Annotated in this window: 70 protein-coding genes, 1 tRNA gene and 1 pseudogene (1 of these 72 cut by a window edge); 35 read left to right on the top strand and 37 right to left on the bottom strand. The window is 59.5% G+C overall.

What is annotated here, in order from left to right:
* Positions 1-18, bottom strand: the beginning of a protein-coding gene (locus tag BMY84_RS21300) for a phage terminase large subunit (RefSeq protein ID WP_093086398.1). 1,305 nt of this gene lie to the left of the window's left edge; 18 of the gene's 1,323 nt are visible here — the first part of the coding sequence; its start codon is at positions 16-18; its stop codon lies beyond the left edge, outside the window.
* Between the two features lie 99 nt (positions 19-117).
* On the opposite strand from BMY84_RS21300, the gene BMY84_RS21295 reads away from it, so the two are divergent.
* Entirely contained in the window at positions 118-420 is a 303-nt protein-coding gene (locus BMY84_RS21295; RefSeq protein ID WP_093086397.1) for a hypothetical protein, read from the top strand.
* Between the two features lie 65 nt (positions 421-485).
* Here the strand turns inward: BMY84_RS21295 and BMY84_RS21290 are convergent, their stop codons facing one another.
* The 7 genes from BMY84_RS21290 to BMY84_RS21265 all read right to left on the bottom strand — a co-directional run bounded on the left by BMY84_RS21290 (position 486) and on the right by BMY84_RS21265 (position 3,697).
* Positions 486-1,148: a recombinase family protein gene (locus BMY84_RS21290; protein ID WP_093086395.1), complete on the bottom strand. Its 663-nt coding sequence runs from the start codon at positions 1,146-1,148 to the stop codon at positions 486-488.
* A gap of 78 nt (positions 1,149-1,226) precedes the next feature.
* The gene (locus BMY84_RS21285) at positions 1,227-1,817 is read right to left on the bottom strand and encodes a terminase small subunit-like protein (RefSeq protein WP_093086394.1); all 591 of its coding nucleotides are present in this window, start codon (positions 1,815-1,817) and stop codon (positions 1,227-1,229) included.
* A gap of 44 nt (positions 1,818-1,861) precedes the next feature.
* A complete protein-coding gene (locus tag BMY84_RS21280) occupies positions 1,862-2,260 on the bottom strand; it encodes a hypothetical protein (RefSeq protein ID WP_093086393.1) in 399 nt (132 codons plus the stop codon).
* Positions 2,261-2,334: 74 nt separating this feature from the next.
* Entirely contained in the window at positions 2,335-2,775 is a 441-nt protein-coding gene (locus tag BMY84_RS21275; RefSeq protein WP_093086391.1) for a hypothetical protein, read from the bottom strand.
* Positions 2,776-2,781: 6 nt separating this feature from the next.
* Positions 2,782-2,904: a hypothetical protein gene (locus BMY84_RS30550; protein WP_256215343.1), complete on the bottom strand. Its 123-nt coding sequence runs from the start codon at positions 2,902-2,904 to the stop codon at positions 2,782-2,784.
* Positions 2,901-3,149, bottom strand: a complete 249-nt coding sequence (locus BMY84_RS21270) for a hypothetical protein (protein ID WP_093086390.1) — start codon at positions 3,147-3,149, stop codon at positions 2,901-2,903. The genes BMY84_RS30550 and BMY84_RS21270 overlap by 4 nt, the downstream gene beginning before the upstream one ends.
* Before the next feature lie 308 nt (positions 3,150-3,457).
* The gene (locus BMY84_RS21265; RefSeq protein WP_093086388.1) at positions 3,458-3,697 is read right to left on the bottom strand and encodes a hypothetical protein; all 240 of its coding nucleotides are present in this window, start codon (positions 3,695-3,697) and stop codon (positions 3,458-3,460) included.
* Between the two features lie 91 nt (positions 3,698-3,788).
* On the opposite strand from BMY84_RS21265, the gene BMY84_RS21260 reads away from it, so the two are divergent.
* Positions 3,789-4,109 (top strand): hypothetical protein, encoded by a 321-nt coding sequence (locus BMY84_RS21260; RefSeq protein ID WP_093086526.1) that lies wholly within the window; start codon positions 3,789-3,791, stop codon positions 4,107-4,109.
* A gap of 35 nt (positions 4,110-4,144) precedes the next feature.
* Complete coding sequence (locus BMY84_RS29385) at positions 4,145-4,714, top strand: hypothetical protein (protein WP_143075120.1); 570 nt, start codon at positions 4,145-4,147, stop codon at positions 4,712-4,714.
* On the opposite strand, the gene BMY84_RS21255 is transcribed toward BMY84_RS29385, so the two are convergent.
* Positions 4,629-4,964: a lysozyme gene (locus tag BMY84_RS21255; RefSeq protein WP_371262436.1), complete on the bottom strand. Its 336-nt coding sequence runs from the start codon at positions 4,962-4,964 to the stop codon at positions 4,629-4,631. The genes BMY84_RS29385 and BMY84_RS21255 overlap by 86 nt on opposite strands.
* A 127-nt stretch (positions 4,965-5,091) precedes the next feature.
* On the opposite strand from BMY84_RS21255, the gene BMY84_RS21250 reads away from it, so the two are divergent.
* Positions 5,092-5,661, top strand: a complete 570-nt coding sequence (locus BMY84_RS21250; RefSeq protein WP_093086385.1) for a hypothetical protein — start codon at positions 5,092-5,094, stop codon at positions 5,659-5,661.
* Positions 5,662-5,902: 241 nt separating this feature from the next.
* Here the strand turns inward: BMY84_RS21250 and BMY84_RS21240 are convergent, their stop codons facing one another.
* Positions 5,903-6,502 carry a hypothetical protein gene (locus BMY84_RS21240; protein ID WP_093086382.1) on the bottom strand — a complete coding sequence of 200 codons (600 nt, stop codon included), beginning with the start codon at positions 6,500-6,502 and terminating at the stop codon, positions 5,903-5,905.
* Between the two features lie 176 nt (positions 6,503-6,678).
* On the opposite strand from BMY84_RS21240, the gene BMY84_RS21235 reads away from it, so the two are divergent.
* The gene (locus BMY84_RS21235; RefSeq protein WP_143075119.1) at positions 6,679-7,320 is read left to right on the top strand and encodes a hypothetical protein; all 642 of its coding nucleotides are present in this window, start codon (positions 6,679-6,681) and stop codon (positions 7,318-7,320) included.
* Here BMY84_RS21235 and BMY84_RS21230 read toward each other — a convergent pair.
* The 3 genes from BMY84_RS21230 to BMY84_RS21220 are packed head-to-tail and all read right to left on the bottom strand — an operon-like array spanning position 7,302 to position 7,950.
* Complete coding sequence (locus BMY84_RS21230) at positions 7,302-7,532, bottom strand: hypothetical protein (RefSeq protein WP_143075118.1); 231 nt, start codon at positions 7,530-7,532, stop codon at positions 7,302-7,304. The two genes, BMY84_RS21235 and BMY84_RS21230, sit on opposite strands and share 19 nt — an antisense overlap.
* The gene (locus BMY84_RS21225; RefSeq protein WP_093086378.1) at positions 7,529-7,750 is read right to left on the bottom strand and encodes a hypothetical protein; all 222 of its coding nucleotides are present in this window, start codon (positions 7,748-7,750) and stop codon (positions 7,529-7,531) included. The genes BMY84_RS21230 and BMY84_RS21225 overlap by 4 nt, the downstream gene beginning before the upstream one ends.
* Positions 7,750-7,950: a hypothetical protein gene (locus tag BMY84_RS21220; RefSeq protein WP_093086376.1), complete on the bottom strand. Its 201-nt coding sequence runs from the start codon at positions 7,948-7,950 to the stop codon at positions 7,750-7,752. Before BMY84_RS21220 ends, BMY84_RS21225 begins: the two co-directional genes overlap by 1 nt.
* 133 nt (positions 7,951-8,083) lie before the next feature.
* Between BMY84_RS21220 and BMY84_RS21215 the strand changes: the two genes are divergently transcribed.
* Both BMY84_RS21215 and BMY84_RS29380 read left to right on the top strand, forming a co-directional pair.
* Complete coding sequence (locus BMY84_RS21215; protein WP_143075117.1) at positions 8,084-8,623, top strand: hypothetical protein; 540 nt, start codon at positions 8,084-8,086, stop codon at positions 8,621-8,623.
* A gap of 236 nt (positions 8,624-8,859) precedes the next feature.
* Positions 8,860-9,126: a hypothetical protein gene (locus BMY84_RS29380; RefSeq protein ID WP_143075116.1), complete on the top strand. Its 267-nt coding sequence runs from the start codon at positions 8,860-8,862 to the stop codon at positions 9,124-9,126.
* 384 nt (positions 9,127-9,510) lie between these two features.
* Here the strand turns inward: BMY84_RS29380 and BMY84_RS21210 are convergent, their stop codons facing one another.
* Positions 9,511-10,242, bottom strand: a complete 732-nt coding sequence (locus BMY84_RS21210) for a hypothetical protein (RefSeq protein ID WP_093086373.1) — start codon at positions 10,240-10,242, stop codon at positions 9,511-9,513.
* 438 nt (positions 10,243-10,680) lie between these two features.
* Here BMY84_RS21210 and BMY84_RS30860 point away from each other — a divergent pair, with 438 nt between their 5' ends.
* The 8 genes and pseudogenes from BMY84_RS30860 to BMY84_RS21175 all read left to right on the top strand — a co-directional run bounded on the left by BMY84_RS30860 (position 10,681) and on the right by BMY84_RS21175 (position 16,075).
* Entirely contained in the window at positions 10,681-11,064 is a 384-nt protein-coding gene (locus BMY84_RS30860; protein ID WP_093086372.1) for an HNH endonuclease signature motif containing protein, read from the top strand.
* Between the two features lie 386 nt (positions 11,065-11,450).
* Positions 11,451-11,810 (top strand): hypothetical protein, encoded by a 360-nt coding sequence (locus BMY84_RS21200; RefSeq protein WP_093086370.1) that lies wholly within the window; start codon positions 11,451-11,453, stop codon positions 11,808-11,810.
* An 80-nt stretch (positions 11,811-11,890) separates the two neighbouring features.
* Complete coding sequence (locus BMY84_RS21195) at positions 11,891-12,250, top strand: hypothetical protein (protein ID WP_093086368.1); 360 nt, start codon at positions 11,891-11,893, stop codon at positions 12,248-12,250.
* Positions 12,251-12,394: 144 nt separating this feature from the next.
* On the top strand, positions 12,395-12,565 hold the full coding sequence (locus BMY84_RS29915; protein WP_177204114.1) for a hypothetical protein: 171 nt from the start codon (positions 12,395-12,397) through the stop codon (positions 12,563-12,565).
* Positions 12,566-12,921: 356 nt separating this feature from the next.
* Positions 12,922-13,089, top strand: a pseudogene (locus BMY84_RS30855) (helix-turn-helix domain-containing protein); the annotation flags it as partial.
* Between the two features lie 35 nt (positions 13,090-13,124).
* Positions 13,125-14,267: a tyrosine-type recombinase/integrase gene (locus BMY84_RS30210; RefSeq protein ID WP_218146998.1), complete on the top strand. Its 1,143-nt coding sequence runs from the start codon at positions 13,125-13,127 to the stop codon at positions 14,265-14,267.
* 264 nt (positions 14,268-14,531) lie between these two features.
* Positions 14,532-14,608, top strand: a tRNA-Pro gene (locus tag BMY84_RS21180).
* Positions 14,609-14,788: 180 nt separating this feature from the next.
* Positions 14,789-16,075 carry a tyrosine-type recombinase/integrase gene (locus BMY84_RS21175; protein ID WP_093086365.1) on the top strand — a complete coding sequence of 429 codons (1,287 nt, stop codon included), beginning with the start codon at positions 14,789-14,791 and terminating at the stop codon, positions 16,073-16,075.
* On the opposite strand, the gene BMY84_RS21170 is transcribed toward BMY84_RS21175, so the two are convergent.
* Together BMY84_RS21170 and BMY84_RS21165 are read right to left on the bottom strand one after the other, a co-directional pair.
* Entirely contained in the window at positions 16,060-16,257 is a 198-nt protein-coding gene (locus BMY84_RS21170; RefSeq protein ID WP_066860776.1) for a helix-turn-helix transcriptional regulator, read from the bottom strand. The two genes, BMY84_RS21175 and BMY84_RS21170, sit on opposite strands and share 16 nt — an antisense overlap.
* A gap of 301 nt (positions 16,258-16,558) precedes the next feature.
* Positions 16,559-19,825: an error-prone DNA polymerase gene (locus BMY84_RS21165; protein WP_093086363.1), complete on the bottom strand. Its 3,267-nt coding sequence runs from the start codon at positions 19,823-19,825 to the stop codon at positions 16,559-16,561.
* A 150-nt stretch (positions 19,826-19,975) separates the two neighbouring features.
* On the opposite strand from BMY84_RS21165, the gene BMY84_RS21160 reads away from it, so the two are divergent.
* Both BMY84_RS21160 and BMY84_RS21155 read left to right on the top strand, forming a co-directional pair.
* Complete coding sequence (locus BMY84_RS21160; RefSeq protein ID WP_093086361.1) at positions 19,976-20,521, top strand: hypothetical protein; 546 nt, start codon at positions 19,976-19,978, stop codon at positions 20,519-20,521.
* A gap of 27 nt (positions 20,522-20,548) precedes the next feature.
* Complete coding sequence (locus BMY84_RS21155) at positions 20,549-20,794, top strand: hypothetical protein (RefSeq protein ID WP_093086359.1); 246 nt, start codon at positions 20,549-20,551, stop codon at positions 20,792-20,794.
* A 136-nt stretch (positions 20,795-20,930) separates the two neighbouring features.
* Here BMY84_RS21155 and BMY84_RS21150 read toward each other — a convergent pair whose 3' ends face one another.
* The 4 genes from BMY84_RS21150 to BMY84_RS21140 form a co-directional block, all read right to left on the bottom strand.
* Complete coding sequence (locus BMY84_RS21150) at positions 20,931-21,248, bottom strand: hypothetical protein (RefSeq protein WP_143075114.1); 318 nt, start codon at positions 21,246-21,248, stop codon at positions 20,931-20,933.
* Between the two features lie 51 nt (positions 21,249-21,299).
* Positions 21,300-21,473, bottom strand: a complete 174-nt coding sequence (locus tag BMY84_RS29910; protein WP_177204113.1) for a hypothetical protein — start codon at positions 21,471-21,473, stop codon at positions 21,300-21,302.
* A 172-nt stretch (positions 21,474-21,645) separates the two neighbouring features.
* Complete coding sequence (locus BMY84_RS21145; protein WP_093086355.1) at positions 21,646-23,166, bottom strand: Y-family DNA polymerase; 1,521 nt, start codon at positions 23,164-23,166, stop codon at positions 21,646-21,648.
* Entirely contained in the window at positions 23,081-23,842 is a 762-nt protein-coding gene (locus tag BMY84_RS21140) for an ImuA family protein (RefSeq protein WP_093086353.1), read from the bottom strand. The genes BMY84_RS21145 and BMY84_RS21140 overlap by 86 nt, the downstream gene beginning before the upstream one ends.
* A 151-nt stretch (positions 23,843-23,993) precedes the next feature.
* Between BMY84_RS21140 and BMY84_RS29905 the strand changes: the two genes are divergently transcribed.
* The 5 genes from BMY84_RS29905 to BMY84_RS21120 are packed head-to-tail and all read left to right on the top strand — an operon-like array spanning position 23,994 to position 26,100.
* Positions 23,994-24,137, top strand: coding sequence for a hypothetical protein (locus tag BMY84_RS29905; RefSeq protein WP_177204112.1), 144 nt, complete (start codon positions 23,994-23,996; stop codon positions 24,135-24,137).
* Between the two features lie 12 nt (positions 24,138-24,149).
* Entirely contained in the window at positions 24,150-24,515 is a 366-nt protein-coding gene (locus tag BMY84_RS21135; RefSeq protein WP_093086352.1) for a hypothetical protein, read from the top strand.
* Positions 24,516-24,524: 9 nt separating this feature from the next.
* Complete coding sequence (locus BMY84_RS21130) at positions 24,525-25,184, top strand: SOS response-associated peptidase family protein (protein WP_093086350.1); 660 nt, start codon at positions 24,525-24,527, stop codon at positions 25,182-25,184.
* On the top strand, positions 25,181-25,756 hold the full coding sequence (locus BMY84_RS21125; protein ID WP_218146997.1) for an alpha-ketoglutarate-dependent dioxygenase AlkB: 576 nt from the start codon (positions 25,181-25,183) through the stop codon (positions 25,754-25,756). Before BMY84_RS21130 ends, BMY84_RS21125 begins: the two co-directional genes overlap by 4 nt.
* Positions 25,753-26,100, top strand: coding sequence for a hypothetical protein (locus BMY84_RS21120; RefSeq protein ID WP_093086348.1), 348 nt, complete (start codon positions 25,753-25,755; stop codon positions 26,098-26,100). Before BMY84_RS21125 ends, BMY84_RS21120 begins: the two co-directional genes overlap by 4 nt.
* Positions 26,101-26,263: 163 nt before the next feature.
* Here BMY84_RS21120 and BMY84_RS21115 read toward each other — a convergent pair whose 3' ends face one another.
* Together BMY84_RS21115 and xth are read right to left on the bottom strand one after the other, a co-directional pair.
* Positions 26,264-26,470, bottom strand: a complete 207-nt coding sequence (locus BMY84_RS21115; RefSeq protein WP_093086347.1) for a hypothetical protein — start codon at positions 26,468-26,470, stop codon at positions 26,264-26,266.
* A gap of 82 nt (positions 26,471-26,552) precedes the next feature.
* Positions 26,553-27,359 carry an exodeoxyribonuclease III gene (gene xth, locus BMY84_RS21110; RefSeq protein ID WP_093086345.1) on the bottom strand — a complete coding sequence of 269 codons (807 nt, stop codon included), beginning with the start codon at positions 27,357-27,359 and terminating at the stop codon, positions 26,553-26,555.
* Between the two features lie 188 nt (positions 27,360-27,547).
* Here xth and BMY84_RS21105 point away from each other — a divergent pair, with 188 nt between their 5' ends.
* Together BMY84_RS21105 and BMY84_RS21100 are read left to right on the top strand one after the other, a co-directional pair.
* Positions 27,548-28,195: an SOS response-associated peptidase gene (locus tag BMY84_RS21105; RefSeq protein WP_093086344.1), complete on the top strand. Its 648-nt coding sequence runs from the start codon at positions 27,548-27,550 to the stop codon at positions 28,193-28,195.
* On the top strand, positions 28,150-28,386 hold the full coding sequence (locus tag BMY84_RS21100; protein WP_256215341.1) for a DUF6961 family protein: 237 nt from the start codon (positions 28,150-28,152) through the stop codon (positions 28,384-28,386). The genes BMY84_RS21105 and BMY84_RS21100 overlap by 46 nt, the downstream gene beginning before the upstream one ends.
* Before the next feature lie 61 nt (positions 28,387-28,447).
* On the opposite strand, the gene BMY84_RS21095 is transcribed toward BMY84_RS21100, so the two are convergent.
* From BMY84_RS21095 to BMY84_RS21050, 11 genes are all read right to left on the bottom strand, one after another.
* Entirely contained in the window at positions 28,448-28,816 is a 369-nt protein-coding gene (locus BMY84_RS21095) for a lytic transglycosylase domain-containing protein (RefSeq protein ID WP_371262435.1), read from the bottom strand.
* Positions 28,817-28,967: 151 nt separating this feature from the next.
* Positions 28,968-31,913: a MobF family relaxase gene (gene mobF / locus BMY84_RS21090; protein ID WP_093086340.1), complete on the bottom strand. Its 2,946-nt coding sequence runs from the start codon at positions 31,911-31,913 to the stop codon at positions 28,968-28,970.
* Positions 31,910-33,913 carry a type IV secretion system DNA-binding domain-containing protein gene (locus BMY84_RS21085; protein WP_093086339.1) on the bottom strand — a complete coding sequence of 668 codons (2,004 nt, stop codon included), beginning with the start codon at positions 33,911-33,913 and terminating at the stop codon, positions 31,910-31,912. The genes mobF and BMY84_RS21085 overlap by 4 nt, the downstream gene beginning before the upstream one ends.
* The gene (locus BMY84_RS21080) at positions 33,910-34,212 is read right to left on the bottom strand and encodes a hypothetical protein (RefSeq protein ID WP_093086337.1); all 303 of its coding nucleotides are present in this window, start codon (positions 34,210-34,212) and stop codon (positions 33,910-33,912) included. Before BMY84_RS21080 ends, BMY84_RS21085 begins: the two co-directional genes overlap by 4 nt.
* Positions 34,213-34,646: 434 nt before the next feature.
* Positions 34,647-34,862 (bottom strand): hypothetical protein, encoded by a 216-nt coding sequence (locus BMY84_RS21075; protein ID WP_093086336.1) that lies wholly within the window; start codon positions 34,860-34,862, stop codon positions 34,647-34,649.
* 381 nt (positions 34,863-35,243) lie between these two features.
* Complete coding sequence (locus BMY84_RS30540) at positions 35,244-35,369, bottom strand: hypothetical protein (RefSeq protein WP_256215340.1); 126 nt, start codon at positions 35,367-35,369, stop codon at positions 35,244-35,246.
* 170 nt (positions 35,370-35,539) lie between these two features.
* Complete coding sequence (locus BMY84_RS21070; protein ID WP_093086521.1) at positions 35,540-35,965, bottom strand: DUF2958 domain-containing protein; 426 nt, start codon at positions 35,963-35,965, stop codon at positions 35,540-35,542.
* Complete coding sequence (locus tag BMY84_RS21065) at positions 35,962-36,930, bottom strand: ArdC family protein (RefSeq protein ID WP_093086335.1); 969 nt, start codon at positions 36,928-36,930, stop codon at positions 35,962-35,964. Before BMY84_RS21065 ends, BMY84_RS21070 begins: the two co-directional genes overlap by 4 nt.
* A gap of 403 nt (positions 36,931-37,333) precedes the next feature.
* Positions 37,334-37,552 carry a hypothetical protein gene (locus tag BMY84_RS21060; RefSeq protein WP_066860717.1) on the bottom strand — a complete coding sequence of 73 codons (219 nt, stop codon included), beginning with the start codon at positions 37,550-37,552 and terminating at the stop codon, positions 37,334-37,336.
* A 64-nt stretch (positions 37,553-37,616) separates the two neighbouring features.
* Complete coding sequence (locus BMY84_RS21055; RefSeq protein ID WP_093086334.1) at positions 37,617-39,443, bottom strand: ParB/RepB/Spo0J family partition protein; 1,827 nt, start codon at positions 39,441-39,443, stop codon at positions 37,617-37,619.
* A 372-nt stretch (positions 39,444-39,815) separates the two neighbouring features.
* Positions 39,816-40,307 (bottom strand): hypothetical protein, encoded by a 492-nt coding sequence (locus BMY84_RS21050; RefSeq protein ID WP_093086332.1) that lies wholly within the window; start codon positions 40,305-40,307, stop codon positions 39,816-39,818.
* 77 nt (positions 40,308-40,384) lie between these two features.
* On the opposite strand from BMY84_RS21050, the gene BMY84_RS21045 reads away from it, so the two are divergent.
* Positions 40,385-40,684, top strand: coding sequence for a hypothetical protein (locus tag BMY84_RS21045; protein ID WP_143075113.1), 300 nt, complete (start codon positions 40,385-40,387; stop codon positions 40,682-40,684).
* Positions 40,685-40,759: 75 nt separating this feature from the next.
* On the opposite strand, the gene BMY84_RS21040 is transcribed toward BMY84_RS21045, so the two are convergent.
* The 3 genes from BMY84_RS21040 to BMY84_RS29900 form a co-directional block, all read right to left on the bottom strand.
* Positions 40,760-41,554 carry a fructosamine kinase family protein gene (locus BMY84_RS21040; protein WP_093086329.1) on the bottom strand — a complete coding sequence of 265 codons (795 nt, stop codon included), beginning with the start codon at positions 41,552-41,554 and terminating at the stop codon, positions 40,760-40,762.
* A gap of 130 nt (positions 41,555-41,684) precedes the next feature.
* Positions 41,685-41,885 (bottom strand): hypothetical protein, encoded by a 201-nt coding sequence (locus tag BMY84_RS21035; protein WP_093086519.1) that lies wholly within the window; start codon positions 41,883-41,885, stop codon positions 41,685-41,687.
* A 40-nt stretch (positions 41,886-41,925) separates the two neighbouring features.
* Positions 41,926-42,327 (bottom strand): hypothetical protein, encoded by a 402-nt coding sequence (locus BMY84_RS29900; protein WP_177204111.1) that lies wholly within the window; start codon positions 42,325-42,327, stop codon positions 41,926-41,928.
* A gap of 281 nt (positions 42,328-42,608) precedes the next feature.
* Between BMY84_RS29900 and BMY84_RS21025 the strand changes: the two genes are divergently transcribed.
* The 10 genes from BMY84_RS21025 (at position 42,609) to BMY84_RS20980 (ending at position 51,674) form a co-directional block, all read left to right on the top strand.
* Positions 42,609-42,884 (top strand): HU family DNA-binding protein, encoded by a 276-nt coding sequence (locus BMY84_RS21025; protein ID WP_093086328.1) that lies wholly within the window; start codon positions 42,609-42,611, stop codon positions 42,882-42,884.
* Positions 42,885-43,550: 666 nt separating this feature from the next.
* Positions 43,551-44,309 carry a LuxR family transcriptional regulator gene (locus tag BMY84_RS21020; RefSeq protein WP_177204110.1) on the top strand — a complete coding sequence of 253 codons (759 nt, stop codon included), beginning with the start codon at positions 43,551-43,553 and terminating at the stop codon, positions 44,307-44,309.
* A 282-nt stretch (positions 44,310-44,591) separates the two neighbouring features.
* Positions 44,592-45,206, top strand: coding sequence for an acyl-homoserine-lactone synthase (locus BMY84_RS21015; protein ID WP_093086325.1), 615 nt, complete (start codon positions 44,592-44,594; stop codon positions 45,204-45,206).
* A 12-nt stretch (positions 45,207-45,218) separates the two neighbouring features.
* Positions 45,219-46,124 carry a phytanoyl-CoA dioxygenase family protein gene (locus BMY84_RS21010; protein ID WP_093086323.1) on the top strand — a complete coding sequence of 302 codons (906 nt, stop codon included), beginning with the start codon at positions 45,219-45,221 and terminating at the stop codon, positions 46,122-46,124.
* Between the two features lie 16 nt (positions 46,125-46,140).
* A complete protein-coding gene (locus BMY84_RS21005; RefSeq protein WP_093086322.1) occupies positions 46,141-46,539 on the top strand; it encodes a hypothetical protein in 399 nt (132 codons plus the stop codon).
* Between the two features lie 68 nt (positions 46,540-46,607).
* Positions 46,608-46,832: a CopG family transcriptional regulator gene (locus BMY84_RS21000; protein WP_066860643.1), complete on the top strand. Its 225-nt coding sequence runs from the start codon at positions 46,608-46,610 to the stop codon at positions 46,830-46,832.
* Complete coding sequence (locus BMY84_RS20995) at positions 46,829-47,266, top strand: TA system VapC family ribonuclease toxin (protein ID WP_093086320.1); 438 nt, start codon at positions 46,829-46,831, stop codon at positions 47,264-47,266. Before BMY84_RS21000 ends, BMY84_RS20995 begins: the two co-directional genes overlap by 4 nt.
* Positions 47,266-48,186: a nucleotidyltransferase and HEPN domain-containing protein gene (locus tag BMY84_RS20990; RefSeq protein WP_093086319.1), complete on the top strand. Its 921-nt coding sequence runs from the start codon at positions 47,266-47,268 to the stop codon at positions 48,184-48,186. The genes BMY84_RS20995 and BMY84_RS20990 overlap by 1 nt, the downstream gene beginning before the upstream one ends.
* A gap of 426 nt (positions 48,187-48,612) precedes the next feature.
* Positions 48,613-49,833: an SIR2 family protein gene (locus BMY84_RS20985; RefSeq protein ID WP_093086317.1), complete on the top strand. Its 1,221-nt coding sequence runs from the start codon at positions 48,613-48,615 to the stop codon at positions 49,831-49,833.
* The gene (locus BMY84_RS20980; RefSeq protein ID WP_093086315.1) at positions 49,830-51,674 is read left to right on the top strand and encodes an ATP-binding protein; all 1,845 of its coding nucleotides are present in this window, start codon (positions 49,830-49,832) and stop codon (positions 51,672-51,674) included. The genes BMY84_RS20985 and BMY84_RS20980 overlap by 4 nt, the downstream gene beginning before the upstream one ends.
* Before the next feature lie 345 nt (positions 51,675-52,019).
* On the opposite strand, the gene BMY84_RS20975 is transcribed toward BMY84_RS20980, so the two are convergent.
* The gene (locus BMY84_RS20975) at positions 52,020-53,057 is read right to left on the bottom strand and encodes a radical SAM protein (RefSeq protein ID WP_093086314.1); all 1,038 of its coding nucleotides are present in this window, start codon (positions 53,055-53,057) and stop codon (positions 52,020-52,022) included.
* Positions 53,058-53,215 lie beyond the last annotated feature (158 nt).

Genomic DNA, 53,215 nt, shown 5'->3' with positions numbered 1-53,215 from the left:
GAGGGTAAGGGTGGTCACCCATTATTTAGGGTGACGGCCCTCGTCTCATCAGTACCCTAGCCGCAGGTACAGGGTTTAGGCATAACCATTATGTCTGCAAAACAAAGAGGATAGAAAATGTCTGATGATTACGCGCGCCGCGCGCTGAGCACCGCGATCCATAATCTTGCCACCGGCATCGGGACGATCCAGCAGCGTGTTGAAGACGCATGGTTGGCAATGCACACGATCAGGGTCCACACGTTCGATAACCCGCAGGATCAGGAGCGTTTCGAAGAAATCAGGGTCCGTCTGAGCAACGGTATTGCAGGACTGCCCGACATGGACGCGAAGGAAATCGCGGTCGATATTCTCGACCTGTATTTCACAATCTTGCGCAACGAAATCGACGAACTTCGCGAAGAGGCGCGGAAGCGTTAATCCGCTGGTTCGCTGGCGGCTTGGCGTTTCCTCTCATCTGCAAGGTGATGGGTAGACACCGGCAATCAGCATTCTCGCATCACGCGGCTGACAGCCGTAGATGTCCACGCTCCACCTCTGGCAGCCCGGATCGACCGTTCATTCAGGAACTGGGCGATCTGGGCCAGCGACGCGGCCCCCTGCCCCTGCGCTTCCACGATGACCTTCCGCACACTGGCCGCCCGAAGCTGGGCAGCCTCCTGACGGACCTCTAAAGAACGTTTGAGGCCCACGCTCTGGTTGCGAAGATTGCTGCCATCGTCACCTAAACGCTGACCACGGGCCTTGGCAGCCGCCAGTGCGGCCTTTGTACGATCACTGATCATCTTGGCTTCGGCTTCCGCGACGGCGGCAAGGATATGCACGGTCAGGTTATTAGCGTCTGGCAAATCCGCAGCGACGAATCTGACCTTCGTTTCCATGAGGGTTGTAATGAAGTGCAGGTTACGGGCCAGACGGTCCAGCTTCGCCACGATCAGCCGCGCCCCGGTCAATTGGGCACGTTCTATGGCCTCAAGCAGTGCCGGGCGATCCTTGCGCTTGCCACTCTCAACCTCCGTATATTCGGCGATCACGTTATCCCGGCTTCGAAGGTGTTCAGCAACGGCATTGCGCTGGGCCTCCAGCCCCAGCCCCGACGATCCCTGCCGCCGTGTAGAAACGCGATAATAGGCAACATAGTCGGCCACTTCATCATCCCCGGAAAAGCGTGGTTTCCGACGATATAGCAGTCATATCATTAGGTCAAACGAGCGTCTGACCAAACGTTATGCATCTGGATCGGGGGGAGGTAGCGCTTCGATTAGGCGGGGCTTGGACTGGCTGACACGGATAGCCCAGTCAGGTAGGTTGATGACGACCGGGGACTGATCGACCTGTACACGCTCCCCGAATTCCGCGCGGTTGCGACGGCCGACGTTCTTATCAATGGTCCGGTTCAAGAATTCATCACGCAGACGATCACCGGTCGAGAAGACGCCAGCCAAAGCAATGTCCTGCTGAATGTCGACTAGGAAATGCTGGCCAACCGCCTCCGATCGCCGGATCAACGAGTCCAAATCGGGGTCGGCCTCACGCCAATTCCAGATAGTAGTATAAGCAGGCATCGTCGGGTCTGACGCTATCGACGCCAACGCTTCGCCATATCGTAGGCGGTCAACAATCTCGTCGATCAATTCTGGAGTGCGGATCGTCTTGCTGCCGGGTTTCAACCCCGCAATCTGCCGGGCGCGCGCGCCGATATCGCGGATGGTCTGCTTGCCCATGACCGATACTTGATCCGCAGCCTTGATGGCGGACAATTCTTCTACTGTGAGGGTGCCGTCGAGGACGGACGGGGGGTCTTTCGAGGATTTCATATCTGTATTTAGATATTGGGACCACCGGCCCGTCAGACAGCCTTCTACTCAGCCATTGGCCCGCATTTGCACTCACCAGCACCAATCCGGCAAAAGTATTCCTGCGTTACCTTCAGACCCACACGGCTTTCTGCTTTTACCCGATAGGTGGCGTAGGTGGCATTGACCTTGTTGTCCTCACCCTTCAACCGATCGATCTCCGGCTGAACCTGATTACGCACCGAGGCATTGTTATAGTGGAGCCGGATGCCTTGGCTGGCTACGATTTCACGCCTCCATAGGGTATCTAGATCGGCATCCGCATCAAGCGGTTGAAAATCGTAAAACTCAACCGTCTCTGGATTGATCAAGCCATTTGTGATGTTTGCCTTACACATCGTTTCTTCACTTGAAGTGCATCCGGTCAACGCAACTACGACAAAAGCAGTCAAAAGAAACCGCATACTATCCCCCGATCGGTAGTGTCCTGACCGACAGGCAGGTCGCTTACGCTCTCGATCAGGACACGATTTGGCCGTTACTCTGTTGATTGATCGGGTTCAACCGGGTCTGGCTGAATTTCTTCTTCAAGCTGTGGTTGGTCCACAGGGTCTTCGCCAGCCCCATCGGGCAGGTCTTCGACATCAGCGGCCAACTGGGTCATCGTAATAGCGACACCGACATCCCCTTCGACGTCCGGGTCGACGGCGCTGACCATCACTGACACGGCCAGTTTGCGGCGATGTACGCCCCACGCTTCGGCCAGCGTCCTGATAGCATCGTCACCCGCCCCACCCATGATGCGGGCCACTATAGTACCAGCAGGGTCAACGATGATCGCACGGAAGGTTGCGCCAATCTCACTGGGGTTGGTATCGCGGTAAACAGACAAGGCACCACATGCAGCTTCAAAGTCTGGACTTGTGGCAATGGACTTGGCGGCTTCGACCGTGTGGCCGATAAGGGTCAGGAAGGTCATGATTGATCACCCCCCTGCCTGTTCGATCAACGCTTCGTACCAAGCCACCTGATCCAGTGCGCTTTCATCCCATTCTGCCTCCGCCTGTGCGGCCCAGAGACATTCCAGCAGATGTTCGATTTCCATCATGACTGGTCATCCTCATCGATCATCTTGATAGTGATCGCGGTATCGGCGGCATCCTTGGCCAGATAGTAGATCGCCTTGGTAGCAGCGTCGTGGGCCGCGTTGATCTTGGCGACCAGCGCATCAACCGCCTGTTGCACCACCGTGATGGCCTCATCACCAGACGGGTGATCACCGAAGAGGTCTTCGAGCCTGTCCAGCACAATGACGTGCTTGATCAGGGTCAGGAAATCGTTGTCGATACGCATGATCAGCGGCCCTCCACACGGAAGAGGTCTGTCAGGCAGAACGTAGCCCATGCGCTGTTGAGGGCCACCGACCAAACGGGCCAACCGGTCAGAGGAAGACTATGCGATGCTGCCCAGAGGTCGGGTGCAATAATAATCATCGCGATGACTGCGAAAAATATGTTCCAGAACTTTTGCATTTGAAAATGTAATCTCCCAATTGTGTAGCGCCATTTTGGCGATGGGAGATATTCAAAGTCATTATTCTTCTTCGTCTCCCATTCTACTTATACGATTGGGGAACCAGAGGCTTGATAGAGGGAAAAACGTCAAATTTCCAAATTCATCTTTTTGCGCAGGTACTCTTCATATTCGCGTTCAAGGCGCGGATAATCGTACGGTGCATTCTCCTTGGCCCATTCCATCTGCCGGATCATACCTTCGTGTTCCGTTCGCGCGATTTCACGCCGAGCCATGTCGCGTCGATGGTTTACCCAAACCGCCATGGGACCGATGATCAAGACGCCATAGCCGATCATCCGGGCCAGAAAATCAATCGCTTCGAACATGCCACACCTCTTTGGACCAGAGCGCTGGCAATACCCGACTGGGTTTAACATGAAGTGAGGGGTGGCCCGTTGCGATCGGGATAAATTCGAGATGAGAAATCGTTTCGAAAGCGCCGTTGCCACCCAACTGGGCACCAACTGGGAATATGAGGCCATCCGCCTCACCTACACAGTAGAGCATACGTACACCCCTGACTTCATCGACCGTGACGCCAAGGTCATTCGGGAGGCCAAGGGTCATTTCCCTGCGGAGGACCGGCGCAAGATGCGCGCCGTCAGGGATGCCAATCCGGGGTGGCGCATCATCATCGTATTGCAGCGTCCAGACACCCGGATCAGCAAACGGTCCAAGACTACCTATGCGGGCTGGTGCGAGAAAAACGGGTTCGAATGGGAAGCCGGGCCTAGCTGATAGCAAACGCCGCTTAACTTTATTATGGTGGCGTTATGAACATGATCGACAGATTGAAATCGTTTCTTGCCCGCTGGGCCGCCAATTTCGGTCGGATCAACGTCGACAAGGCAATTGATCGCAGCTTCCGCTTTCTAGAAATGATCATCCTGTCGACGCTCGTAGGCTTTGCCCTAAAGGTCGTTGAACCTACTATCGGTCTGTTCGTCACCGTATTGATGTCGGTCTTCGCTGGCATCTACCTTGGGCTGCCGATTGCGCGGTGGCATGTGGAGTGCCTCCAAAGGCCGCTGAGTCCCAGTCATAGAAAGCGGTATGCCGCCACGGCGTCGATCACGCTTGGCCTTACGGCTGTTCAATTAGTGATACCGCTTCAAACGCTCCTGAGTGCAACGATGCAAATCGACACAAAGAAAGCCCGGAAAGCTTATAGTGAAACAATGGACAGGATTGAAGAAACCGGCTGCGCGAGGGCGCACATGTCCATCGAAGAGTGCGAAAAGCGACTTGGACGCAAGATTACGTCAGGTAAAGCGCCGCCTCCGCAGCCCGACGCTTTGTCAGTCCAACCAGCACCTTACCGCCGCCCCGGTTCCAGCGGCTAAATTCCTTCGCCGCCCCAGCATAATCACCGGCCAGATGCTTCTTCAGCAGGGTCGAAGTGACGAAGGCGCTGGTCCCAACGTTGAAGGCGAAGCTGACCATGGCGTCGAACTGGTTCTGGGTCATCTTCCCGCCCCCACGATTAACCGCCCCTTCGAAGAGGGCAAGGTCGGCGGCCAGTAATTCCTGCGATTTCTCTTTGGTGATGGTCTGGCCCTTGCGGACATCGGGACCAGTGTGACCGACCCCGATCGTCCAGACCTTGGCAGGGCAAAGGTAAGCGGTAAGACGTTCGCCTTCGAACGTGGTGATGAGTGCGCGGCCCTTGGCCGATGTTTTTAGAGGTTCATTCCCCTAATTAGGCGAATGCTAACGAGTAATGCGGCACTTTGACGGAATGAAGGTCAAGCAACTCATCGCCGCCGCCAGCATCCTGTTTTCTACACCAGCTTGGGCTGGCGATCAGGTCTATGCGAACGATGGAACCGTGCATGTGTATCGCGAGACTGGCGAATGCACATTGATCACCATGCGCAGCGATCTCGCTATGTTTTTTCACATAGCCTACGATGAAAGTCGCGACCATCTTGTGTTCACGCTTGGAGATAAACGGTTCAAGTCGATCGTCCTTGGAAAGAAATACGAACTGAAGGCTGCCATTGGCAGTGAATACGATCAACACCTATATGAAGTAACCGCAGTCGGACTTACACTATCCGATTCAAACGCTCTGCGATTTAGCACGAAGAAAGGTGCCGAAGTGCTGGGTTACCTTCAGAAGGCCGAGATGTTCGGGTTAGCACGGGGCGATATATCGGGAGAGGTTACGCAGGATCAGATTATCTACACGTTTAGCCCGAATATTATTCGAAAGATGATTCCCAGCTTAATATCATGCGCTAAAACGGAAGCTGTTGTTCACCCGCATGACCCCCTAGAAGGCATGTAGGATTTCACCGTTCGTATGCGGGCTGGTGCGGCACCGGCTCCTGATCGCGGTCAGGGAAACCGAAATAGGCCTGACACGACGCCATAGCGAAGCATATGAGGGTGACAGCAGCGCTGACCTTGGCGGCGCGCCCCCTGCTATACGTGCCCAGTTTGACCACCCAATAGACTGGAACGCTGATCATCACGAATAGGAATAACGCAGCCCAGCCGATATTGACCCATTCCATAACTCACCTACACTAGCTACGTTCACGGTCGAATAATGTTTTGATCACCCAACCGACCAAATCCAATATCGGCACGAAATGACCTTTGAACGGCTCCTTGTTCGGCTCAAACCCTTCGACCAGTTGCATTGCGACACGCGGCTCCAGTTCCTTGCATAGCTTGTTGGTCGGATTGTCTTTTCGTACCCTAGTCGCAGAAACTTGTTCCAATTTTAGGTCGATGCGTACCGAGTAGGTGGCACACTCCGGTTGATTGTTCTCATAAGTGACCCCGTCAAAGGTAAATTTGGCGTCGAACCAATCAAGCCTTGGCGCATAGACGTAGCCGTCAGACGTGTTGGAATGGGCCTCCACGCATTGGCCAGTGTGCTGCCAACACTCTATACTGACAGCCTTCGGGATCAGCGGACTTCCGTAATCGGTACGACGCCATTTTCCTCTAGCAACGACGTACCCATCGGCATTGATGACCGAAAGGCTTTCATTCACTACCGGCGTCTGGTGCGACGAAATGACTGCGATTTCGCGGGTCACTTCAAAGATGAACAATATTACAAAAAAGCCGATCTTCCACCAATTCCAAGGCTTCTTCAGCTTCGCTTGGCTGTCCATATTACCCCTACCCCCGTTTCCGTATCATTCCGCTTACTGCGGTAGCCGTCAATCTGCCACAGTGCGGTGGCCGAACGATCCGAAAGATCACGCTGGGCAGCCACCAGCTTGGCGGTATTAGGGTCAAGCGGGGGTGTTGTCTTGGACATGCTCATACTTTGACACGGGAGCCGGTTTTGAAGAACGTCACAAAAATCGGGCTGGGTACCAGCGTTGGTGCAGTTGTGACCGGCATTAGCGTCTGGGGCATGGATAAGCTGGGCTGGATTGATCGGTGGGCATTTGAATGGGGAGATTTTGCCACGTTGACGACCGGAGCGGCGGCGGTTGTCGGCGCGGTGTGGATCGGCGGGCGACAAGTGGAGATCACGTCGAAACAAGCCGAAATTGCTGAACGTCAGACTGAGATAATGCGGCAACAGACTGCGCTACAGGGAATGGCGCTACGCGGAGACTTTTACGATCGCAGGATCAAGATCGTCGCAGATGTTCGCGCCTATTATGCCCTGATCCACGCCGTTGATTATTCAAACGAGCGCGAGCTTGCCCGTGAAATTCTGTCATCCGCTGAAGCTGCTCGGTTTATATTCGATAAGGAAGTTCACGATGCAGCATGGAAAATTTATGAATTGATCTGCGCTTATGCAACTCGCAAGATCGAAGAGGAAAAGGTAGGTCTGCGAGAATTTCGTGACAAAGTCTTTCCAAGCATGTCTATCGATCTTAAAGAAGCGAGAGAAGCACAAGAATTATTCAAAACATTTTTGAAATTGACGGAAAAATATTTGGTCATCGAAGATCAGCCCTCTTGGCGATGACCCCATAACACCCATCGACGCTCGTAACGATCCAGTCCGCTGATATCGGTGCAGTCACCAGCTTCAGCCAGTTCGGCCAGACGCTCCAGCTTGCGGACCTTGCGCGCCACGGCTTCCGCCCACACCTCTTCAGGATCGCGGTCGACGATGCCCAGTTCAGCCTTGCGCCGGTCGATGTCGGCAAGGAAATCGTGAAGGTCCATGCACTTCATGGAAACTCTACAATCGGTGTCGTCGAAAAGAACCGCATAGTGCGGGCGCGATTAAGGCCGGTCAGGCTATAGGTCACATCTTCGCGCTGGACCATGTGTTGGTCAAATTCCTCATCGGTCAGAATGGCAAGCACGACGACAGAGCCGGTGGCTTGCGCATCCTGATAGGCATCGATGTTGGACCGCAGCCGGGTGAAATATTCTTCGGTCCACGCCATCACGACCACCCATTGACCATCAGGTCCAACCGCGTGTCCGCTACCGCCTGCTGAACGTGACCCGGCGCGAATGCCAGCCACTCCAACTTCCTGCGATCCATCGGATGCAGGCCGCGCAAATCGAGATAGCTGACCTCGTATGTGTCCCGACCAGCCTTGTGTTTGCGGATGATTTCACCGCGATAATCGTTCGTATCCATCACCTACTTATGCCGGGTGCCCATTCTCTGGGTCGATATTTTCTTACCCATTTGACTTCTAAAAGAAGTAAATTGCGCAACTTTGAGTCCTAGGATATCATCGTGGCATTTGAATTGTTGCGGAGATGGTCGAATGATGAAGTATGCTGTGGCAATGGCGATGATGGTGGTTTCGACTGGAGCGATGGCGGCAAAAGCCCCACCTCCACCTATCGAACAGTCGACCGGCCCGATCCTGTGGCAGGGTATCCGCGCCGGGATGGACTTCCGTGAAGTGCGCGCCCAATTTCCAAAAATCACGTCGCTGGGCACCTATTTCAGCTACCCGCTGGCCCCAAAATTCGTCGTCGATGTCGAGGTCGATTTAGAGACGCGGAAGCATCCAGATGGCTCCAAAACGCAGCATGTGCGCAAGGTCACGCTGGACACCATCGATGACTACAGCATGGTTCTGGCCGCCCTGCTGGAGAAGTATGGAGAGCCACGACGCAAGGAAGAGCGCACCCAGACGGGAAACCGGGCTTTCACTCCATCCATGGGGATCGATCGTCATATGACCGATTATGAGTGGTACAAAGATGGCGTCCTGATCAAGCTAACCACCGGCGCAGTACCCGGTTTCATCCTGTCGTATGAGGCGAAGAGCGATGCAGGATTGACGGACGCGATCTAATTTTTCGTTTCAGCACTTTCACTTAAAGTGTTTTTCTATAGCCTGTCCTCAAGGTTGGTGCGTGTTTCGTCCCTCGACCCACCAGCAGCCCCAGCGCCCCCGTCATAAAGGCGGGGGCGTTTTTGTTATCCACAAAGTTATCCACAGGATCGCAAACGGATCGTCGCATCGGCCTTGAATATTTGTTCTTGTATTGTTCTTTCCACCAAATGGGCGCGAATATCAGAATGGAGTCGTTGAGCGACTATGTCAGGCGGGACGCCAACCTGCATGTTAGCTGCGCCTGCGGTCATGAAGCCGTGTTGGATCGCGTGAAAATCCAGCGCTGGTACTATTTGCATCGCCACAAAGATTCGATCCGGCTGGTCGGGCAGAAGATGCGCTGTACCCGGTGCGGTGGCCGTCCGGCGTCGATCCGACCCACAGCCAAACCTCCCACCTACCCGCAATGGATGGACAGCGAAGATCGGTGGAAGCGGCTAACAAGGCGGCTGCGCAACTGACCGTTTTAGAGGCGATTACAGCCGCCTACAGCGCGATTGAGCCGCTGCGCACCATCCCTACCGCGCCACCTCCGTCGCCGCTCCTATCCGCCTCCACGGGCCGCATTCGCACCCCGCGCGCGACCACCACATTAAGTTTCACTTTTTAATTCTTGAGGAGGGGGCAGTAGCCCCTGACCGCAACAAAGTAATAGCTATTGACGAGGGCGCAGAGCGCCTGAAATTCCACGGCGTCAGCCGAATATTTCGAGGTCTTCGACCCCGTCGAAGGCGTCTCTATTTAATAGAGATTCCCCCGAAGGGGTGTGCACGTAAGTGCTTATATTCAAAGGGAAATTCGGAGAATCTCTATTAATATTATACTACGTATACTCTCCTCTTATATTAATAGAGATTCTGCGTTGACCAAGACGCAAGCGACTTGCTCAAGACCGCATCATCCGGGTCAATATAGCGACATTGTGCGATGCAGTTGCCGGACAGCTTTTTGCCGCTGGCATCCCGATTGCTGAACCCCTCCATGGCTATCCGGGTTTCCCCATCCACGATCAGGGTCGCGGCCCGTGGGCTGCGACTTTCCAGTTCCTTCGCGTCAATCAGGAGCAACTGGTGGTCGTGGTAGAAGGTGCCACGGCCATGCTGCTTGGTGTACAGGAGGCCGCCACGATAGCCCGCCTCATCCATTAGCGGCGCAATCAGGTCGGTCACGGTCGCGGCGTACTCTTCGCTGATAGGGTGCAGCAGGCTTTTGCGCTTCAGGTCGGTGGCCTTTTCGTAAATTGATTTCGCATCGAACAGGGTGACGGTTGCTATGAAGTAAGGCTTCCTCCAGTCGATTTTTTGATTTTTGGTCCACACTTTAAGTGAAACGGCCCAGCGATATGGCTTGCTCTTCTGCGCCGTAGCCTTGCCTTTCCAATTGTCAAAAATAGACAATTCGGCCGCCGCGATGGTGGTCGGGCAAGGTTTGGGTGGCTCCCATTTTTTGGGCGGTTCGATGATCCCAGCTTCGGCCAGCATCTCGACGATCGCCTGCTTTATGATCTCATCTTCGTTGGCCGCTTCAGCCATTTCCGCGATTTGGGCGCGGTATCCTTCCATCTTCAACATCAACATCGTCGTTTACCTCGTTCAAAAGAAAACGCCCGTGGGGTAGTGGACCCACGGGCGTAAACTTGAACTGAGGTAATGACCCAATCATACGGACCACGGACCTATTTAGTCAAAATCATTCTGCCTGTGCCAGAGCCACTACACCCGGACATGTCTATTTAATAGAGATTACCTATTGGGGTGCCGGTAGGGCAATATTTTCGTTATTATTGTCGACGTCGAAACATATTGCGCGCCGATCTGGCGTTGTTGCATAATTAGTTTTGTCGGACGGTGGTTCAGCGGCTTTAATCTCCCCGCCTGTTGTCTCCCATCAATTGGCTGCCGTCCCGACAGCTAAGACATGAAACTAGGGGTCACCGTTTCTACCAGCGGTGGCCCCATTTTATTGGTTTTTCGGGCTTTCCAAGGGCAGTTGGGTGCCTTCGGATAAGTATTTCCATGGTAGAAACATGGAAGGCGGCCCCCGGCCTCAACGGGGTGGAAATTAGTTCTGAAGGCAATCTGCGCGGAACGACCAATCAACCTTACATCGCAACGGACGGCTACGTCCGGGTTCGACATCACGGCGATGCATATCTAGTCCACAGGCTCGCCTGTGAGGCCTTCCATGGTCCCGCACCGGTCGGCAAGAAATTAGTTCTGCATTGGAATGACATCAAAGACGACAACAGGGCGGTTAACTTGCGCTGGGGCGATGCGGTCGAGAATATGGCCGATGCGAAGCGGAATGGCATAGCGGTCGGCCCTGATGCGTGGCGGAATAAGCCCAGAAATCATTTCCGAAACGAAGATCGCGCATCGGAAATGATTTCCGAAATCTAGTCTTGAAGGGTCGCCGACCGGCGCGAAAATATTTTCACCTTGGTCGGCGGTCCGCAAACCCGCAGAAATGGTGGAAATCTTAAAAGTCAAATCTACCAACTCAAAATCTGACTTTGGAAATAACTTCCTGAATTTCAAATTACCGCCGGACCAGATGGCAAATATAAGTTTTGCGGCTCCATCTCCTAATTGGGGTAATTGACGGCGTTATTTTGATTCGCGATAATGGCCGCCATGACGGACACAACGGACACCGAGACATGACGACTTTGACTAAAGAACAGGTAGCGACCCGGTTGGGTATTAGTGTGCGAACACTCGATCGAATGCGTTCAAGCAATAAATTTCCACGACCTATACTTCAGGCGCGACGTAGCGCCCCTGTAATGTGGGACAAGGTAACCATCGATCACTACGCACTTCGCTCCTACGCCGTCTCCCCGGTTCCGGTCGAGGACGGCCTTGTGGTCGTCGCGGTCGACCTAGATGGCAACGCTAACCAGTGGATAGAGTATCGTGCAGGCCGGATGATGTCCGCCCACGCACTGGCCTTCACGATCACCGGGTCGGGCCTGAGCCTGTACTATTCTAACCTCCTCAATTGCTATGGCGCGCAGGACATGGACGTTTTCTCTATCCTGAGCGTCGTTTGTTTTCCGGCCGCCGAACTAGACTGGCGCGACCGGGTACCCCACGCAGAAATCATTTCTGTGATCGATAGCTATTTGGCCGCCACGGCTAACTAACACCACCCTGACAATTTGAATTCGACCATCCGGGGCCACGCGGTTCCCGAAACCCTCTCCTGTAACAAAAGGACATCGAAATGACCCCTACCGAGACCTTGATCCACGTTGAAAACGAAACCGGTGCCGACTTCCTGCGTCGGGAAAAGGCCATTGCTGCGGAGATTGCCGCGCTGGACACTCATGATCGCATTGCGGCGGTTTGGCTCGCTGCTGTGGTCGATGCCGCCGCCATTGAAATGGCCGATACCGTGGCCAGCAATTTCGGTCTGACCAAGTCGGAAACTGTGCACGGCTTGTATTTTGAGGCAGTACCGTTCCGTAGCCATTTTGCAAAGGCACTCCGGTTCGCTGCCGTTGTGACCAAGTATGCTGCGGTGACCATCCATAGCGGCGGCAAAGCTAACTACGAACGACTCTCTTACGCCAAGGCTGCGTAAGCCTATCTGGGAGGCCCTGACCTCCCCACACTCTCAACATCGACACTTCAACGAACCATCTGCGCGGCGGGGGCCGCGTGGAACCCTTCCTTGCGCCCCGTCCGGTCTGGCCAAGGATGCAGCTAGACCGGGGGGACCACCATCATGCAGACCACCGACATCACGCCCGACACAGCTTCCTCCAGCAACGTCATTGCCTTCCCTATGGATAGGGTGCGGAGGGCCTCAGAACGGCCTCTGTGGGCCAGCACGGGCCTGTACGACCTCGACTTGATGGCCGAGTATTGGGACTACCTGATGGAGGCGCAGGCCTAAAAAACTGGCCCGATCCTCCCTTAAGAATCGGGCCAAGTTCAAAAACTTGTCGGATCATAGATCAACAACAAGCCTCCGGTCGCATCGACGCGCTGCACTATCCTCGCCGCCATGGCAAGTCGCATTCATCTGGCGTTAATCCAAATCAGACAGATTTTTAGTTTCGATACCGAACCGAAAACACTTCAAGTTAAAATTCGGGTCGCCCCTCATCCTGAACTCCACCATCGACAAACATTCAGATTTCACTTCTTTTTCATTGACTTCATAGAGCCTCTGCTAGAATCCCCAGAATTCAGCGGAGGCCATCACGATGAATAATGACTTTTGCGAAACCGGTTTTCTAGCGTTGGGACATGATCACACCTCAACCCCAACAAGACGAAAATCTGACGATCGACGAAGTTGCGGCCGACCTGAAGGTCAGCCCTCAGTCTGTGCGCCGTGAAATAGATCGCGGAAGGCTGCGCGCCTTCAAGGTCATGTCAAAATGGCGGATCACCCGAACCGCGCTGAACGCATTTATAGCCGGTCAGCAATCGCAAAAGGAAGTCAAACCATGTCCGCAGCCACCGGCCCGACAGGCAAGCAGCCGAAAAACTGTTTCACCGCCAAAGGCTCGCCCTACTGGCAATATGACATCGTCATCAAAGGAAGGCGCGAACGTGGCTCAACGGGCTGCATTAAAGCGACAGAAGCTGCTGAATTTGTCGCCGAACGACGTGTCGCGCTGAAAACCGATATTGCAGCGAAGGCATCTGGTGTCCCGCAGACGAAAGGGAAAATTACCCTTTCTGATGCCTGCATCCGTTACGAGGATGACAAATCGAGTAAACAGAAGGCCGCAGTCACCTACAAGGGACAGTTAGACTACCTTGTCGCGCTGATGCCGCTGGGGATCACTCTGGCTGAAATCGACCTTGCCTCGCTGATTGAGTATCGCAGTCAGCGCCACGCGACCAACCAGCGTTCGAAGCCGTTGAAGAACTCCACGATCAACAGGGAAATCGAACTGCTGCGCCGGGTCTGGCGCTACGCTGTCGACCTTGGATATGATTGCGGGCGCGAACCCAATTGGGCAAAGGCCCGTGACACCGGCGCGGAGGTCGAGCGCATCCGTGCGTTGACCGATGGCGAGGAGAAGCGCCTGATGGACACGCTGAAGACGATCAATCCCGATCTGGCGCTGGTGGCGGAATTCGCCATGATCACTGGTCAGCGGAAATCGGCCGTAGTTACGTTGGAACGCGACAAGGTCGATTTCGAAGCCCGGCGCGCTACCATCCTGCTCAAAACGAAGGGCGAAGCCGACAAGCCCCACACCTTCCCCCTGACGGCGCGCGCGATTGAAATCCTGAAAGAGTTCCCGGAGGTCGATGGAACTGACCGTGTCTTCACTTACTATTGCCGTCGTCCAGCCCCTGCCCGCGCCGACCGTCCTGCCCGCATCAAGGGCGAACGCTACCCGTTCTCGCAGGGCGGTTGGGCACGGGACTGGCAACGTGCGCTGGCGCATGCTGGTGTCCGGGATTTCCGCTTCCATGACCTGCGGCATACGGCAGCGACCCGGATCGTCGCCAAGACCGGTAATCTCAAAATCGCGCAGACCTTGTTGGGTCATAGCGATATCGCCCAGACCGCCCGCTACGCCCATGCGTTCCATGATGACGTGCTGGCCGCGATGGAGAAGGCGGCCAAATAGCAAATCCCCAGAATCCCCAGAGTAGGAGAAAAAACGGCCCTGTTTTCATTTCGATGAAGACGGGGCCGCTTTGCGTCGTTATAGGCCAGCACTTCCGGCGAATCATCGGTTTGCCCGGATCGAAAGCACCGAATTAGTCTGGGGAAAATCTGGGGATTTTCTGAAAAAGGCCGATGAAAGTGGATAGATTCTGGGGATTCTGGGGATTTCGATTTGGCCTCAAAATAGGCCGAAACCGACGGAAAATGGCGGTTTTCTGCCAGTCGGGGAGTAGCGCAGTCTGGTAGCGCGCCTGCTTTGGGAGCAGGATGTCGCAGGTTCGAATCCTGTCTCCCCGACCACTCTTTGCCTCAAAACAACTCAAATTTACCCATGAGGTCCAGGGTGAAAATCCACTGTTTTCAGTGGTTTGAATGTGTCATCATAGGACGCCACCAGGATTCGAGGTGGAATGGTGAAACAACACATTCTTGGCGGAAATGTTGTTCGTCTCGCCGCGTGAAACGCGGAGATGAAGGACTATGCTTTCCGACGACTTGCTGACTCGATCAACCGCTCACGACAAGCCGCTAAAGAAATCCGATGGCGGCGGCCTGCTTATCCGGGTCGAGCCATCTGGCCGGAAGATCTGGCAGCTCGCCTACCGTTTCGATGGCAAACAGAAGACGCTGAGTGGCGGAATATATCCTGATACCAGCCTTTCCCAGGCACGAGCCTGGCGGGACCGCAACAAGAGACTGATCGCCGGCGGCACGGACCCATCCTCCTTGCTGGAAGAGCGAAAGTTTCAGCGGCGAGCCAATGCCCTTACGTTCGAGGCTCTAGCTATCGAATGGCTGAAGGCGCGGAAGTCGTCCTGGTCACCGAGATATTACAGGATCACCAAGCGACGCCTTGAGGCTGATATCTTTCCTCATCTTGGCAGCAAGTCGGTTCGCTCAATTCTGCCGCGTCATGTCCTCGAAGTGTTAAGGCTGGTGGAACAGCGCGGGTCGGTCGGCATGGCTCACCGGCTCAGGGGAACATGCAGCGAGATTTTTCGATATGCCATCCCTGATGGACGCGTAGATAGCGATCCATGCCGGGATCTCATTTCGGCGATGGTGAAGCTTCCCGCGACCCGCCACATGGCCAAGGTCGAAGCTAAAGACCTTCCCACCTTCTTTCGCAAGCTCAACGCTGATCAGGGCTCCCGCATGAGCCACTTGGCGCTGCGCTGGACGATGCTCACCATGGTCCGGACGCAGGAGACGCGCTTTGCGACCTGGTCCGAATTTGAGGGCCTCGGAACAGACGAACCGGTTTGGCGCATACCCGCAGGTCGCATGAAAATGCGGACCGAGCATGTCGTGCCACTGCCGCCGCAGGCGATCACGCTACTGCGCGAGATCAGAGACGAAAACCCTTATGGGTTGGCAGGGAACGAACGGTTCGGCAAATATCTGTTCCCGGTCGCCGGCTCGCGCTCGGATACGATCAGCGAGAACAGGATGCTGGATATCCTTTACCGCATGGGCTTGAGAGGCAAGGTCACCGTGCATGGTTTTCGGTCGCTTGCAAGCACCGTTCTCAACGAGTCCGGTCTGTTTCTGCCTGACTGGATCGAGCTGCAGCTTGCTCACGTCCCCCGCGGGGTCAGAGGCATTTACAATTCGGCGCGCTACCTGGACCATCGGAGGAAGATGCTCAATTGGTGGGGAGACTATCTCGACGCAGCGGAGGCGCAATGCCGAGAACCTGCCGCTGAACATGAGCTGGCAGATCCTGCGACGACCGCCCCGCTCCAGTGGTTTCAATCCAAATGGTAGTCTCGAGGAGCCTGCATCCAGCGGGACAGCTCAGAAAGGCGCCAAGCGACGGCGCGCGGTCCGATGCGCTCGGGTCGGGGAAAGGTCCCGGCCTGCATCTCGCGGTATATCGATGCCCTCGGCTTGCCAGTCTTCTCGATGACCTTGCCGATGCGCAAAAACTGCTCTTCGAAATCTTTCATGGCGTACCAATCCTTAGGATCGGTCTGCCCGCCTGAATGATATATGGTTCTGTCTTCACGATGTTCAAGTCAATGCGCGATTTCTCACGTCAACCGCAACGCTGCGATGCACGTCTTTGCCTTTCTCCAGGCGCTGGCCCTTCAGTGGCGAACTAGGATGATCCGGTAGGCTATGAGCCCCGGTGAGAGAACCGCTGAAATACCGACTGCTAGATGTGCGATGCCAATTGTGAACTCCATAACCATCCATTCCAACGTTGCGTATAATGTGAAGCTTGGCGCCAGCGGATCGACGCCTGAGTCAATGAAAATTCCGGCTCTTTACCAAGGCCTTGTCGCGCATCTGATCAATATGAAGATCCGGCACGAGAATATCCCGTGCGGCAGGCTGCCTTGCCGAACTCTCCCTTGGGTCGGGTCCCCCACCGCTCCGCGCCCCGTCACCCCGTCCGTAGGGAAGAGGAAATGCCTCTCCTTTCTGCCCTAGCGATCCGAGCAACGGCGACATGTCGATCAATTTCCTCACGATAACATGGACAACCTCCCCCTCCCGCTGCACCTGCCCGTATAGCCCCAGCATCCGCGCACCCATGACGATCCGACGATTCTGCTCAAACATGCGTGGCCAGATGATGAGATTGGCAATCCCGCTCTCATCCTCGATAGTGATGAACATCACGCCCTTGGCTGACCCCGGCCGCTGGCGCACCAGAACGAGCCCCGCCAGCCAGATATAGCGCCCATCCCTGGTGGTATCGAGCGCGCTGCATGGTACCATCTTCTGTCGGAGCAATTCCTCGCGCAGGAACGACACGGGATGTTGGCGAAGGGTGAGGCCGACATGACCATAATCCTCCACCACCTCTCTGCCCTCGCTCATCGGCCGCAACGCCACCGGCTGTTCGACAATCTCCTGAACGAACCCATTCTCCCGCGCGTCGGCGGCGACGAACAGTGGTAGTTGCTCGTCACGCAGCCCCTTGATCGCCCATAGCGCTTCGCGCCGCGCTAGCCGAAGTGACGCACGAAAAGCATCGGCCTCCGCCAGTCGATTGAGTGCCCCTGCCCCCACACCGGCCCGACGCCATAATTCCTCCACGCTGACGAACGGCTCATCTGCCCTCGCCGCGATGATCCGGGCGGCGTCCGCCTCCTTCAGCCCGGTCACCATCCGCATGCCGAGCCGCACCGCGAACCGGTCGCCCGCGCTTGGCTCGAGCGTGCAGTCCCAGTGCGAGGCGTTAATGCAGACTGGCCGCACGTCAACCCGGTGCGCCCTGGCATCGGCCACGATCTGGGCGGGCGCGTAGAAGCCCATGGGCTGAGCATTGAGTAGGCTTGTGCAGAAGATTTCGGGATGCCAGCATTTGAGCCAGCATGACGCATAAGCGATCAGCGCGAACGAGGCCGCATGGCTTTCGGGGAACCCATAGCTGCCAAAGCCCTCCAGCTGGCCGAAGGTCTTCTCTGCGAACTCGGCGGTGTAACCCCGCTCAACCATGCCGCTCACCAGCTTCTCCTTGAACTTCGACACGCCGCCGGTGAACTTGAACGTCGCCATGGCGCGTCGAAGTTGATCCGCCTCAGACGCGGTAAACCCAGCGCATTCGATCGCGACTCGCATCGCCTGCTCCTGGAACAGCGGTACGCCCAGCGTCTTGCCCAACACTTTTTCCAGCTCCGGCTTGGGATATTCAACCTTCTCCTTGCCCGCCCGGCGGCGCAGATAGGGATGGACCATGTCCCCCTGAATGGGTCCCGGCCGCACGATCGCCACCTCGATCACCAGATCATAGAAGGTGCGCGGCTTGATATGCGGGAGCATCGCCATTTGCGCCCTGCTCTCGATCTGGAAGGCGCCCAGCGTGTCGGCGGCGCGAATCATCGCATAGGTGCGGGGATCTTCGGGCGGGATAGAGGACAGATCCATGCGGATGCCCTTATGCTGCTCCAGGAAATCGAACCCACGTTTCATCGCGGTCAGCATGCCTAGTGCCAGGCAGTCGACCTTCATGAATTTAAGCGCGTCGATATCGTCTTTATCCCACTCGATCACCTGCCGGTCCGCCATGGCGGCGGGCTCGATTGGTACCAGTTCGTCGAGCCGGTCGTGGGTCAGCACGAACCCACCGGGATGTTGCGAGAGGTGGCGCGGCGTACCGATTAGTTCCCGCGCGAGATCCAGCGCCATCCGCAGCCGCCGGTCGGAGAGATTGAGGTTGAGCTGCTCGGCATGGCGCTCCTGCACGCCCTCTTCGCTCCAGCCCCAGACCTGACCCGAGAGCGCCTTGATCAGATCTTCCGAGAGGCCCAGCGCCTTGCCGACATCCCTGATCGCGCCCTTGGCGCGGTAGCGGATAACGGTCGAGCAGAGCGCACTATGATCGCGGCCATAGGTGTCGAACACCCACTGCATGACAATCTCGCGCCGTTCATGCTCGAAGTCGACATCGATATCGGGCGGCTCCTTGCGCTCCTGGCTGATGAACCGCTCGAACAGCAGGTCGGAGCGTTCCGGGTCGATTGAGGTGATCCCCAGCACATAGCAGACCGCGCTGTTGGCCGCCGATCCCCGTCCTTGGCACAATATGTCCTCGCCCCGCGCGAATTGGACGATCGAGTTCACCGTCAGGAAATAGGGCGCATAGCCAAGCTCGGCGATCAGCCCCAGCTCATGGCGCAGCAGGCGCGCGACCTTGTCGGGCACGCCGTCAGGATAACGGGCCTTGGCCGCCTCCCAGCTCATCTGTTCCAGCGCCGCCTGCGGCGTCTGCCCGGAAGCGCTCACTTCCTGCGGATATTGATATTTGAGCGCGTCGAGCGAGAAACGGCAGCGCTCGGCGATTTCCAGCGTCCGCGCAAGCGCCTGGGGATAGCGGCCATAGAGCCGGTGCATTTCGGCCGCCGGCATCAGATAGCGGTCGGCATAGAGCTCGCGCCGCGCGCCCAGCTCATCGATGGTGCAGCGATAGCGGGTGCAGGTCATCACCTCCTGGAGCACACGGCGATGCGGATGATGATAGAGGATGTCGCCCGTGATCACGGTCGGCACGCCATGGCGCGCGGCCAAGTTGGAGAGATTATGCAGGCGCAGCTGGTCGCCCGGCCGACGGCGCAGCGTCAGCGCCAGATAGCCCCGTCCAGCAAATATCCCGGCGAAGCGATCGATGACGGCCTGCGCCTCCTCCACCTCAGCCGGCAATAAGATGGCGAGAAGCCCTTCGGCAAAATCCGCGACGTCATCCCAACCGATGATGCATTTGCCCTTCCCGCCCCGCTTCTTGCCGCGGCTGAGCAAGCGGCAGAGATGAGCATAGCCAGGTCGGTCCATGGGATAGACCAAAAGAGACTGTCCTTCGGCAAGGTCGAGGCGGCAGCCGACGATCAACCGGACCCCGGTGACCTTCGCCGCCTCATGAGCGCGAACGATCCCGGCCAAGCTGTTGCGGTCGGTGATGGCGAGCGCCTCGAGACCGCAGGCCTGCGCCTGGGCGAATAGCTCCTCGCAGCTCGACGCGCCGCGTAAGAAGGAAAAGTGCGAGGCGCACTGAAGTTCAGCATATCGCATGGCGGCACCTGCCGGTTCTCACATTACAGCGCATATTGTTCGCTATTTGTTCCGACGCCCAAAGAGTCAATCGCGCGTGCAGCCGATTTGCGCCCATCTGCGTTGAGATGGAGTCCCGCTGACCAGGGTGAGGGATTGGGAGACGGGACGATGGCCGCCAAACTCAAGGTGTTTCGAACCCCGATCGGCTTTCATGACGCCTATGTCGCCGCGCCCAGCCAGAAGAAGGCACTGGAGGCATGGGGCGCCGACACTAATCTCTTCGCGAGCGGCCTTGCCGAGCAGGTGACCGATCCCAAGCTCATGAAGGCGCCACTCGCCGAGCCCGGCACGGTAATCAAAGTGCCCCGCGGCAGCGCTGCGCAGCATCTCGCGTCGCTGGCCAAATCGAAGCCGCCGGCACGCCCGGCCAAGGAGACGCCGGACGTCTCATCCGCCGCGCCGCCTCGGCCCAGAAAGCCGCGCCCCCGGCCAAATCGGGCCGCGCTCGACGCGGCCGAACAAAAGCTGGAGGCCCAGCAACAAGCGCTCAGTGCCAAGGTATCAGAACTGGAAGACCAGCGCGCCCGGCTGAAGGACGAGATCTCGCGGCTCCGCGCCGCAGGACAAAAGGATCAGGCCAGGCTCGAAGCGACCATCAATGCCGCCCGCAAGAAATATGACGCAGCGCTGGATCGGTGGAGAGCAGATAACTGACCGGCCCGTCCATCAAGAACCACCGGCTTGTTCCAGCCGTCACGTGAAGCTGCAGCGCCGCTCCCTGGCCCGGAAGGGGCACAGGCCATCATCGGCACGGCGACCGACCGCAAGGTTCGCGACCACAGCGGGATCCTCGAAACCAGCAGGAATGAGTTTGAAGATGGCGATCAGGCTGCGGTCAGCAGCCTTACCTATCCGGAAAAAATCCAGGCCCGCAGCGGCCATGCCCCCAATTTGAGCGCCATGCTTCCGCTCTCCGCGGCAGCCTGACACTACGCTATTAAATCAAAGACTCCCCGCCGGAGCCAAGCTTCACGGCGGGGTGAGGTCAGGGACGTGCCGCTCAAGGGGAAAAGAGCGACAGTTTCAGGCTATGCTTTTGCGGTGGCTTTTCAAGATGGTTTCGTCACCGTTTCGGACCAAAAGACGGATCGACATGACAATCCTGCCAATCCCAGTCCCCTCGCTGAGCGAAGGCGACAAAATCCTCGTCAATGATCAGCGTCGCATCGTCATTACGAAAATGATCGCCCAGCGATGACGGCTTGCGGGTGAGCAGCAACTGGCCATCGGCCAGTTGAACGCGGGCCTGGTTAGCGCTGATCCGGACATCGAAGGTGCGGCTCTGTGCGCACATGATGTGCAGCGCTTCATGAGGCTCGGCGACAGACGCCATCGACGCTCCGATCAACACCACGGCAAGGACGAGAGAAAATCCGGACACCGCATTCTCCACGACGCTTAGCTATCCTCGCCCTTCAACGAAGTGTCGCGCTTAATCCTCCCGGTCGGCGCCGGTTCCATTGGCGAGCGCATCACTGATCATCGCCGCCAATGTTTCTTCCGCGCGGCGGCGCGCGGCTGCGTCCTTCGATTCCAGATCGTGGCGCAGCCACTGCGGGGCGCGCTCAACCACCCGTAAAATTATAGCGTTTGTTTCATCAGACATTGAGGAGCCTATGGTCTAGCGATGCTGGCGCGGCAACATGGCAAATATACCGATGCCGTAGATTTGTTGCGGAAAATGGCATAGCGGGCGCGCTATCCGCAATAGCGGCTGATGGCCCGCTTGCAATCGAGACCGGCAGCACGACGCCGAACGCACCGCAGCTTTTTGTCATTTAGCCGAACAGGCCATGCAGGAACCAGCCCTGCCCGCCCGTGGCACTGTCCACGCCATCGCCCTGACGGAACACCCAGTAACGCGCGCCCGTCTCATCCTCGACGAGAAAATAATCCCGCACGCTCAACCACTCCTCGTCGCTCACATGCCATTCGCCATAGATGCGCTCCGGCCCATCCGCGCGCTTCACCTTCCGGCGCATGCCGCGCCAGACGAAATGGACCGGCGGATGATCAGGCAAAAGCGCTATGGTCTCGATGGACTCAGGCCGCCGGAACAGCCGGGCCGGGCGTGGCCAGCATTCGGGCCAGCGCAGCAGCGTTGGGTCAGACATGGGCGGAATGCGGGTGACGGAGCGTTCGGGAATATCGCTCTCCCGCGCAGCAACCCGGTAGAGCCGCTCCTCCCCCACCCTGTTCCCCAATATGTCGACGAGCGCCGCGACATCGGGCATCGGCGTCTCACCCAGATGCGAGATGGAGCGAAGCCCAAGCGGCTCGACCAGAGGCGCGGCGAGCAGCATCTTTTCGACACCAAAGCCAGGATCGACCGTCTCGATCCGATCACAGAGCAACCTTCCCATCTGCTTCCTGTCCCGGCTCGGCTTGGCAAGTCCTGCCCGGATCGCCTCGATCCGGTTATCGACACGGTAGAAGCGCAAATCCAGCCGCCGCGCGCCGACGCCGGCTTCCTCCAGCTGCTGGCAGAGGCTCTCGACCAGCTTGTGCGTGTAGCGGGCAAGGGTCTCGGGTGCGCCGATCGGTTCTGCAAATCGCCATTCGACCTCGATGCGCTCGGGCGCCGTCATCGGCTCGAAGGGCTCGGAAACTCGGCCATAAGCCTGATCGAGCCGCAGGCCCGGCATCGAGCCGAAGCGCAGCGCGAGCGAGGCCCGCGGCATGGCTTCCAGATCGGCGATCGTATCAAGGCCCAGCTTGCTCAAGGCAATGACGACAGGCTGGTCGAGGCGAAGCGCCGCTATCGGCAGGTCCGCGATGGCGTCGGGCAGTTGCAACGGATCGATAGCGCGTAGCGGCTCGACACCGTAGCGCGCCAACGCGTGTGCGGCGCCATAGGCGGGCGCGCACACTGCGCGCGCCGCCGTCTCTACCTGCGCAAGTCGCGTCACCACGTCCTTGAGCACGCCCATGACGCCGCCATGGGCATGGGCTGCGCCGGTGATGTCGAGCATCAGCCCATCGGGCGGATCGACCGCGATGATCGGCGCATAGCGGCGCAGCGACCAGACCGCGAGGCGCTCCAGTCCTTCCCGGTCCGCCTGCGGCTCGGCATCCATGATGAGAAGATCGGGCACCAGCGCCTGCGCCTGGGTAACGGCCATGCCTGCATACAGACCGGTCATGCGCGCGGCTGCGTTCGCCGCGGTGATCACCCGGCGTTGCCTGTCCATGCCAGCAAGGATCAGCGGCGCGTCAGGAGGCGGCGCGCCCTGCCCAAGCCTGCGACGCAGCCGATCGGTCGGCCAGGTCGGCAGGAAGAGCGAGACAACCTGTCGCATCGCAGGCCTCCACCAGAAAATCGGCGCTCTCCCCTGCCCGGCACCGTATGAGCTCGACAAACCAGCGATGCCGACCAACCCCCGGCACTGGCAAGGGTTCAGACGGAACGGCCGTCACCCGCCATCGCGTCGCGGCCGCCGTGGGCTGGCCAAAGTCCGACGCTTCGGCCAGGCGCCGCCAGCGCCGGATCGCAATGCCGATGGTGCCGCTGCTCTCGGCCGCCAGCTGGAGGCGCCGCGAAGATGTCATCGACAGCCGCGCGAGTTCCGCCACCACCCCGCCAAGGCCGCCATGGCGCAGCCCTTCTTCGAAACAGGCGAGCACTGCCGTCTCATCGCGGGCTTCCACATAGATGACGCGATCGGGATCGAGCCCCGCCTGCGCAATCGCGGGTGCGAACAGATCGGGCTCGGTCATGCACCAAAGGATGCTGCCACTCACCCGCGCGAGAATGCCGGCGGTGAACAGCGCAGCGGCCGCACCGTCGGTCACGCCCTGGGCACCACCTGCGACTTCGTGCAGCGCACCGAGCGCCAGCCCGCCACCAGGCAGTTTGGCGTCCACTATCTCCAGTCCGAAAGGCAAAACCTCTTTGCGCCGACGTTCTGCACCCTCGATCTCGGCAATCTGGGCGCGCAAGGCAGCAACACGGGGACGCGCCCCTCTTTCCTTCATTGAAGGGCCTCCTTCTGGCTCGCGGTTGGATTTGTTCCTATTTTGTTCTATACTGAAGCCAAGTCAACGGGGCGGAGTCGAACAGACGACGTGTCGGGCGAAACGCTTCTGAAACAAGGCAGGAAAACCAATGGCCTCGCAGCGAAGAAAATTGAGCCTCAAGCCTGGCGAGGAGGCTGCGGCAGAGCCTTCGGTCGTCCAGCCTGCCAACGAATCGGAACGCGACTCGATGCCGCCGCGCTATCATCCCGCTCATGATCCCGAACTTGTCACCGACGATGAAATTCCCTGGTAAGGAGGCAGCAGCATGACCGCACGCATCATCGCCATTGAAGGCATTGATAGCCTGCCGCAGAGCGAAGCGACGCAACTTCGCGTTGCCCAGCAGACGTTGGAACTGATCCTGGGATCAGCGGTCCGGGACAGCGATCAGACAGTCGATCCCGATCTGGCGGTCGAAGGCATTTTGATGGGCCTCGCCTGCGTCATGGAGCAGGCGCCAGAATTCCCGACGCGGCAGAGCCTGCGCAAAGGCGCCGAGGCCTATGGCAAGATGCTGGGACAGCATGCCCAGAATCTACGCTCCGCCTTTGAAGAAACCGGCATCCATCCGATCGATGCTCTGCTCGACCGTTTCAACCTTGCTGCCGGCGACGGCCAGAAACCAAACTGATTAGCTCCCATGTCGAGATTGCATTGCATGGCGGCGGGAATAAGCGAGGTCGCAGAGCATTTCAGCGCCGATATGCCGGCTGCGATTGAGCTCCCGTCCGAAACCACCGAAGGCGCGCTTGGGCTGGTGATCTTCGAAAACAAAGGCCGACGGATCATGCGCGGCGTGACCTGGGGTTTTCGGCGCCTCACCCGCGAGATGCGGGAACGAGGAGAGGAACCCGGCCGGATCGGTCTGGTCGCCGATCTCACCAATCCGATGTGGGATCAGTTGGTCGAGGATGCGCGCTATAGGTGCCTCATCGTCCTTACCCATTTCGCCAATCCCGACGGGGTGCCGGGCGAACGAACCCGCACCTGGTTTTCGTTGAAGCGCCAGCCCCTGATGGCCTGGGCGGGCTTTTGCCGGAACATGCCCGAGCAAGGCCCGGTCTATGCCGGCATGACGATGGAGGCGAATGAGGCCGTGCGACCCACCAATGACCGCATGCCGGTACTGCTCGATCCCCATGAATATGACGCCTGGCTTCACGGCTCGATCCGGGAGGTGATCGGCTTTCAGTTCCGATCGCCCTTCTCGGCCGAGCGCTTCCGCGTCGAGGCGACCGAGGATGTGTGGCGGAGCGGCAAGCGCCCGCCTTCGGCTGACGGCCAGTTGGCGCTGCTGTGACCACGGCTGAGCAGATTGATCTCTTCGCCCCGTCCCAGATTCCGGGGCTTCGCTACGCGCCCGATTTTTTGAGCCGTGCTGAAGAGACGGAGTTGATCGAGCGGATCGCCACGGCGCCGCTGCTCCCGTTTCGCTTCCAGCGCTGGACCGGCAAGCGGCTCACCCACAGCTATGGCTGGAGCTATGATTTCGAGCGGGGCAGGTTTGAAGCCGCTGATCCCCTGCCCCGCTGGCTGCTTTCCGCCCGCGATCGCGCGGCGGATTTTGCGGGCCTGTCTCCTGATACGCTCGTCCAGGCATTACTCATCCGCTATGATCCCGGGGCAGGCATTGGCTGGCACAAGGATCGGCCGGTCTTCGCCGATGTCATAGGTCTTTCACTTGGCGCAGCAGCACCAATGCGCTTCCGGCGGCGGAATGAGCAAGGATTTGCCCGCCGCTCGGTATCACTGGAACCGCGCTCTATCTATCATCTCGCCGGCGAAGTGCGGCATGAGTGGGAACATAGTATTGCAGAACAGGAAGAGGCGCGCTGGTCCATCACCTTTCGCAGCCTCAAGCCCGGTCGATGACCAACCAACCGGCACTGACAAAATATCCTGTCACGCCTGACGGTCGCTATTTCGTCGTGCGCGGGCGCCTCTGGCGCCTGAGCAATCCCGCGCTTGCCGAAGGTGAGCGCACGCATCTGATCAAGGAATTGATGAACGCCCGGCAACATGTCGGCGAGGCAAAGCGAGCAGGCGATGGCGCTGCGGAACGTCACGCCCGCGACCTCGTCGATGCAGCCAAACGGCGGCTTGGCGAGCGCGGGCCGGTCTGGTGGATCGATGGAGCACCCGACTATAACCGGCACCTTGCGCGCAACACGCCATATGCGCACTGGTTTGCAGCGCTCGGTCTTGAGGACGAATGACCCGGTTGCAAAAACTGCATTGACCGGCGTTCAATTCGCATTTGCGGGCGCACAGATCTGGCGCCATAGCGTCCCTGCCTTTCAGGCATCCTCTCCTAAAACTCAATAAGGTCGGCCCCGCGGGACCGACCTTCTTTTTTGCTCGCTGCCCCGGCGTTAAGCCTCAGTTCCCTTCCTCACCTTTATGATCGCCATGACCCGAAGCGAGCGCGTCATCACGATCACGCCGTGCCCTTTCCTGACCCTCTGCGATCTGCGTCTTTTCCTTGTCGCTGACAGACTGAGGGTATGGCGCGCCCTGTTCGTGAATAATTGACTTAGCAGGGTCATTTTCTGCGTCGGGCTTCTGGCCCGGCCTTGGTTCTTCCATCGTCCACTCCTACCGTTTCAAAGAGGCGCTGAACGTCGAACGGGGCGGCGTCCGCTTCGTTCCGGCAGAACCGCAATGTCCATCAGCTAACCTTCGTCGGTCTACGCCGCCGGGCTTTTTCGCCAAGCTCGATCCAGACTGGCGCATGGTCGCTTGTCTTCTCCCAGCCACGCGGCGCTGTATCGACCGCAGCGGCGATCAGCCGGGCTTTGGCCTTGGCGTTCAGCAGCAGGTGATCGATCCGCAACCCCGCATTGCGTTCGAAAGCGCCGCGCCAATATTTCCAGAAAGTGTAAAGGGTCTCGTGCGGATGCAGGTGGCGGAGTGCGTCGGTCCACCCCTGATCGAGGATGCGCTGATACGCAGCGCGGACCTCGGGCGCGAAAAGCGCGTCGTCGCGCCAGCGATCAGGCGCATAGACGTCCAGATCGTTAGGCATGACATTATAGTCTCCAGCGACCACCACCGGCGCGTCCAGATCGACAAGCGACGCGAGATGCTCGTGCAGCCGATCGAACCAGCGCAGCTTGAAGTCATATTTGGGGCCGGGACGCGGATTGCCATTGGGGAGATAGAGACCGGCAATGAGCACACCGCCGACCGCCGCCTCGATATAGCGGCTCTGTTCGTCGTCCGGATCGCCGGGTAAACCGCGGCGCGTCTCGTGGATTTCGCCAGCGCGGCTGAGGATCGCGACGCCGTTCCACCGACTTTGACCATGCCAGATCGCGTCATAACCGGCATCGCGGAGGGCGCTCTCGGGGAAACTTTCCTGCGGGGCTTTCAATTCCTGTAGGCAAACGATGTCGGGTTCGGCTTCATGGAGCCAGCGAAGCAGCACCGGCAGCCTGCCATTAACGCCGTTCACATTATAGGTGGCGATCTTCATAGCTGGGGGCAATCTCAGATCCATGCCTTTGCAGGTGGCATCCACTATTACTCGCCGTGTGTTGCTCCTGTTCCGGTGCGCGCGTCGCGGCCGCTGTCCAGCGGTCTGAAGCGAAGTCGGACCTGGTTCGATTGCAGCTAACGAGCACGCCGGTTTTATCGGCGCGCGAGGAGTGATAGCCTTCCTTTGTGTGTAATCTTTATACAATCAGGAAGAGTGCCGCAGAGGTCGCCGCGCATTTTGGTGTCGCGGCGCCTGTCACGCAGTTCAATGCGCCTGAGGAGGTTTATCCCGGCTATCCAGGGATGGTGGTGCGGGAAGACCAAGGCGTTCGCACCTTGCAATCGATGGTCTGGGGCTGGCCTGTCCGTCTCAAGGGCATGAAGCCCGACTCCAGGCCCAAGCCAGTGAACAATATAGCCGACCTGCGAAAACCCTTCTGGCTGGGAGCCGCGCGCAAGAATGAATGGCGCTGCCTCATTCCACTCACCCATTTCGCAGAAGCGCAAGGCCCCAAAGGCGGCAAGACTCGGACCTGGTTCTCGCTTCACGACCGCCCGATCTTTGCATGGGCGGGCCTTTGGCGGGACAGCGCCGAATGGGGCCCGGTTTATTCCGGCGTCATGACCGATTGCAATGACGCCATCCGCCCGGTGCATGACCGCATGCCCGTCCTCCTGCATGAGGATGAATATGACCGCTGGCTCCATGGCACCTTCGAAGACATTGTGGGATTTCAGAATCGATGTTTCCCGGACGATCTGATCGCCATGGAGCGGACCAGCGAGGCATGGAACAAACCACGGTCGTCATCGACCAGACCTGGTCTCCTATGACCGCTGAACAGGAACATTTGGCCGAGGCGCTCTGGGTCGAGAAGCGCTGGGGCGACAAAGCGGCCGAGCATATAGCCACGCGCGTGACCAGCCTCGCCATCGCAGGCGACGAAGCAGGCGTCGAGCGATGGATCGCGATAGCGAGCCGATATGATCAGCTCCAAATGGAGTGTCCTGGCCAAAAACACTGAGTCGGCGTTGCGGTCATCCTGTGCCCGGTCCGCAATCAGGTCATGCCCGCGACCGCCTCGATCAACGGGATGTCCGCAGCCCATCTATTGCCCGCCGGCTGAAGACATCGGCCCCGAACCGCTTTTGCAGATGAACTGCGACCAGGGCCGCATAGCGGCGTTGGCGGGCGCCGTTGGGGCTATGATAGATGCCCACCGCCTTCCAATAGCTGCCGCTCGTCCTCAAAGCATCGAGAAATATCCAGCGTGCCACCTCGGCGTTGAAGCAGGGATCAAATTGCAGCCAGCGACGAACCTCATTCTCGCGCCGCGACAGCAGCGCGGCGATCCTCGGCACCCACCAACTGTTGATCTGCAGCGGTCCCAGGTCATGGCTTCCATCCTTGTTGAGGATCTCTGCACCGATCCAGCCGGCTTCCTGATCGCGCAATCCCCAAAGCGTTTTTTCAAGCCATATCTGCCCACGCGCCGCTTGCCGGATGCAGCGCGCGACCTCGGGTTCTGCGGGCTGTGCCGCTGACGCCGTTTCGCACCATGACAACAGCGTCAGGAGAAGCGGAACCACACAGACGCGGCGGCGATCAGCGATCCAGGCCACGGCCGCCCTCCCTTTCATTGCCGCGGGTCTGCTGCTCGCGCGCAGGAGCAGGCGTGTCCCGATTTCTGTGACGGTCGCTCAGTAAAGAATGAAGATGGTGATCGAGCGCCTCGAAAACCTGTTGAGCCCGTCCGGCGAGCTTATCGGCTACGCCCTTGGACCTCGTGCTGCGGGTCCAAAGCTCGCGCTCCAGCCGGTGGTCGCTGCGCAAGAGTCGCTCCCTGTCCTGATCTTCCTTCAGTTGCTGAAGATGCGATCCTTGCCTGGCGGCCATTCGGTCCCGATGATCACGCTCCAGGCGCCCAAGGCCTTCAAGGCCTGACGTCTTCTCGCCCGATCGTTCTTCGAGCCTCTCGACCAGTTTTTTGGGATCCTGGGTCCAGAGCTTTACCCCAAATCGGGCGCGGGTAATGGCCGTGTAAAAATTCTGGGCGTTCACCAGCGGCGACCCGGCAGGGGCCAGGACATAGACCCTGTCATAGGTCCTGGACTGTGCCGAATAGATGGTCTCGGCATAGCCATGATCCCAGGTCCTGTGAAGGGAGAGGTCGATCGTCTGAACCCGCTTGCCGCGATCCCAACGGATCGTTGCCAGCGAGCCATCGAGCTTCTCGACCGTCCCCCGCTCCGCATTTTTGAGCTGAAGTTCCTTCGAAACCAAGCGCCACTGGATGCGGTCGCCTTCGCTGAGGTCTCTCTTCTCTTCCATGAAGACGTTGACCTGCGAGGCTTTGGTCGAGCGCGGATCCCACAGATGGACGCCGCCCTGCCCATCGACCAACCGGACCAGTTGCCGACCTCGACCGTCCCGGACCATCCCAGCGACGCGGTATTCGCTCGTCCGCCCCAATCCCGCTCCCGGCTGATCGCGGCCGAATGTCACCACCTGTCCCCCTGAATAAAAGCGCGCCAAGCGCTTTTCCTGATCGCTCAAGCCACCAGGTGTCAGGACCGAAAGCCGGGTCTCTTCCGCCGCAACGAGGCCCTCGCGCTGCAGGACCTCCCTGATTTTGCTGTTCACGATCAGGCGCGACGCATTGTCGAGAACGAGAATGTTGGTCGCAGCGCGGCTCTTGGGGCTGAGGCGCGTCCATTCCGCGACCACACCCGCAGCCAGCGTGGCGGCATCCTCACCGCCCGCCACCTTGTCGAGTCGGCCAATCGAAGCCGCGTAATTCCCTGCCCGCGCATGCGCGACAGCCTGTCGCATCGCCTCGGTTTCCTGCCGCCGCGACTCGGTCAGTTCGGCCGTTTCCATGCCCAGTTTCTGCATGAGCCAGAAGGCCTTGCCCTGCTCGATTGCGCCGGTCTGCTTGTTGTCGCCCAGAAGAATGAGGCGAGCGCCAGTGGCCCGGCTGATCTCCAGCACCCGCAACGCCTGCCGGCTTCCCAGCTGCCCCGCCTCGTCGAGAACCAGCACATGGTCGCCGCTGATTCCATAGCCACCGCCCGCAAGCAAGCTCGCGACCGTGCGCGACTCGATTTGCGCCTTCTCCCCCAATTCGGCAGCAGCGGAAGATGTCGGCGCCAGGGCGATCAAGGTCTTACCCGGCAGCGCGGCGTCCTTCAGCGAGCGGACGAGGGTCGATTTTCCTGCACCCGCGACGCCGTGAAGGCCGGTGACCCGGTCACGCGAGGTCGCCATGTCCACCAGCGCCCGTTCCTGCGCCGGAGAAAGCCCCGCCTGCTCCAATATGGGAAGCAAGCGATCGGCACTCGCCACGGGCCGACCGTCCCCGACGGCAAGCGCCAGATGCATGGCGAGCGACTGCTCGAGCCGCACTGTTCGCCGGGTCGTCCGGCCCCGTGTCAGTATCTCATCCCCAGTCTGGCCACGGGTAGCGAGGAGCTTGCGCCGTTCTTCATGCGCATCGATCAGGCGCCGCAGATCCTGAAACCGGACCTCCCCGACATGGGAGGCTAGCCCCGTGGCATAGAGACGGCCCAGCGGGTTCACGGCCTCCTTCCCCTCCGATTGCCTTATCCCGAACAGAGCGGCGCGGGCGGCGTCGGCGCGGTCAACCGGGACGGGATGCTCGCCCGATCGGGCGGCGCCCGCTCTCACCGCTTCAAGCGGCTTTTCATATGGTCCCAGCCGCCCGCGCCACTGGATGAGCAGCGTATCGATCCCGGTCTTCACCTTGGCGCCGCGGGTGGCATAAAAGGATTGGCGGCGCGACGCCTGACCGACCAGACCATGCTGCTGGGCATGTTCATTGATCTGCTCGGCCCGCTGCGACATCTCCTCGATGAGGGCCTTGGGAACACCCCTGATTTCGAACAGACCCCGTCGCGGATCGAAGTCTATCTCATAGCCGAGCTCGCGCAGGCCATGAGCGAGTTCGTTCCGGTAGATCTGCCCGCTGGTCATCTGCTCGGCATACATGGCGCGGGTTTCGAGGCTTGCCATGGGATCGCCCGATTGCCCGTTGGTCATGTTGAGGACGACGACATGGGTGTGGAGGTGAGGATCAAGTTCGCGGCTGGCATGTTCGGTGAACCGCGCCCACAGCAATCGGCCCGTCGTCTCGTGGACAATGTTGCCCGCTTCCCGTTTTCGCAGCTGGGCATGCTCTTCAAGATAGGCGAGCGTCACATCGACCGATCGCTCATGGAGCTGGACGATCCGCTCATCCCCCAAGACGAGCGCCATCACTGATACGGATTTGGGCGCACTGATCGCAAAGTCCCAGCCGGGATGATGCTCGATGCCGTCGGCGCGATGTCGGCCGAGCTGCTGGCCTGCAACCTTGCCAGCTAGCAGGGACCGAAAAGTTTCAGGATCGACATCGCCCGAAAGGTCGAGCTCGCACGCCATGGCACCACCCCAGGACGATCTCTCTGCCTTGCCTTTCGTATAATAATCGCCGATCGCGTAATAGCGGGCGATATTGCTGGGCGACCCCTTAAGACGGCGCGGATGCATCATGCCGGCCTCGCATCACTACGGTCGCCCGATGCTCGCCCGTGTTGCCGAAGGCGGAAGCCGCTCGTCCTTCCAAGGAGCCTCGGCAGCGCTCTTTCGGCGTTTTCATTTTCGCCCTCCGCAGGATTGGATGAGGACCCATGCACGCTGATCTCGTCATGCGCGGGCGTGCTGCCCTCGTCCGCTTCGAGAGGGAGTTCGGGCGCTTCGATCATTGCCCGTCGCCGTCTGGATGGCGGTGCCGGAGGCTGGGGAGCTGATGGCCCATCGCTATCCGGGTCGAGGCGGACGGGTGGCACGAGCCGCTCTACGAATGCGGCCTGCGGACTGGGCAAGGCGTTATATCGATCGGTGAACCGCACGACCGGAAGGTTCCGACCGAACCGCAAGAAGCCCGCGAGATTGGGAAGATTGGTGACTTCGGTATGCATCACCAGCGGTCGGGTCACCTGCATCCGCGAGAGATTGACCCCGTCGCGCATGTCGTTGACGCCATAGGACATGCCCTCATTGGCCTCGACCTGTTCGACCTGACCCAGATTTTCGGAAACATGCTTGGCCGTGGGCGTGTCGTTGGCGCGCAGCGCCACCCAGGTCGAGCAATAGCCGGTAATCGCCGCGGCATCCTGAATACCGTAAGTCGCCTCCAATTGTGGGTAGGACTGAAACCCCAATATGCCGCAGCCGCCATATTTGCGCGCGCGGGCGAGAAAGTCGCTGAGCGACGGCAGTTTCTGCAGCGTCGGCAACTCGTCGATGACGCAGTAGAGGCGCCGCTTGCGATCGGGCGGAAGGCTCATGATGGCGCTGATCGCGATGTCAAGCCAGACGGTGACAAGGGGCCGGAGGGAGGGAAGCTGATCCGCCTTCACGGTGATGAAAAGCCAGCTGTCATCCTCCTCATTGGCGACCCAGTCCCGGATCGAGAAGCCGTCGGCGGTGTCATGGAGATAGGAGAAGCTGCGCATCACCGAGGCCAGTTCAGCCCGGATACCCGCCGAGGTTCTGTCGCCTTCCATCGAGATGAAGGCAGCAGCATCGGTGCCTTCGGCGAATGTCGCGAGCGTCTTCAGAGGGCTCCGCAGTACCGTCTCCAGCAGCGCCGAAACCAGCGTCCGCTCATGCCGGGCAAGCTTGCGCAGGACCGCCACCAGCGTGCCGCGGGCCGCCTTCGCCCAGAAGGGATCGCCACCTTTGTCTGGGATAGTCGACTCCGCGATCTGGTCATAATGATAGTCGCGCGGCACATCGACCCAGGGCGACCAGCAGTCGGCGCGGTCGTCCAGTGGATTGAGCAGAATGTCGTGCCCCGGCCGGTAGAATTTCTCGACGAAGGTGCCGGCGGTATCATAGACGATCGCCCGCTTGCCTTGCTTTCGCATGCCACCCAGCATCTTCACGATGATGTTGGTCTTGCCTGTGCCGGGTGCACCGCAGATGAGGATATGCTCAGGCTCGAAAGCGTCGGGAACGGGCACGCCGCCGATCGCAAAGCTGCCCTTCCGGCTACGCCACATTTGCCGCCGCAGTTGCCGCGCGGTGCCAAAGCGCGCGCCGCGCAGGAACTGATTGGAACCAAGGCCCTTCCCCGTTCGGGTGAAGTAGAACCAGGCCCAGCCGAGCATCAGAAGAGCGAAGACGCCGGCAAGAGCGGCGCCGTACACCAGATGATGCTCCATCGTCTGCAGGGTCTTCCTGGCGACGCGGGAGCCCAGCAAGGCATCGGACGTCGTCCAATATTGGCGACCCGACGGGGTCCGAAAGAGCAGCGGCGCGCCGCCAGGCACGTCGCTTTTGAGCGTCGCCTCGGCGATTTTGACGGCGACAAAGCGCTGATAGTCGGTGGACTTCTCCAGCACATACCAGACGGTGCCGCCGACCCAGATGGCGATCCCCGCCAGCAGGGTCTGGAAGAAGACCTGCGTGGTCATGCGGACATTGTGGACGATGGCCTGACCGCCCCTCGTCCAGGAGCCCAGCGTGTCGTTCCTGAAGATGCTCACTGGAGTACCTCCTCGGGATCGAGAAGGCCTCGCTCCAGAAGCAAGGCGCGCGCATCGTCCATGCCCTTCTCGAGAATATCGGGCCGGAGCTCGCTAACTGATGCGGCAAGGATGGCGAAGACCTGGATGAGGATCGCCTGCACTTCGTCGAAGCGGCCATGATAGCCCGCCGCGTCTATGCCTTCATAGCGGTTGAGAATGTCCCGGACATAGTCGGGGATGGTCGTGCCAGCCGCCTGAGCGCCGACGACGAGACGCCCGAAGAGGGCGTCCTTGAACCTGATGGTAATTCTGGGCAAGCGCCGAACTCCTGTTCGTCGCCTGGCCAATCGTGATGAAGCGCGGCCCTTATAACCGGATTCCAGCCTGATCTCAATTGATTACATGTATTCAGAGTGGCAGCCAAACGGTGCCAAGGCAGATCAAGGACTTACCTGCTTGGCCGTCCGAAACGACAGCCAAAGCGTGCCGGGGGGGCGTCAATCAGTGCCGAGAGCGTAGGACGTGTATTCGGCCGGAAACCCGCGCAAATGCTGGTGATTCGCGCCCGCAGCACCCGTGCGTACGGTGCATTACAAAACGCCCCCGGCGTGCGTCCCCTCCTCGCAGCGTTCGCGCGCTGCGCAGGCTTCGAGCCGGAAGGCGCGGGCCTCTTGGAAGAACGGCCATGGGGGCTCAATGTCCCCCCCTGAACAAGCGAAAAGCCGGAGGGGCGCGCGACCCCTCCTGACCTTCAGATTTCGTCGACCAGCCTTCCCGGTACGGTGTGGACGATCCGCTCGATGAGCGTCTCGGGAAGCGTCGAATAATCCCCCTCGTCGATGGCGACATAGCCCTGCTCGCCGTCGTCCAGGACATGCTGGTCGAAGTAACTCGAAGCGGCGCGGCGTTCGGCGTTGCGGAGTGCGGCGAGAAAAGCGCTATGATTGTAAGCATTCGTCATCTGCATGGGAGCCTCCTTCATCTGGAAAAGACGGGCGGTCCGGCGGCGGGCCGACAAGCCGGGGTCAAGGAGCGCCGGTGCAGCCGGCGACCGCGCAGCGGGCGGTGGAGGAACCGATTTAGTTGCCGCCGCTGCCGCGCGAAGCGTGGCGGAGGCGGCGGCTAAATTGGAGGGGCCACCGATCCTTGAGGCGGGTGAAGGCGGCCTGCCAAGATGGGACTTTTGTGAAGTATCTATGTGTGGACTCCCCCCGCCGAGGCGTAGCGCCGTGCGGACCGGCCGGTCCGCATGACATGCGAGCGAGGCGGAAAGGCTCCCCCCTCAGGGATGTCACCCACAAGGACAGCAACAGTCGTCAATGCTGGTCAGCGTGCAGACGCCCGGCTCCTAGTCCGGCTCTTCCTCGCCATCGCCGTAACCGAACTCGGCGGCGATCGGCAGCGCCTTATCCCGCAGCGTGGTACCGACCGCAGCAAGAAGCGGTTCGGCTGAAAAGCCGGAGATAAAATTCATAGGACTGGCCCCAGCGGCTATTCGCGGCGGCGGCGACCTCCTCGAATCGCGCCCTTATTGCTGATAGCATTTTGCCGTCAGTGTGCCCCGTGCTGATGGAACTGTCGGTCATGTCATCCCCCTATGTTGGCGGCGGGATTGCCCGGTGCGATCCCGCCTCGTTGCCGTGTTCAGTCTATGGCCCTGCCGTTTTCGGGTTCGTCGGGGAGATTCCCGGCGATGGCCCAGATGAGGGGTTGGGCTTGGATGATGGAACCTGCGACCCGCGCCGCGTCCGCCCAAAGGGACAGCGGAACAAGTCCGCTAAAGCCGATGTCCCGCTCGATCCGAAGCCCAAAGGGAAGGCGAAGGGCCGTGATCTCCGTGAGGCTGAAATAGCCCAGTTCAGGACAGCCAAAGCCAAGGTCAGCGAGCCCAAACATGGCGTCGCCATCCTCGCAAAGCTCGGTTACAAGCCATGTCGCCGCGCCGACGGGATTGAAGAATTTGACCACTGGCACCGGGTTCGGCTCCCTTTCGCCCTTCTCCTGCGCGGCACGGCGCGCTGCGGTGTTCGCCTGAAGGGCTGCGATATGCTGGGGTTCAAGGAGGATCATGCCGTCCTCCCCAGCCACGCGTCTGAGGAGGACCTCCCTTCGATGGTCATCGCTTCCTCGCCCGATTGCGCCGGGGGCAGGAAGCCCAGAAGAAAGTCGGCGGCCTTGCTCGCCTGACTGGCGGCGCGGAAAATGGCGCGGGCATCCTCGCGAAGGACGGAAAGCCACGATCCCAGATAGTCGCTATGGCGGACGGTCGGCACGATCCCCAATTCGGCGCAAAGGAAGGCGCTCCCCATTTCCGCGATCAGTTCCTCGCGGGCATAATCGGGGCTGCCGAATCCGGTCTTGGGCAGGCGGTCGAGGCGCGAGCGATGACCAGAAAAATGGGTCAGTTCATGGAGGACCGTCCGATACCAGTTGATGGGTTCATCATAGACTTCGGGCGGGGGAACGCAGATTTGATCGGTGGCCGGGGCATAATAGGCGTCGCTCCCGCCGATGCGGATTTCCGCACCGGTCGCATCGATCAACGCTTGCGCGCGGGGGATCAGGACCGCCTCATTATGCGTGGTGCTGATCCGGGCGGGTTCCAAATCCACCCCCTCGATCTGGTCCAGATTGAAGACCGTGAAGCGCTTCAGGAAAGCGACCTGCCGGGCCTCGTCGCCGTCCCGAATCGGGTCGCCGTCCTTGGCCTTGGGCGTGAATTTGTCGGCATAGCAGACGGTCGTGCCCTGCTCGCCCTTGCGGACGTGCCCGCCAAGCGCGACCGCCTGCCGATAGGTAAGCCAGCCCTGCGACTGATAGCCCCGCTCGAAAAGGGTGCTCCAGAGAATGAGTATGTTTATGCCTGAATAGCGCCGTCCGGTTCCGGCGTTGCGCGGCAGGCCAAGCGTTGCCTTGCCATCATCCCAAGGCTTGACCCATGGCAGGGTTCCCGCTTCCAGTTCGGCAATGATGCGCTCCGTCACTTCGGCGTAGAGGGTGGAACCAAAGCGCTGCGGCTGATCCTGATAACTCATCGTTCTTACTCCCTTCGCATCGCACCGGCCGCCGGAACGGCGGGGGTGGGCGGCAGGAGCGAACCGACAGGCCCGCCGTCAGAGGCGGGCGGCACCCGCAGGGCCGCAACGCAGTGGAGGAGTTGGGGCTTAAGCCCCGACTTGCGGCTCGCCGCGGTGGGCCTATAGGGCAGCGACGCCCACCCCCGCCTCTCCGGAGGCCGACCAAACCAACCGGCAAACATCACCGCGCCCGGGCGCGGTGGCCGCCCGACCTGTTCGCGCTGCGACCCGCAGCGCTCCGCATTCGCTGATCAATGCATTGGAATGGACGAAGCGGCGCATCAGGGAAAAACCGGCGCGGGATGCACCTGCTCAAACACCGCCGGGCGGCCGAGCCGCCCGGCGCGCTTTCCTCCCTGCATCAACCCCCGCGATGCACGGCTTCGTCGAGATGGGCGAGCGCGGCAGCGAAATGTTCCTCGACGTCCCAGACCGAGCAGCCAAGACGGAAGGCGATTTCGGGGAAGGTGAAGTCGTCCTTCACGTGGAGATAATAGGTGATGCGGGGGAGATAGTTGAGGGTGGCGAGGCCGATGCGGAAGCGGTCGGCCATGCAGCCTTCGGGCCTGCGGGCAGCCATGAGACGGTTCCTTTCATGCAAAAAGGGCAGGCGGCGGAACGGACCGCCACCTGCCCTGTGGTGATCAGGCGGCCAGTTGCTCCGGCCCTGCGGCATCGTCCGACACGGGATCGCTCGCCGCTTCAGCAGACGCGTCGGCGGGTTCGACGATATCGGGCGTCGCCTGCCCTTCGGGTTCGTCGGGCTGTTCGGGTGCCGGGGCCAGAGTCGCTTCCAGCGCCGCCCATTGATCGACCGGCGCGACCCCGCCCCGGCTGGTATAAGCGCTCGGCGGGAAGCTCATCCAGCGTGGCACCCAGCCCTCGCGCTTCTCCCAACCCATCTGGCCATGGAGGCAGTTGAACATGATCCCGCGCTGGCCCTTGCCGCTTTCCTTGGCGTTCGACGCCGCCACCTCGGCCCCGGCCACATCGGCAAGAAGATGACCGACAAGCGCCTTGTCGCGCAGCAGTTCGATAAAGGCGTCGTCGGCCTCCCAGACCTGCGCCATATCGACCTCCAGCTGACTGCCCAGCAGTTCGATCAGCATGGTTCCCGACTGGAGCGACTCGGCCATCACCACCGCAAGCACGGCAAGAACGTCCTTGTCGGGCAGCGTCATGAGCCTTGCGAAGAGAGGCACAATGTCCGCATCGCAGCCGACAAGGGTGGGTTCGTCCTCGTCCAGCGCCAGCATCGCCAGCGCCTCGCGCCGGAAGAAATCGGTCGAACCTTCCGAGAGGCAGCTTTCGACGCTTTCGCTGGTCGCATCGTTCCGGCTCTTTTGCGACTGGCGCTCGACCCGCCACAGGGTGGAACCACAGATCGCATGGGCGACCATCAACCGCAGCGCGACGGCAGGAGTTTCCGCGACCTTCGCCGCCACCGCCGCATGACGATGGAGGTTCAGATATTCGGTGAGCGGGGCGCTGAGTTCAGGACGCGCCGGACGCTCGATGCTCTCCCCTTTCTCGATCTTGCGCGCTTCCTTGGTGGTGACATAGCCTTCATGGAAGCTGACGCTGCCGCGATGGTCGATGCTGATATAGACCCGCCCGCCCTTCTTCTTGGGGCAATGCTCATGTTCCCAGCCATGGAAATAGGCTCCCGGCTCAAGAGTGATGACATCGGCCCAGCCAACGTCCCGATAGCTGTCCGCCCTGGCCTCGATCGCGGCGTTCTGCGCTTCCCAGAACTGGTCGGCGCTGGCGAAGAAACTATCCTCCCCGAACAGGTCCGCTACGATCTCCCCCTTATAGGCTTCGAGCGGGAAGATCGCCGCGCTGGTCGGAATGCTGGCTCCGCCGAACAGCCATTCCTTGAGACGGTGACCGACAGGGACATAGGCGTCCTTATCATCGAGCAGGGCGAGCCATGCCTTCTGCTGCGGCTTCGAGGCAAGGGTCAGATGCCGCACCGTGGTCGCGTCGATCTTCTCGGCGCGATAGAGTCCCCGGATGCGCGGCAGAAGGTTGCCGAGCGCGAGGGTCCGTTTCACCTGCAAGGCCGTAAGCCCAAAGGTGTTGGAAATATCCTCCGGCGTCCGCCCTTGCTTGACGAGACGGGTGAAGGTTTCCCAGCGAGTCACCTCATCGGGGTCCAACCTCGCGATATTCTCAATGAGCGAGGCTTCGAGCGCGGCGGCGTCGTCCCCGGCCGCGATGACGGCGCAGGGAAGCGGATCGATCCCACCATTTTCCTCAGCGACGACAAGGGCGGCATGATAGCGCCGCTTGCCCGCGACGATCTCATAGGTTTCAGGCGTGCCGTTCTGCCGCACGATCAGCGGCACGAGAATCCCCCTCGCCCGGACGGAGGGCAGGATATTGGCGAGGTCGGGCGCCTTCTTCACGCCCCGCATATTGGCGGTCGAGACGGCAAGATTGGCGATGTCGATATGCTTGAGTTCCATGACGTGGTTCCTTCTCTTGACTAACACCACCGGCCCGGCCGAAGCGGGGTGGGCGGCAAGAGCGAACCGGCAAGGCCCGGCTCCAGAGGCGGGCGGCATCCGTCAGGACCGGAACGAAGTGGAGGAGCCGCGCCGTAGGCCGGCTTGCAGCCCGCCGCGACGGGCCTAGAGGGCAGCGGCGCCCACAGCGCTTTGGACTGGCCGGCTCAAACCGGCACCAGCGCGCGCAGCGCGATGCCCGCAGTGCGTCAGGGATCACAGCCCGAAGGGGCGAGACGGCGCAGACGGCTCGATGGAGCGGCACGCGGAGCAGAGCCCGGTCCCCGACGGGGAGACGCTCATACCCCTTGAAATCGTCCACGACCAAGCGGTCTAAATAATGGAAACCCCGACCTCCGCCTCGAACGCGCTCAGTCCCGCTGCCCCAAAAAAATGGGCGAAACCGGGCCGTGCCTCGGGAACGCCACCCACAAATCTGGCAGGTTCGCACCGCCAGCCCTTGCTGTGCTGCTTGATCTCTGCGCGCGGCATCCACGCGATCAGCATCGGGGCACCGAGGCTTTGCGAGGTGAAATAGGGCATGGCCAGGATCATGTCATTGTGGAAGGCGGTGACGCGCCCGACATAGCCGTATCTCGCCTTGTCGGTCTTCTCGTCGGTTGAATATTTGCCCTTTACCTGAACCGGGCGGACTATCGTCGATGCGCCGACGGGACGGCTGACGATCATGTCGAACCCCTTGTCGCGGCGGGGGAAATAGACGTCCCAACCGGCATCGGCGAGTATGCCGGCAACATACATTTCAGCGAAATAGTCGCGGGTTTGCGGCGCCCCGGTCGATCCAGTTGCTTCGTCCGTCAGCATGACCGCTGCATTTCCGTATCTCCGATCAAAATAGTATCCCCCCAAGATCGGCCAATATGTCGCACGCCGGTATCCCGATGGCCATCGACCAATATTCCGGCTATTATCCAGCCATGGCAAAATCTCCCCTGGAGCGCGCCGCCCGCGCACTTTGCAGCTTCGATGGCCATGCCGAGAACATCAAGTTCGAAGGCAAGCCCATGTGGCAAAGCTATCTGCCGCAGGCGCGTGCGACGCTTGAAGCCATCAGGGATCCTGGCCCTGCCGCGCTGGAGGCCGGCGGCGAGCAGATGTCGACCGAAGGCGTCAAGATTGGTGCGCAGGTCGCGGGCTCGACCTGGAACCGCATGCTCGGGACGATCCTCGAGAAGGAATAACATGCGCGGTTGAGGCGAGATCGAGCCGCGACCGATGGCGAAACACCTACATCAATATCCGCCAGAAAGACGGGTTCAGAACCCCAGTTCGCCAAGGCATGTCCCCACCTGCCGGGCATAGGCGTCCCCGAACAGGCGAAGATGGACCAGAAGCGGCCAGAGCCGATAGACAGGCTGGCGCTGCTCCCAGCCTGCTTCCAGGCCACAGGCCTCGAAAAATGCGGCCGGCGGATTATCGAACAGGCCGAGCATGGCACAATCAACTTCCCGATCGCCATAATAGCAGGCAGGGTCGATCAGCCCGGCAACCTGGTCGCCGTTGAAGAGGATATTCCCCGACCACAGATCGCCATGGAGGAGCGAGGGCACCGGCTTGTCGGGAATAAGATCGCCCAGTCGATCGCAAAGCGCGGAAATCCGTTCGCCGACGACGAAACCGACATAGGGCAGATGGCAGCGCAGGCGCTGATCGGCCCAGAAGGTCACCCAGCTCGACGTCGGGCGATTGCAGATCGCGACAGGTCCGAAGGCATAGTCCTCCTCCCAGCCATAATGGGTGCCGCTTCGGCCGTGCAGACTGTCCAGTATCTCGGCAAGCTCCGCCCAGGATCGGACGCCGCCACGCGAAGAGGGAAGATCCTCCATGATGAGGAGATCGCCATCCTGTGCGATCACGCCGGGCACTGGCACATTGCGAAGCGCCAAATGCCGCAACATGCGCGCCTCGATCGCGACATCTGGCGCCTGTTTCGCGATGGCCGTGTCGCCATTGCCGAGATCGAGCCGGAAGACGCTCGAAAGGTCGCCACCCGAGAGCCGACTGACCGCGCGCACCTGGCGGCCCAGAAGGGTAGAGGCGCGTATCAGCATGACAGGGACAAAGCTCGCCTCAAACCGTCCCACCTCCTTTCAGAAGTCGCGGCGCCCGCAATCATGGACCCCTGCCTCCCGCTCATGTCAGGATCGCACGCTGCCATCGCCTCTACCCTTCCATGCGCTCTTATCCCTTGGGCGTCACCCAGAGCTCGACAGGCGCGGCGAACGTGCCGGGAGCGGGCTGGCCGACATGGGCAGGGTCCGCGGTCACCCGCTCGCCCGTCTCGAGATTGAAGGTCACCCAGGGCTTGGGCATGCGTCCGAAAGTCATCTTCTGGATGGGCTGACCCGTCGCCGAGTTCATGATGGTCGCTATGATGCTCATATCGCCCCGATAGCGGCGCGACGCCATTGGTGTAAGCCCTTCATATATGCCGATCTGCCGGGGCGGTCATCACGCACTGCCTGCGAGGCCTAGCTTTGAATTCCACAGCGCGCCAGTGGGACCGCCGCTTCATCGAGCCGGCGACGCCAGGATCAGGAAAGACATGTTTGCCCCAAGATTGCCAACGCGCGTTGCCCTCGACCTTGCATCGGCATGAAATCGTGCCACATTCGACATCGGCGGGCAGACCCATAAGGAAAAATGGATCATGCCCAAACAGAATGACCGTGAGCGCCTGGCCGACCTCGAAGCGCGCCAGTGCAGATTGCAGGAGGAGATTGCGGCGGCGCGCAGCGCGCTTCGCGCAAGATATGGTGCGATCGTTGTCGAACTTCCCATCGAGGCGGTCGGCGAGCGGGATTTTCGGGACATCCTTCAGCACGCGATCCGTGCCGGCGCCCCTGCCGCCCTTCAGGCGCTCAAAGCGCTGCCGCCCGCTCCGGAGCCAATGTCCCCCGCGCCTATATCCGCGGTCGCATCCCAAGGCCAGAAACCGACCCCCGCCCGGATCGTCTCGCCGCCACCGCCCTCGTCGATACCAGCATCTGAAAAGCGCTGACCAATGCGCATCGAGCAGCAAAGTCGCCGAGTCGTTCCCTCGACGGCTCGCCACCGCTTCGGCAACAAACGGAGCCACGATTCGCATCACAAGGACGAGTACCCATGTCGCTTTCCGACCTCATCGCCACGATCGCAGCCAATGAAGGTCTCGCCAAGACCGACGTCAAGAAGGTCGTCGACGGGCTTTTCGCGCAGATTGCCGCAGCTGCCGAAAAGGATGAGGAGGTTTCCGTACCCGGCTTCGGCAAGTTCAAGGTGAAGCACAGCGCCGCACGCGACGGTCGCAACCCTTCCACCGGCGAGACGATCAGCATCGCGGCCTCCAGGAAACTGGGCTTCACCCCTGCCAAGGCCCTCAAGGATCGGCTGAACGGCTGAACCGGACGGGCTCGGCCGACTAAGGCCGCGCCTCGATCAGCACTCCTGCAGCAGCGCCGGGCCGATCAGATCGATCGTCCGGCGCCTTCTCTATGGAGCGCCATCGTCCCACACCCTCGCCTCCAGGACGCGGCCACGAGTGGCGGTCTCGATCGCGCTTTCCCTCCAACCACGGTTCCAGCTTCCGGGCAATGCTGCCCGTCGACAGCGTTTGCCCGCTTCACGGGGACGCCCCCGTCAAGACAGCGATGCCTTGATGGGGTCGCGCTGGGGTATTCGCCCAGTTCACGGCATGCTTTCGAATGGTCGACACTCCAGAAAGTCGGAGTGAACGAGGGTCGATGTGGATGAAAGCTCATCATCCCGGAAATCGTCTGGGAAAAATCGTTGCGCTTCTGCAACGGCAATTCATGAAAATGTCACAAAATCCCGTTTCGGACGAAAACCCACTACCATCGGTGGTGAGGTAAGATACTCTCAAACGGTCCCGTAGAGCGAAGGATTCCAGCCGGTTGGACAAGCCGGCTGAGGGCAAGAGCCAGGCGGTGAGCGGGACACGCGACCGGAATGCCCGGGCGCGTGCAACGCAGATGGCGCGTCTATGCGCGCCACCCTGCCTGGAGAGAAGACTGCCCAAAGGCGCTGCCCCTAGTGAGGAGAACGCCCATGTATATCGGTCCACAGCTTAGCGAATTCATTGGCAATTGCCGGATGGCGGAAGACGAATTTGCCTTGAAGGCCCTGCTTTGCGATATCACGCCATCCATCGGCTGCGAGCAGTTCGCGCTCGTCAGCCATGTCGATCTGGTCGGGCCGCCCCGCGAAGCGACCATCATCATGAACTATCATGAGGGATGGGTCGAACGCTCGCTGCTCAGCAACTATTATATTGACGATCCGGTCCACGCGGCCAGCACGCGGACGGTCACCGCCTTCCTTTGGAGCCTCATTCCCTCGATGATCAGCCTGACCCAACGTCAGCTGCGCATCCTCGACGAGGCCCGCCCCTTCGGCCTCGTCGAAGGCCTCACCGTTCCCGTGCATTCGCCCGGCGAATATCGCGGCACCTGCTCCTTTGGAGGACGCGGGCCGATCGAGCTGACCGCGCAACTGCTGGGCGCGGTGCAGGTCATCGGCATGTTCGCCTTCGAAGCCGCGCGGCGGATCCAGTGCAAGCGCTGGGGCCTTGCGACCGGCGACGATCGCGTGCCGACGCTCACTCCCAGGCAGCTCGACTGCATCGCGCTCGTCGCCTGCGGCAAGACGGACAGGGAAATCGGCATCATCCTCGACCTGTCCCACCACACGGTGCGGGATTATGTGGAGGATGCGATGCGGCGCTACGATGTCTTCAAGCGCACGGAGCTTGTAGCGCGATGCCTTTTCGACGGGCAGATCTGCTACAGATCCTTTTGCCGCTCCTAGGCTGACGCGGAGAAGCCAGGGCGTTCGGTAACGACCTTGCCGCTGCCGCCCCTGAATGGCCCCTTGCAACGGCAGACATGAGGTCTGACCGAATGCGCCCACATGCGCCCGGAGCGCCGCCCTCGCCTGTCACGCCATAACGGCGTCCAATGACCCACATCCGTGGGCCGATGATGCCCCTGGTCATCGCTGCCCGCCATCCCCCTTTTTCGCGGGATGGCTCCCCTCCCCCATCTGCGCAAACCTCGACCGGCAACAGGCAACAGCAGATAGGGAGCCAGAATGACCCACATCATTGAGGGCAGTCGCGAGCAGGAACATGCAGCGCTGCGATCGATGTACGCGGCGCGCAAGAGCGTCTTCGTCGATCTTCTGGGCTGGGATGTCCCGGTTCTCGAGGGCCAATATGAGATCGACCAGTTCGACGGACCGCAGACCCTCTATCTGATCGCGGCCGAGCCGGACGGCACGCATCTGGGCTCCATGCGGCTGCTGCCCACCAGCGGCCCGACGCTGCTCGGCGACATTTTCGATTTCCTGTGCGAGGCCGGTCCCCCGGCCAGCCAGGCAGTCTGGGAAATCTCGCGCTTCTGCCTGTCGCGCGACCTGAGGGCCGCGCAGCGGCGGCAGGTCCGCAACCGGCTGGTGACAATGGCGGCGCGCTTCGCGCTCGACAATGGCATCGAGCGCTATTGCTGCGTCGCCGACATGCCCTGGTTCAGCCAGATCCTGTCCTTCGGTTGGAAATGTCGCCCGCTCGGTCTCCCGCAGATGCTTCCCTGCGGCATGACGGGCGCCATGGAGATCAGCATCGACAGGGACACCCCGTCGCGCATGGCCGAAGCCGGCGTCTGGCAGGACACACCCGTTCATTTCGCGGCTGCTGCGGCGGCCTGAGGAGAAGCGACCATGGCAAATTTACCCGACATTGCCCCGCTCGCCGATCGTCACGCGAGCGCCCTGCTCGACCAGGGCTATTGCATCATTCCTGCCGCCCTCCCCGCCGCCTCCGCCCGAGACCTCGCCGAGGATCTCTCCGCGGATTTCGAGAGGGCTGCGGCCTCCACCGGTCCCTTCTACGGCAATGACACGAAGAGGTTCGGCAGCCTGCTCAATCGCTCTCCGCATGCCCAGGCCTTCGTCCAGCATGACCTCATACTGGCGGTAGTCCGCAGGATCCTTGGCCCCTGGTGCGACCATGTCGCGCTCAACCTCACCCAGGCGATCGAACTCATGCCCGGCTCGATCGAGCAGGTGCCGCACCGCGATCAGGACATGTGGCCGTGCAGCCGCTTGGTTGATCCCGACCTCCATGTCGAATTCCTCGTCAATGTGATGTGGCCCTTCACATCCTTTACCAGGGACAATGGCGCCACGCGGGTCTGGCCGGGCAGCCACCGGCGGCAGCAGGAGATGATCCTCGATCCCGACGAGGCGATTGTCGCTGAAATGGAGCCGGGCTCGGCCCTTCTGTTTCTCGGATCGACGCTTCACGCGGGCGGCGCCAACAGGACCGGTAGCCCCCGTCGCGGCATGATCGTCAGCTATGCGCTGGGTTGGCTCAAGCCCTATGAGCTGCAATGGCTGGCTTATCCGCCTGACGTGGCGAGGCAATTCGACCCGGACCTTTCGGACCTCGTCGGCTATCGCATCCATCGTCCGAACCTCGGCAATTATGAGGGCCGCTGTCCCTCGACGATGCTGCGCAGTCCCGATGCCAAGGTCGGCGCCGTCGACGCGCTCGGCGACGAGCAGCATGCGCTAATCGAGGCCTATCGCCGCGAAGGACTGTCGTCTTCCGTCTCTCCGTCCTGACGAAAGGCGGACAAGCATGGACATGACAAGGAAAGGCGAGCCCATCGGTCCGGAGGAATCGGAAAAGGCCCGCCGCCAGGATCGCGCGCGGATCTGCCGGGCCCTCATAGAGGAACGGCGACTGGTGCAGGCGGCCTTTGGGCAGAAATTATGCGCCAACTTCAATTGGGACATGCTGCTTGAACTTTATGAAGCGGAGAGCGAAGGACGGGACGTCTATCAGTCGGCGCTCTGCCTCTCGGCCGGCATACCGGATTCCAGCGCGCACCGTTGGGCAGCAAAGCTTGCCGCCCGAGGGGTGTTCGCACGCCGGCATGACGATATGGACAAGCGGCGGATTATCGTCACCATGACGGACGACACCCGGCACGCTTTGGACCGTATCATGGACGGGCTTGCACGATGGGCCCGGTGAGCCGGGAGTTGCGTCGCCGCCGCGCATCTCATATGATGCGTGATGACAGATGCGACAGGAATGAGCCGATGCGTACGACGCTGGTCATAGATGATGATGTGATGGAAGCCGCGCGCGCCATCGCGGAGCATCAGAACCGTTCGATCGGCCAGGTCGTTTCCGATCTGGCCCGGCGATCACTGCGCGCGCCCGAAGCCGCACGCAGCCGCAACGGCATCGCCCTCCTCGCCGCGAAACCCGGTGTTGTGGTAACGCCAGAGATCGTCAACGCGCTGCGAGACGAGGCGCCGTGACCTATCTTCTCGACGTCAATGTGCTCGTTGCTCTGATCGATCCCAATCATGTCGGCCATGATGCCGCGCATCACTGGTTCGAGTCCATCGGCGCCAGGGCCTGGGCGACTTGCCCCATCACGGAAAATGGTGTCGTCCGCATTGTGGGGAACGTCAAATATCCCTCGACCCCCGGTTCGCCAGCCGAGGTGGCGCGCATCATCGGGCAGATGCGGCAGTTGCCAGGGCACAGCTTCTGGGCTGACGATATCAGCCTGCTGGCCGACGAGCGGGTCGACGAGACCCAGCTTCTGACCTCAGCGCAGGTTACCGACACCTATCTCCTCGCGCTTGCCGTGGCGCATGATGGCAAGCTTGCCACGTTCGACCGGCGGCTTTCGCCCAGGGCCGTCAGCGGCGGCAAGGCAGCCCTTCACCTCATCGGACATCAATGATGCGCACGGACCTCGACCATCTCCCCGCGGCCAAGCAGCGCGAGCTCGAGGAGGTCGTTCGCATTCTGTTCGCGGAATTTCGCGAGGCGACCGAAAATGCGACGGGCCGGCGGAAATCGGCGCGCATCCTCAAGATCATCCTGTTCGGCTCCTATGCACGGGGCGACTGGGTCGATGCGCCGTTCGACGCCAACCAGTATAAGTCCGACATGGATATACTGGTCGTCGTCAACCAGAAGGAAATGGCCGACGTCGCCGCCTACTGGTCGGTGGCGGAGCAGAGGCTGATCGACGCCTATCTCATCGAGAAGCGGATCAACACGCCGGTGCATTTCATCGTCCATTCGCTCCAGCAGGTGAACCAGGGCCTTGCCCATGGCCGGGTCTTCTTCATGGAGATCGCGGAGCAAGGCATCGCCCTCTATGACGGAGACAGTCGAGAACTCGCCAAGCCCAAGCCCAAGACGCCAAACCAGGCGCTGGAGGCCGCACAGGAATATTTTGACGAATATTTCCCGGACGCGATGCGGCGATTTGATCTCGCAAAGATTGCGATTGAGAAATCTTACTTGAAACAGGCGGCATTTGATCTGCATCAGGTGACTGAAGGCCTCTATCAGGCAATCCTTCTCACGTTGACGTTCTACACCCCATACGATCACAATATAGCGTTCCTGCGCCTCCAGGCCGAAGGCCGGGACCATTCCCTTTTCGACGTCTGGCCGCGCGGAACGCGGAAGGAACGGGCGATGTTCCAGAAGCTCAAGGACGCCTATGTGAAGGCGCGCTATTCAAAGCACTACCGGATCACACCTGAGGAATTGAACTGGCTCGCCGAGCGGATCGAAATTCTGGGGCAGATGACCCACCAGATATGCACGGCTCATATCGCGAGCCTCCGCAAGAATGCTGCCCACTGAGGCGGCGGAATATGGAGTTAAGGTATCGGACAATTGCGCGCTGGAACTCGGCGCTGCTATTTTTTCCAACGTCAAGCCGAGACACCTCTGGGGACGTTCATCCGGCCCCGCAACGGCAAGGATGGGGACCTGTCGGCCGGTTCCACAACGGCAAGAATGGGGACATTGTGCTCGGTCCGCTCCGTGGCGGATCACTGCGAAAAGCTGCCGCTTCACCATCCGGAATGACCGCTTCCGGGAATGGAGATCGGGACTGTCCGCCCGGTCCGCTTGGAATCAATGATTATGCGAATGGCTCATATTCAGGGCTTTTCCAGATTTAGATGACAATACGTTGTGCAAGCGATAGTAAAATGCAGTGGGAAGCACACGTGAAGTGTCGCTATTTGTGCTTCCCTATTAAAACGTTGGACCACGGGGAGTATAATGGGGCACGACGCAGATATTGCCGAACAGTTCGAGAAGCACCTGAACAGTCCGAAGCAGACTTGGCTCCTCGGGGCAGGCGTCAGCTACCCAGCCAATATTCCCCTGATGTACCCGTTGACCGATCGAGTTATGGAACTGGCGCGAAACTTCCTGTTCGCGGCTGATGCCGACGCCATTCGCGTTCTGGATTTTGTTATCGGCGATTGCGCTGAAACCTCGCACATCGAGCATCATCTAACCCATCTTGGGGATCTCATATCCATTGCTGAGCGGTCGCGGACCGGCGGCGTAGATATTGGCGGAGGGCGCGTTTCGAGGGAGAAGCTCGAAGAAGTTCATACAGGCCTGATCGAACAAATCGCCTCGACTGTAAGATGGGGATACCGAGCAGCACGCAAAAACGGCCAGGGAGAGGTTGTCGCCGAGGCACAAATAGGCAGCCAGAGTAAGGCCATCGTTGACATCTCGGGGCATCAGAAATTCGTCGAAGCCGTTTTCGGCACCAGCCGCGCCGGTCTCGACTTTGTCCGGACGCCAGTGGAGTTCTTCACGACCAACTACGATACGCTGCTCGAGGACGCCCTCGCGTTGGCTGGGATAGAATTTCAAGATGGATTCATTGGAGGTAGCGTCGCGTTCTGGAATGTTCAGAACTACGCGAACCAGATAGGGACTCGCGCTGTGGTTTCCAAGCTGCATGGCTCGATCGACTGGTATAGACCGCATTCCGGCAAAACGAACTTGCTGCGAGTTAGGCATGGTGACACCTATCCAGGCCCTGGCGGCTCAGTCATGATTTATCCGCAAGCAACAAAATATCTAAATACGCAGCGTGATCCTTTCGCCGAAATTTTTCAGAGATTCAGGCGGCGGCTATCTCAAGGTAATGATCACGTCCTTCTCGTTTGCGGCTACTCGTTCGGAGATGATCACATTAACGCCGAGATCGAAATTGCCATGTCTTCTTCGAGGAGCCAGCTAACTGTCATTGCCTTCAATGACGAGCCGAACGGCGAATTACCTCCAACTCTCAAGGATTGGCAGACTAAAGCTTGGAACCAGCGGCTTTTCGTGGCAAGCCCCAAGGGCATTTACCAGGGATCAATCGGACCAGTCTTTTCCGTTGACGACGGCAAGAGGGACTGGTGGACGTTCGATGGAGCCTCAACCCTTCTTGCCAGTGGACTTCCAAAAGACATCCAGGAGGCGATGGCATGAGCGCATTCCTCCTAGATTCCGATTTGGAGATTGGTACGGTCTTCGAAGTTGCTGGCAGCGCCATAAAAGTCGCGCTCAAGCGCGATATAACCGAACTGACGAGGAGCCACAGCGGCCGCGTTTATGACGTTGGCCAAATAGGCAGCATTGTAAAAATGCACCTTGGACGCCGAATTCTGTTCGCCACCGTAAGGCTCTTACGGCTCCAATCCGATGAAGAAGCAGCGGCGCTCTCAGCAACGCAGGGCAAGCCTTTCGATCAAGATCGCAGGGTGATAGAAGCCGATATGCTTGGCGAAGCTTGGTTTAATGCCGCAGAGAATGAATTGGCTTTTAAACGTGGGGTTTCGACATACCCTCTGCCGCTTCAGGCAGTACATTTGATAACTAAAGAAGAAACCGACAAGCTTTTTGCAAGTGCGGAGAGGGCCTCGGACGATGGAGCAGATCGCCTCGTGCCCATCGGCTCTTATGTAGGTGCAACTCGCGTGCCTTGCCGCGCGAACATGGACAAGCTTTTCGGTCACCATTGCGCAATTCTTGGCTCTACCGGATCTGGCAAATCGAGCGCTGTCGCAGCCGTCATCCACTCTATTTTAGAGCATCGATGCCGACCCGAGCAGGGCACTCGACCTTGTATCATTCTGATCGACCCGCACGGGGAGTACGCCTCAGCGTTTGGCAACCGGGCCAAAGTTTTTCGAGCATATGATGCGCTAGGGAATAACGCAGATGATATTTCCACGCTGAAACTGCCTTACTGGCTCATGTCTAGCGATGAATTCCGCTCGCTTGTGATCGGCAAAACGGAGTTCGAAGCAACGTCTCAGGCAAACACTGTCTATAAGGCGCTTGCTCACGCACGAATGGTAGGGGCTGGCCTTGCTCGGAGCGCAGCTGGCGGGATTCCTGCAGATCTTCCGGCTGGACAACATCCCGAACAGCCTATGCCAATGGCTGGAGTGAACGAAGATCAACTCGTCTCGTTTGACCGGGACAAGCCTCGTCCCTTCACTCTCTCTGAATTCGAAACTCATATTAGGGAGCGTCAGGCTAAGCGTAACGGTCCGAACTGGACCGACGTGACGGCTTCGGATTTCCAAAAAGACTATGCGTCGATACTGAACAAGTTTCGCGTGCTCAGGACTGACCCGCGCGTTCGGTTCCTCATGGAAGAGCATGGGCCAGATGCGCCGAGCCTTTCTGACGTTTTGTCTCAATTCCTGAATGTAGATGGAGCAGACGACGCCTGCTTGAAGATCATAGACATTTCAGGATTGCCCAATGAAGTGGCTGGACCACTCACGGGTGCAATCGCACGCCTGCTGTTTCAATACAAGCTTCATCAGACACGAGAAGAGCGCGAGCGAGATCCAGTTCTGTTTGTTTGCGAGGAGGCGCATCGATACGTCCCTAATCGTGGTGACGCTGAGTATGAAGTGGCGCAAACCGCCGTGCGGAGACTTGCGCGCGAAGGACGCAAATACGGTCTTGGTCTTATGCTTGTTTCGCAACGTCCATCCGACATTGAAGATACGGTCATATCTCAGTGCAACTCATGGATTGTATTGCGCCTTGCCAATAGCACTGACCAAGAACATGTCTCCCGCATCCTGCCGGATAGCTTAGCGGGTATGACTAAAATGCTTTCCTCGCTGCCAAGGCAAGAGGCGCTTTTCGTTGGCGAGGCGGCAGCGATTCCCTCTAGGATAAGGTTGCGAACCCTCAGCCGTCATCAATTGCCAAACTCACACGATATCTCTTTTGCTGAAGGTTGGTCTTCTGAAGGCACGAGTGCGGAAGCGCTAACAACAGTTGTAGGAAGAATGACAGCGTTTTGAGCGAAGCAAACTACGTTTGGGTGCCGCTGAACAAATCTTCGGTACGCGGAATGATTTTGCTAAGCGCAATATCGAGTTCAATGGCCGCATGATATGTAATGACATGAATCGCGAAGGTTTCAGGCTTTTCACCAACGTCCAAAACTCCAAGGCCCCCCGCGATTTCATCGTAATCCAGGCTTTCTCCCGTGCACTGTTGATCGTTTTCAGCGCCGTGCGACGTGCGACTACGAGATGCCAGCCTGGTACATCATGCGGCAAACCGACTTCTGACGTGCCAAGCCGGAGAAATTTTGAAAAGCAATGCTCGCCGAGGGGAGCAATATTCTTTTATAAATCCGCTTTTTAGTAACCGCTGGCGAGGAGACTTCTGTACGTAGCGATGAATTCAGGCCGCATGTAGAAGCGAACATATGCAGCAGCGACTTTGGCTTCATACGCGTCCTGGTTGCTGAAGTTAACCTTGTTCAATATGCTTGATGCGGGCGATTCTGTCGAGTGATGATCACTATATTTGACGAGATCAGCGAACCGAAATCCGATCTGAGCCAATTGGTCATAGCATGTCAGCAAAGCTTTCGGGTCGATTTGGTCCCGATTCGGATCGATGCGCCCGATGAATGCGCTCAGCGCGTGATCGTCTACATTCCCATCAGCAGTATCCATGATGGTATCCCAGTTAATTTTTAACTGATCATAATGTGAATAGCTGGAATGAATATTGCTACCATCTATCTGCGCCCGCTGAAGTGTTCTCAACGCAGGTACGAATTCCTTGTATAGTGCGAAATAGGCAAGGCTCACACCTGAATCGATTGCGAATCGGATCGTCTCCTCGGCTGTTTCGGTCGTCTCCTTTTGACCACCTAGGATGAAATAAGCCTTGCTGTGAATCCCGATACTTCGAAGACGCGCAAACAGTTCCTGAAATTTTGCATTAGAGGCCGACGGTCCGGCCTTCATTTTGCGGCGCTTGACGTCGTTCCCATGTTCGATGCCGAAGGCAAGCATGCGGCAACCGCTTGCCTGCAGATTATCGAGGAAGTTGGGCAAATCTCTCTCATAAGCGAAGAAATCTTCGACACGAAAAATGCCGCGCCAGCCGAACTTCTCCTCTCTATCGCGCTTGATCTCCAGAAGCATAGAGAGAAATCCATCTGCCCATGACAAAGCTGTTGCGTGCCCCACGCGGTCTGCGGCGTCAAGAACGCCGATTTGCGGCAGAAGATTGTCATCAATGAATTGGATGCGGAGGTCTTCATGCCGAAGCATCAATTCTTTAAGTTCCATTTCGACCGAGTGCAAATCACGCCTGCGCTCGCCGCCGGATTGATCCCGCCGCTCAGTGCAGAAGCTGCAATTCCAGTCGCAACCTCGCGACATTACGATATGGGCTTCGACCGCTTTGCTGCCGATCGCCCTGGTCGGCTGTGGCTCATACTGGCCCTTAGAGGCTGTGTCGGAACGCTAACGCAACGGTGGACGGCCGAGTTTCGATATGATTCCGAGGGGTTGCGACACCAACCTTGGAAGCCATCATG

It is taken from the genome of Sphingobium sp. AP50 (assembly GCF_900109095.1).
GTDB lineage: Bacteria > Pseudomonadota > Alphaproteobacteria > Sphingomonadales > Sphingomonadaceae > Sphingobium.
This window is presented reverse-complemented; position numbering and strand designations above follow the sequence as displayed.

Excerpts from the sequence above, each read along its gene's own strand:
- BMY84_RS21140 (WP_093086353.1), bottom strand. The coding sequence starts at position 23,842 with ATGAAGGAAAGAGGGGCGCGTCCCCGTGTTGCTGCCTTGCGCGCCCAG.
- BMY84_RS30550 (WP_256215343.1), bottom strand. The coding sequence starts at position 2,904 with ATGATGGAAATCGAACATCTGCTGGAATGTCTCTGGGCCGCACAGGCG.
- BMY84_RS21005 (WP_093086322.1), top strand. The coding sequence starts at position 46,141 with ATGGACATGACAAGGAAAGGCGAGCCCATCGGTCCGGAGGAATCGGAA.
- BMY84_RS21145 (WP_093086355.1), bottom strand. The coding sequence starts at position 23,166 with ATGCGACAGGTTGTCTCGCTCTTCCTGCCGACCTGGCCGACCGATCGG.
- BMY84_RS21240 (WP_093086382.1), bottom strand. The coding sequence starts at position 6,502 with ATGGACAGCCAAGCGAAGCTGAAGAAGCCTTGGAATTGGTGGAAGATC.
- BMY84_RS20985 (WP_093086317.1), top strand. The coding sequence starts at position 48,613 with ATGGGGCACGACGCAGATATTGCCGAACAGTTCGAGAAGCACCTGAAC.
- BMY84_RS21285 (WP_093086394.1), bottom strand. The coding sequence starts at position 1,817 with ATGAAATCCTCGAAAGACCCCCCGTCCGTCCTCGACGGCACCCTCACA.
- BMY84_RS21035 (WP_093086519.1), bottom strand. The coding sequence starts at position 41,885 with ATGAGCATCATAGCGACCATCATGAACTCGGCGACGGGTCAGCCCATC.
- BMY84_RS21280 (WP_093086393.1), bottom strand. The coding sequence starts at position 2,260 with ATGCGGTTTCTTTTGACTGCTTTTGTCGTAGTTGCGTTGACCGGATGC.
- BMY84_RS30210 (WP_218146998.1), top strand. The coding sequence starts at position 13,125 with ATGTCCGCAGCCACCGGCCCGACAGGCAAGCAGCCGAAAAACTGTTTC.
- BMY84_RS21045 (WP_143075113.1), top strand. The coding sequence starts at position 40,385 with ATGGCCATCGACCAATATTCCGGCTATTATCCAGCCATGGCAAAATCT.
- BMY84_RS21275 (WP_093086391.1), bottom strand. The coding sequence starts at position 2,775 with ATGACCTTCCTGACCCTTATCGGCCACACGGTCGAAGCCGCCAAGTCC.
- BMY84_RS21040 (WP_093086329.1), bottom strand. The coding sequence starts at position 41,554 with ATGCTGATACGCGCCTCTACCCTTCTGGGCCGCCAGGTGCGCGCGGTC.
- BMY84_RS30860 (WP_093086372.1), top strand. The coding sequence starts at position 10,681 with ATGGTAGAAACATGGAAGGCGGCCCCCGGCCTCAACGGGGTGGAAATT.
- BMY84_RS20980 (WP_093086315.1), top strand. The coding sequence starts at position 49,830 with ATGAGCGCATTCCTCCTAGATTCCGATTTGGAGATTGGTACGGTCTTC.
- BMY84_RS21215 (WP_143075117.1), top strand. The coding sequence starts at position 8,084 with ATGATGAAGTATGCTGTGGCAATGGCGATGATGGTGGTTTCGACTGGA.
- BMY84_RS20975 (WP_093086314.1), bottom strand. The coding sequence starts at position 53,057 with ATGTCGCGAGGTTGCGACTGGAATTGCAGCTTCTGCACTGAGCGGCGG.
- BMY84_RS21170 (WP_066860776.1), bottom strand. The coding sequence starts at position 16,257 with ATGAAAGATTTCGAAGAGCAGTTTTTGCGCATCGGCAAGGTCATCGAG.
- BMY84_RS21115 (WP_093086347.1), bottom strand. The coding sequence starts at position 26,470 with ATGGAAGAACCAAGGCCGGGCCAGAAGCCCGACGCAGAAAATGACCCT.
- BMY84_RS21075 (WP_093086336.1), bottom strand. The coding sequence starts at position 34,862 with ATGCAGATGACGAATGCTTACAATCATAGCGCTTTTCTCGCCGCACTC.
- BMY84_RS21020 (WP_177204110.1), top strand. The coding sequence starts at position 43,551 with ATGTATATCGGTCCACAGCTTAGCGAATTCATTGGCAATTGCCGGATG.
- BMY84_RS21015 (WP_093086325.1), top strand. The coding sequence starts at position 44,592 with ATGACCCACATCATTGAGGGCAGTCGCGAGCAGGAACATGCAGCGCTG.
- BMY84_RS21260 (WP_093086526.1), top strand. The coding sequence starts at position 3,789 with ATGAGAAATCGTTTCGAAAGCGCCGTTGCCACCCAACTGGGCACCAAC.
- BMY84_RS20990 (WP_093086319.1), top strand. The coding sequence starts at position 47,266 with ATGCGCACGGACCTCGACCATCTCCCCGCGGCCAAGCAGCGCGAGCTC.
- BMY84_RS21195 (WP_093086368.1), top strand. The coding sequence starts at position 11,891 with ATGACCCCTACCGAGACCTTGATCCACGTTGAAAACGAAACCGGTGCC.
- BMY84_RS21010 (WP_093086323.1), top strand. The coding sequence starts at position 45,219 with ATGGCAAATTTACCCGACATTGCCCCGCTCGCCGATCGTCACGCGAGC.
- BMY84_RS29385 (WP_143075120.1), top strand. The coding sequence starts at position 4,145 with ATGAACATGATCGACAGATTGAAATCGTTTCTTGCCCGCTGGGCCGCC.
- xth (WP_093086345.1), bottom strand. The coding sequence starts at position 27,359 with ATGAAGATCGCCACCTATAATGTGAACGGCGTTAATGGCAGGCTGCCG.
- BMY84_RS21060 (WP_066860717.1), bottom strand. The coding sequence starts at position 37,552 with ATGGCTGCCCGCAGGCCCGAAGGCTGCATGGCCGACCGCTTCCGCATC.
- BMY84_RS29915 (WP_177204114.1), top strand. The coding sequence starts at position 12,395 with ATGCAGACCACCGACATCACGCCCGACACAGCTTCCTCCAGCAACGTC.
- BMY84_RS21065 (WP_093086335.1), bottom strand. The coding sequence starts at position 36,930 with ATGAGTTATCAGGATCAGCCGCAGCGCTTTGGTTCCACCCTCTACGCC.
- BMY84_RS21200 (WP_093086370.1), top strand. The coding sequence starts at position 11,451 with ATGTGGGACAAGGTAACCATCGATCACTACGCACTTCGCTCCTACGCC.
- BMY84_RS21265 (WP_093086388.1), bottom strand. The coding sequence starts at position 3,697 with ATGTTCGAAGCGATTGATTTTCTGGCCCGGATGATCGGCTATGGCGTC.
- BMY84_RS21230 (WP_143075118.1), bottom strand. The coding sequence starts at position 7,532 with ATGAAGTGCATGGACCTTCACGATTTCCTTGCCGACATCGACCGGCGC.
- BMY84_RS21120 (WP_093086348.1), top strand. The coding sequence starts at position 25,753 with ATGACCAACCAACCGGCACTGACAAAATATCCTGTCACGCCTGACGGT.
- BMY84_RS21160 (WP_093086361.1), top strand. The coding sequence starts at position 19,976 with ATGGCCGCCAAACTCAAGGTGTTTCGAACCCCGATCGGCTTTCATGAC.
- BMY84_RS21070 (WP_093086521.1), bottom strand. The coding sequence starts at position 35,965 with ATGATCCTCCTTGAACCCCAGCATATCGCAGCCCTTCAGGCGAACACC.
- BMY84_RS29910 (WP_177204113.1), bottom strand. The coding sequence starts at position 21,473 with ATGTCTGATGAAACAAACGCTATAATTTTACGGGTGGTTGAGCGCGCC.
- BMY84_RS21000 (WP_066860643.1), top strand. The coding sequence starts at position 46,608 with ATGCGTACGACGCTGGTCATAGATGATGATGTGATGGAAGCCGCGCGC.
- BMY84_RS21225 (WP_093086378.1), bottom strand. The coding sequence starts at position 7,750 with ATGGCGTGGACCGAAGAATATTTCACCCGGCTGCGGTCCAACATCGAT.
- mobF (WP_093086340.1), bottom strand. The coding sequence starts at position 31,913 with ATGATGCATCCGCGCCGTCTTAAGGGGTCGCCCAGCAATATCGCCCGC.
- BMY84_RS21210 (WP_093086373.1), bottom strand. The coding sequence starts at position 10,242 with ATGTTGATGTTGAAGATGGAAGGATACCGCGCCCAAATCGCGGAAATG.
- BMY84_RS30540 (WP_256215340.1), bottom strand. The coding sequence starts at position 35,369 with ATGAATTTTATCTCCGGCTTTTCAGCCGAACCGCTTCTTGCTGCGGTC.
- BMY84_RS21135 (WP_093086352.1), top strand. The coding sequence starts at position 24,150 with ATGACCGCACGCATCATCGCCATTGAAGGCATTGATAGCCTGCCGCAG.
- BMY84_RS21250 (WP_093086385.1), top strand. The coding sequence starts at position 5,092 with ATGCGGCACTTTGACGGAATGAAGGTCAAGCAACTCATCGCCGCCGCC.
- BMY84_RS21130 (WP_093086350.1), top strand. The coding sequence starts at position 24,525 with ATGTCGAGATTGCATTGCATGGCGGCGGGAATAAGCGAGGTCGCAGAG.
- BMY84_RS21220 (WP_093086376.1), bottom strand. The coding sequence starts at position 7,950 with ATGGATACGAACGATTATCGCGGTGAAATCATCCGCAAACACAAGGCT.
- BMY84_RS21295 (WP_093086397.1), top strand. The coding sequence starts at position 118 with ATGTCTGATGATTACGCGCGCCGCGCGCTGAGCACCGCGATCCATAAT.
- BMY84_RS21055 (WP_093086334.1), bottom strand. The coding sequence starts at position 39,443 with ATGGAACTCAAGCATATCGACATCGCCAATCTTGCCGTCTCGACCGCC.
- BMY84_RS21175 (WP_093086365.1), top strand. The coding sequence starts at position 14,789 with ATGCTTTCCGACGACTTGCTGACTCGATCAACCGCTCACGACAAGCCG.
- BMY84_RS21270 (WP_093086390.1), bottom strand. The coding sequence starts at position 3,149 with ATGCGTATCGACAACGATTTCCTGACCCTGATCAAGCACGTCATTGTG.
- BMY84_RS21100 (WP_256215341.1), top strand. The coding sequence starts at position 28,150 with ATGGAACAAACCACGGTCGTCATCGACCAGACCTGGTCTCCTATGACC.
- BMY84_RS21025 (WP_093086328.1), top strand. The coding sequence starts at position 42,609 with ATGTCGCTTTCCGACCTCATCGCCACGATCGCAGCCAATGAAGGTCTC.
- BMY84_RS21050 (WP_093086332.1), bottom strand. The coding sequence starts at position 40,307 with ATGCTGACGGACGAAGCAACTGGATCGACCGGGGCGCCGCAAACCCGC.
- BMY84_RS21165 (WP_093086363.1), bottom strand. The coding sequence starts at position 19,825 with ATGCGATATGCTGAACTTCAGTGCGCCTCGCACTTTTCCTTCTTACGC.